This window comes from Pseudomonas huaxiensis (assembly GCF_003231275.1).
In the GTDB taxonomy this organism is placed as follows: domain Bacteria; phylum Pseudomonadota; class Gammaproteobacteria; order Pseudomonadales; family Pseudomonadaceae; genus Aquipseudomonas; species Aquipseudomonas huaxiensis.
Window position 1 is genome coordinate 111,144 of the sequence record NZ_QKVL01000007.1, and the last position, 57,671, is coordinate 168,814.

Consider the following 57,671-nt stretch of genomic DNA (forward strand, 5'->3'; position numbering starts at 1 on the left):
GGCGGGATAGTTATGCTTTGGGCCGAGCGTAGAGAGCACCATGTTGTTGTCGAGGAGGTGGACAGCATGCACTGGAGTGATGCTCTCAAAGTCGGAGCGGCGCAGTGCCTGGCCATGATCCCTGGTACTTCACGGTCGGGAGCAACGATCATCGGTGGCTTACTGTTCGGGCTCTCCCGCAAGGCCGCTACCGAGTTCTCGTTCTTCCTGGCTATGCCAACCATGGTAGGGGCCGCGGTTTACTCGGGCTACAAGTACCGGGCGCTCTTTCAGCCATCAGATCTGCCGGTTTTCGCCGTAGGCTTCGTGGTGTCGTTTGTGTTTGCCATGATCGCCGTGCGCGGACTTCTGAAGTTCATTGCCAACCACAGCTACACCGTATTCGCCTGGTACCGGATAGGGTTCGGAGCGCTGATCCTGGCAAGCTGGCAATTCGGATGGGTCGACTGGACGGTTGTCACAAAGTGATCTTTAGAGGGCCGTGGCAATTACTTCCGAAAGCCCAAGGAGGGAGGGAAAAACGGCTGGGCGATCCAATCAGATGGCCCAGCCAGAGGCAACAGTCTTTATTGTTTGGTAACAGACTTTATTGCCTGAAACCACTTTCGCTTACTCAACCGTAACCGACTTGGCCAGATTGCGCGGCTGGTCGACGTCGGTGCCCTTGAGGACGGCGACGTAGTACGACAGCAACTGCAGCGGAATGGTGTAGAGGATCGGCGCCAGCGCATCGGCGATGTGCGGCATGGCGATGACGTGGGTGCCTTCGCCATTGCTCATGCCGGCCTGCTCGTCAGCGAACACGACCAACTGACCACCACGGGCGCGCACTTCCTGCAGGTTGGACTTGAGCTTCTCCAGCAGTTCGTTGTTCGGCGCCACGGTAACCACTGGCATGTCGTTATCCACAAGGGCCAACGGACCATGCTTGAGCTCACCCGCCGGATAGGCTTCGGCGTGGATATAGGAGATTTCCTTGAGCTTGAGCGCGCCTTCCATCGCTACCGGGAACTGCGCGCCACGACCGAGGAACAAGGTGTGGTGCTTGTCGGCGAACAGCTCGGAGATCTTCTCCACGGTGGAGTCCATCGCCAGCGCCTCGCCCAGGCGAACCGGCAGGCGACGCAGTTGCTCGACCAGCTCAGCCTCTACGCCCGCTGCCAAGGTGCCACGCACCTGGCCCAGGGACAGGGTCAGCAACATCAGCGAAACCAGTTGAGTGGTGAAGGCCTTGGTGGAGGCCACGCCGATTTCCGGGCCGGCCAGGGTCAGCAGGGTCAGGTCCGACTCGCGCACCAGGGAGCTGATACCGACGTTGCAGATGGCCAGGCTGCCGAGGAAGCCCAGCTCCTTGGCGTTGCGCAGGGCAGCCAGGGTGTCGGCAGTTTCGCCCGACTGGGAAATCGATACGAACAGGGTGTCCGGCTGCACTACCACCTTGCGGTAGCGGAACTCGCTGGCCACTTCGACCTGACACGGGATGCCGGCCAGCTCTTCCAGCCAGTAACGGGCGACCATCCCGGCGTGGTAGCTGGTGCCGCAGGCGACGATTTGCACGTTGCGTACTTTGGCGAACAGCTCGGCGGCTTTCGGACCAAACGCCTGAACCAGCACATGGTCGCTGCCCAGACGGCCTTCCAGGGTGCGTTGGACGACAGCAGGCTGCTCATGGATTTCCTTGAGCATGAAGTGGCGGTACTCACCCTTGTCCGCGGCTTCCGCACCTTCATGGTATTGCACGGTTTCACGTTGCACTGGCGCGCCGCTAGCGTCCCAGATGCTCACCTGTTCGCGACGGATCTCGGCGATATCGCCCTCTTCCAGGTACATGAAGCGGTCGGTGACCTGACGCAGCGCCAGTTGGTCAGACGCCAGGAAGTTTTCGCCAAGGCCAAGGCCGATCACCAGCGGGCTGCCACTGCGGGCCGCCAGCAGACGGTCTGGTTGTTTGGCGCTGATCACCGCCAGGCCATAAGCACCGTGCAACTGCTTGACCGTGGCCTTGAGCGCATCGGTCAGGTCCGGGATGGTTTTCAGGGTGTGGTGCAGCAGGTGCACGATCACTTCGGTGTCGGTTTCGGAGCTGAACACGTAACCCAGCGCCTTGAGCTGCTCGCGCAGGGCTTCGTGGTTCTCGATGATGCCGTTGTGCACCACCGCCAGCTCATGCCCGGAGAAATGCGGGTGAGCGTTGTGTTCGGTCGGTGCACCATGGGTGGCCCAACGGGTGTGGGCAATGCCCAGTTGGCCAACCAGCGGCTCGGCGGCGACAGCAGCCTGCAGTTCGCTGACCTTGCCGATACGGCGGCGACGTTCGAGGGTTCCTTGCTGGGTGAAGACGGCAAGACCTGCGCTGTCATAGCCGCGGTACTCGAGACGTTTCAGGCCTTCAATCAGAATGGCGGTGATATTGCGTTCGGCGACGGCGCCAACAATTCCACACATAAATTAATGCTCCTGGCTGATAGCGGCACAAATCACGTTTATGCCACGGGCTTCAATGTGTTCGCGTGCCTCATCGGGCAGGCGTTCATCAGTAATAAGGGTGTTCACGCTGCCCCACGGCAGCTCAAGGTTGGGAATCTTGCGTCCGACCTTGTCCGACTCGACCATCACGATCACTTCCCGGGCGACCTCGGCCATGACCCGGCTCAGCCCCAGCAACTCATTGAACGTGGTGGTGCCACGAACAAGATCGATGCCATCGGCGCCGATAAACAACTGGTCGAAGTCGTAGGAACGCAGCACCTGCTCGGCAACCTGACCCTGGAACGACTCGGAGTGCGGATCCCAGGTACCACCGGTCATCAACAGCACCGGTTCATGCTCAAGCTCGCTTAGTGCGCGGGCCACATTCAGGGAGTTGGTCATCACCACCAGACCTGGCTGGAGACCCAGCTCAGGAATCATCGCTGCGGTGGTGCTGCCACTGTCGATGATAATTCGCGCATGCTCACGAATTCGCGCCACCGCAGCGCGGGCGATGGCCTGCTTATACAGGGAGACGGGCTGGGTCTGATCGGCAATCAGCTCTTGCGGCATGGTCACCGCGCCGCCATAGCGACGCAGCAGCAGACCGTTGGTTTCGAGCGCCGCCAGATCCTTGCGAATGGTGACTTCGGAAGTTTCGAAACGCTTGGCCAGCTCATCCACACTTACCTCGCCCTTTTCATTGAGCAAAGCGAGGATGTTGTGCCGGCGTTGGGGCGTATTTCGTTTCGACATTGGCTGGTAAGTTTCGTTTCGAAAGATAACAGTGCCAATCAAAACCTAATGCGCTGTTTTGGTCAAGGCAGATGTTGAAAAAAGTGATGTGGATAACATTATTGCCGAGGTCGATTATCCACAGGGTGCGCCTGAAATGAAAAAGGCCGACTTATGCACAATGCAGGTCGGCCTTTTGTTCAGCTGTGAATAACTCAGCTCTTCTTGATCTTCTCTGGCCGCTTCCAGCCATCGATATTTTTCTGGCGAGCCCGGCCCACCGCCAGCTGCGAAGGCTCTACGTTCTGGGTGATGGTCGAGCCGGCAGCGGTAGTCGCGCCGTCCTTGATATCCACAGGGGCAACCAGCGAGTTGTTAGAACCGATGAACACATCTTCACCCAGCACGGTCTTGAACTTGTTGGCACCGTCATAGTTGCAGGTGATGGTGCCGGCGCCGATGTTGGTACGGGCACCGATTTCCGCGTCACCCAGGTAAGTCAGGTGACCGGCCTTGGCGCCTTCGCCCAGATGAGCGTTCTTCAGTTCGACAAAGTTACCCACATGGGCACGGGCTTCCAGCACGGTGCCGGGACGCAGACGTGCGAACGGGCCGGCATCGCTGCCCTCACCCAGTACGGCGCCTTCGATATGGCTGTTGGCCTTGATGACAACGCCCTTGCGCAGGGTGCTGTTCTTGATCACGCAATTCGGTCCGATCTGGACGTCATCCTCGATCACCACGTGGCCTTCCAGAACCACGTTGATATCAATGAGAACATCGCGGCCGACACTGACTTCACCGCGCACATCGAAACGCGCCGGGTCACGCAGAGTGACGCCAAGGGCCATCAGGCGGCGCGCTTCGCGGAACTGGTAATGACGCTCCAGCTCGGCGAGTTGTCGGCGATCATTGGCGCCCTGCACTTCCATCGGGTCCAGCGGCTGCTCGGTAGCGACTACCAGGCCATCAGCAACAGCCATGGCGATCACATCGGTCAGGTAGTACTCGCCCTGAGCGTTGTCATTGGACAGGCGGCCCAGCCACTCGGTCAGGCGAGCGCCCGGGACGGCGAGAATACCGGTGTTGCCTTCGCGAATGGCTTTCTGCGCATCGCTGGCATCCTTGTGCTCGACAATCGCCGCGACCTTGCCTTCGGCGTCGCGCACGATGCGGCCATAGCCGGTCGGGTCCTGCAGGGTGACGGTCAGCAAGCCGAGTTGCTGCTCGTTGACCTTCGCCAGCAGGCGATTGAGGGTTTCCACTTCGATCAATGGCACGTCACCGTAAAGAATCAACACGGTGTCGGCACTCAACGCCGGCAGTGCCTGAGCGACTGCATGGCCGGTACCCAGTTGTTTGTCCTGGAGAACGAAATTCAGATCCTCCGCAGCAAGGCGCTCACGGACCAGCTCTGCACCATGACCGATGACGACGTGAATGCCCTGCGGCTGCAACTGGCGCGCGCTGTGGATAACGTGGCCGAGCATGGAGTCGCCGGCGACCGGGTGCAGCACCTTCGGCAATGCGGAACGCATGCGAGTGCCTTGGCCTGCGGCGAGAATAACGATATCGAGAGACATTGACTGGCTACCAATCCTGGGTGATCAGCGATGTGACCGGGGGGAAAAATTCGGAAAAAGAAAAAGGGTAGCCGAGGCTACCCTTTAACTCAATTGCGTCAGAAATGATCGGCAAGCGCCGTATTACTTCTTGCGCATTTGCTGGACGGTACGCAGCTGGGCTGCGGCCTCGGCCAGACGTGCAGCAGCGGCGCCGTAATCGAAATCCGCGCCTTTGCTGTTCAGGGCATTTTCGGCAGCCTTGAGGGCTTCCTGCGCCTGAGCTTCATCCAGGTCTGCAGCGCGTTGCACGGTGTCGGCGAGAACCTTGACCATGTTCGGCTGGACCTCAAGGAAGCCACCAGAGATGTAGAACACTTCCTGGGAGCCGCCCTGCTTGGTCAGCGTGATCGGACCCGGCTTGAGATTGGTGATCAGCGGCGCGTGGCCTGGAGCGATACCAAGATCACCCAGGTTACCGTGCGCAACCACCATCTCGACCAGACCGGAGAAGATTTCTCCTTCAGCGCTGACGATATCGCAATGGACTGTCATAGCCATTTGCTTGCCTCGACCTGATTAGCGCCCCTTTCGGGGCGCCGGGATTACAGTTTCTTGGCTTTCTCGACCGCTTCTTCGATGCTGCCGACCATGTAGAACGCTTGTTCTGGCAGGTGGTCGTAGTCACCTTTGAGGATGCCGCTGAAGCCAGCAATGGTGTCTTTCAGGGAAACGTATTTACCTGGGGAACCAGTGAAGACTTCTGCCACGAAGAACGGCTGGGACAGGAAGCGCTGGATCTTACGAGCACGGGATACCAGCTGCTTGTCGGTTTCGGACAGTTCGTCCATACCCAGGATCGCGATGATGTCTTTCAGCTCTTTGTAGCGCTGCAGCACGTACTGGACGCCGCGGGCGGTGTCGTAGTGCTCGTTGCCGATGACGTTCGGGTCCAGCTGGCGCGAAGTCGAGTCCAGTGGATCTACCGCTGGGTAGATACCCAGGGAAGCGATGTCACGGGACAGTACGACGGTGGCGTCCAAGTGGGCGAAGGTGGTCGCTGGCGACGGGTCGGTCAAGTCGTCCGCAGGTACGTATACCGCTTGGATCGAGGTGATCGAACCTTCCTTGGTCGAAGTGATACGTTCTTGCAGAACGCCCATCTCTTCAGCCAGGGTCGGCTGGTAACCTACTGCGGAAGGCATACGGCCCAGCAGTGCGGATACTTCAGTACCGGCCAGGGTGTAACGATAGATGTTGTCGACGAACAGCAGAACGTCGTTACCTTCGTCACGGAACTTCTCAGCCATGGTCAGGCCGGTCAGCGCTACGCGCAGACGGTTTCCTGGTGGCTCGTTCATCTGACCGTAGACCAAGGCTACTTTGTCGAGAACGTTGGAGTCCTTCATCTCGTGGTAGAAGTCGTTACCCTCACGAGTACGCTCACCCACACCGGCGAACACGGAATAACCGCTGTGCTCGATGGCGATGTTACGGATCAGTTCCATCATGTTTACGGTTTTGCCTACACCGGCACCACCGAACAGACCAACCTTACCACCCTTGGCGAACGGGCAAACCAGGTCGATAACCTTGATGCCGGTTTCCAGCAGATCGTTGCCGCCTGCCTGGTCAGCGAAGGAAGGCGCAGGACGGTGAATGCCCCAACGCTCTTCTTCACCGATCGGACCAGCTTCGTCGATCGGGTTGCCCAGGACGTCCATGATCCGGCCCAGGGTCGCTTTACCGACCGGTACGGAGATGGCTGCCTTGGTGTCGATAACGTCCAGACCGCGCTTCAAGCCTTCGGTCGAACCCATCGCAATGGTACGAACCACGCCGTCGCCCAGCTGCTGCTGAACTTCCAGGGTAGTTTCCGCGCCTTGTACTTTCAGTGCGTTATACACACTCGGAACGCTGTCACGTGGGAATTCCACGTCGATGACGGCGCCGATGATTTGAACGATACGTCCGCTACTCATAGCTGGATCCTCTGAATATTTGAACCGTTAAACCGCGGCAGCGCCGCCGACGATTTCCGAGATCTCTTGGGTGATCGCAGCCTGACGCGCCTTGTTGTAGATCAGCTGCAATTCGCTGATCAGGTCACCGGCGTTGTCGGTGGCGTTCTTCATCGCGATCATCCGGGCAGCTTGTTCAGCCGCATTGTTCTCGACCACCGCCTGGTAGACCTGCGACTCCACGTAACGCACCATCAAGCCGTCCAGCAGCTCTTTGGCGTCAGGTTCGTAGAGGTAGTCCCAGTGGTGCTTGAGTTCTTGATCCGGGGTTGCCACCAACGGAATCAACTGCTCGACCGTTGGCTGTTGCGTCATGGTATTGATGAACTTGTTCGATACCACGGACAGACGATCGATACGGCCGTCCAGGTAAGCGTCCAGCATGACTTTGACGCTACCGATCAGATCGTTGATCGACGGCTCTTCGCCCAGGTGGCTGATCGCAGCAACAACGTTACCGCCGAAGCTACGGAAGAATGCCGCACCCTTGCTGCCGACCACGCACAGATCGATCTCGACGCCTTGTTCGCGGTTTACCGCCATGTCCTTGACCAGGGCCTTGAACAGGTTGGTGTTCAAGCCGCCGCACAGACCACGGTCACTGCTCACCACAACATAACCGGCGCGCTTTACAGGGCGATCGATCATGAACGGGTGGCGGTATTCCGGGTTGGCGTTGGCCAGATGACCAATCACCTGGCGGATGCGCTCCGCGTAAGGACGGCTAGCAGCCATGCGCATTTGAGCCTTGCGCATTTTGCTGACCGCCACTTTTTCCATGGCGCTGGTAATTTTTTGCGTGCTTTTGATGCTCGCAATCTTACTGCGAATCTCTTTTGCGCCTGCCATGTAACACCTATCAGGTTAGCAAGCGGGGGCTGCAAAGCCCCCGCTGCGGCTTACCAGGTTTGGGTGGCCTTGAACTTCTCGATACCGGCTTTGATGCCAGCGTCGATTTCGTCGTTGAAGTCACCCTTCACGTTGATCTTCGCCATCAGTTCGGCGTGATCACGGTTGAAGTAAGCGATCAGGGCTTGTTCGAAGCTACCGATCTTGGCGATTTCAACGTCGGTCAGGAACCCACGCTCAGCGGCATACAGCGACAGCGCCATGTCAGCAATGGACATAGGAGCGTATTGCTTCTGCTTCATCAGCTCGGTAACACGTTGACCGTGCTCGAGTTGCTTACGGGTGGCTTCGTCCAGGTCAGACGCAAACTGGGCGAATGCCGCCAGTTCACGGTACTGAGCCAGAGCGGTACGGATGCCACCGGACAGCTTCTTGATGATCTTGGTCTGAGCGGCACCACCCACACGGGATACCGAAACACCGGCGTTAACTGCAGGACGGATGCCCGAGTTGAACATGGCCGATTCCAGGAAGATCTGACCGTCGGTGATGGAAATCACGTTGGTCGGAACGAACGCGGAAACGTCGCCAGCCTGGGTTTCGATGATCGGCAGTGCGGTCAGGGAACCGGTCTTGCCAGTTACAGCGCCGTTGGTGAACTTCTCAACGTACTCTTCGGAAACGCGCGAAGCACGCTCCAGCAGACGGGAGTGGAGATAGAACACGTCACCTGGGTACGCTTCACGTCCTGGTGGACGGCGCAGCAGCAGGGAGATCTGACGGTAGGCAACGGCTTGCTTGGACAGGTCGTCGTAAACGATCAGTGCGTCTTCACCGCGGTCGCGGAAGAACTCGCCCATGGTGCAACCGGCGTATGGCGCCAGGAATTGCAGTGCGGCGGATTCCGAAGCACTGGCAACCACCACGATGGTGTTGGCCAGGGCGCCGTTTTCTTCCAGCTTGCGAACGATGTTGGCAACGGTGGAACGCTTTTGGCCAACGGCAACATAAACGCAGAAAATACCGGAGTCTTTCTGGTTGATGATGGCGTCGATCGCCATGGCGGTCTTACCAATCTGACGGTCACCGATGATCAGCTCGCGCTGGCCACGGCCGACAGGAATCATGGCGTCGACGGATTTGTAGCCAGTCTGTACAGGCTGGTCTACCGACTTACGCCAGATAACGCCCGGAGCAACTTTCTCGACCGCGTCGGTCTCGGTGTTGCCCAGCGGGCCTTTGCCGTCGATTGGGTTTCCCAGTGCGTCAACGACGCGACCCAGCAGTTCCTTACCAACAGGAACTTCCAGGATGCGGCCGGTGCACTTGGCGCTCATGCCTTCAGCGAGGGTGTCGTAAGCGCCCAGTACTACCGCACCAACGGAGTCTTGCTCCAGGTTGAGGGCCATACCGTAGACGCCGCCTGGAAACTCGATCATTTCGCCGTACATAACGTCGGCCAGACCGTGAATCCGCACGATGCCGTCAGAAACGCTGACGACAGTACCTTCGTTGCGGGCTTGGGAGGCTACATCGAGATTCTCGATGCGGCCCTTGATGATTTCACTAATTTCGGAAGGATTGAGTTGCTGCATTGCTCTGCTGCCCCTTCAAACTCAAGATTTCAATGCTTCGGCCAGTTTCGCGATTTTGCCGCGAACCGAGCCATCGATTACCAGGTCACCTGCGCGGATCACGACACCACCGATAAGGGAGGCATCCTCCGTCGCATGCAGGCGCACTTCCCGGCTGAGCCGTGCACTGAGAACCTTGGCGAGTTTGTCTTGCTGTTCTTGGTTCAACGCAAAAGCACTGGTGACTTCCACGTCCACGGATTTCTCTTGTTCGGCCTTGTACAGCTCGAACAATGACGAAATCTCCGGCAACAGCAGGAGACGATCGTTTTCCGCGGCAACATGAATGAAATTCTGTGCCTGTGCATCAAACTTGTCACCGCAGACATTAATGAATGCGGCGGCCTTTTCTGCGCTCGTCAGTCGCGGGGCCTTGAGCAGGCGCTGCATTGTGCCGTCTTCCGACACTGCAGCAGCCAGGCCGAGCATGGCTGACCAATTGGCCAGTTGCTGATGGGCCTGGGCGTGCTCAAAGGCAGCCTTAGCGTAAGGTCGGGCCAACGTGGTCAGTTCTGCCATGATCGCCCTCGCTTAAATTTCAGCGGCCAGTTTGTTAACCAGCTCCGCATGCGCGTTTTGATCGATTGTGGCGCCAAGGATCTTTTCAGCACCGCCAACGGCCAGGCTACCCACTTGGGCGCGCAGCGCGTCTTTGACGCTGTTAATTTCCTGTTCGATCTCGGCCTGAGCCTGAGCCTTCACACGGTCAGCTTCGACGCGGGCCTGATCACGGGCTTCCTCGACGATCTGAGCACCGCGCTTCTTGGCTTGCTCAATGATTTCGGCTGCCTGAGCTTTAGCTTCGCGCAGTTGCTGACCCGCTTTATCTTGGGCCAGCTCCAGGTCGCGAGCTGCTCGGTTGGCAGCGTCCAGTCCGTCCGCGATCTTCTTTTGACGTTCTTGCAGAGCTGCAATGACCGGAGGCCATACAAACTTCATGCAGAACACCACGAAAATCAAGAACGCAAGGGACTGACCAATCAGGGTTGCATTAATATTCACGCCAACACCTCGCTCGTTCTTCGTCTATCACACCAATCCACTCGAATGATCGAGTGATTAGCCTGCGATTTGACCAACGAAGGGGTTCGCGAAGGTGAAGAACAGAGCGATACCAACACCGATCATGGTTACGGCGTCGAGCAGACCGGCAACGATGAACATTTTAACTTGCAGCATTGGAACCATCTCTGGCTGGCGAGCAGCGCCTTCCAGGAACTTGCCGCCCAGCAGGCCGAAACCAATGGCGGTACCCAGAGCACCCAGGCCGATCAGCAGAGCAACAGCGATAGCGGTAAGACCAACTACAGTTTCCATCTTTCCTCCCGACTTTTACGTCGTATTGGTTAGGTTTTTTAGTTTGAAGCGGTAAAACAAAATCGTTTGGTACAACGGTGCCCTTGCGGACTTTTTCGACCCTCCCTCAGACCGACAGGAGGATCATCAGACACGCCAGGCGGTCTTAATGGTTATCTTCGTGCGCCATCGAAAGGTAGACGATGGTGAGCATCATGAAGATGAATGCTTGCAGCGTGATGATCAGGATGTGGAACACAGCCCACGCCCATTGCAGCACGATACCCAGACCACTCAGCCACAGCAGGCCGGAGCCGAACATCACGGCAATCAGGATGAACACCAGCTCGCCGGCGTACATGTTGCCGAACAGACGCAGAGCCAGCGAGATCGGCTTGGCGATCAGAGTGACGAATTCGAGCAGGAAGTTGACCGGAATCAGCAGGATCTGCACGAAGATGTTCTTGCTACCGAACGGGTGCAGGGTCAGTTCACCGAGGAAGCCGCCCAGGCCCTTGACCTTGATGCTGTAGAAAATGATCAGCGCGAACACACAGATTGCCATGGCCAGCGTGGCGTTCGGGTCGGTGGTGGATACGGCACGGAACGGAATGTGCGGATCACCCGAGATCATGATCGCCAACTGAGGAATCCAGTCGACCGGAATCAGGTCGACGGCGTTCATCATGAAGACCCAGACGAAGATGGTCAGTGCCAGCGGTGCGATGACCGGGCTGCGGCCGTGGAAGGAGTCCTTCACGCTGCCGTTGACGAACTCGACCAGCACTTCAACGAAGTTCTGCAGACCGCCGGGCAGGCCGGAGGTCGCTTTTTTCGCCGCGGCGCGGAAAAGAAGAATGAAGATCAGGCCCAGACCGAACGACCAACCCAGGGTGTCCGCATGGAACGCCCAGAAGCCCATTGCCTTGGCTTCTGCTGCGGAGTGGGCAAAGCCCCAACCGCCATCTGGTAGTTGACCGAAGGTCAGGTTCTGCAAGTGGTGCTGGATATAGCCCGAAGCGGTTTCTGCTGCCATGTTTGCCTCAAACGCCCTAAGGTCTCGAAAGTCTTGTTTTCATCAGCAGGGGCGCGAACCAGCTGACCAGTTGGGTCAGCAAGAAGACGCCGAATACTGCTAATGGCGCCAATGGCTTCACTCCTGCGAACGTCAGTGCGAACAGCACCGCCGTCAAAATCAATTTGCCTGCCTCGCCTGCGTAAAACGACTTGACGATGGCTTGCGCTGCCCGGGCCCCGGTAAACCGGAAAGCCTTGTAGGCGAAATACACATTCGGTAGCCAGGCGATCAGACCTCCACAGAGACCTGAATATCCGCTGACTGTCCCGCGCCACTGCCACAAAGCCAAAGCTGCCAACAGAAACACGACACATTGGGCCAGCAGTACCGGGAAAACCGCCCAGCGATGGAAAGGCAAGCGGTTTGGCGTGCGGGTTTCCATCAAAACTGCTCCCCTGAAGTCGGCCAACCAGTCAACTATGACTTGGCATAATTTGTGCCGACAAAATGCGCGCAGAGTATAGGGGCGGTTTAACCCCTATTCAACTGCCGGGTAGTGATTTCCGACTACGCGCTACAAAGGGAATTGTTTCAGCGGATGTGAGCAAGGACGCCCTGCAACTCATCCAGGGAGTTGTACTTAATAACTAATTGGCCCTTGCCTTTATTGCCATGACGTATCTGTACAGAAGACCCTAAACGCTCGGCCAGCCGTTGTTCCAGACGGGTTATATCCGGATCGGCCTTGGCCGGCTCCACGGGCTCCGGCTTGCCACTGAGCCACTGGCGAACCAGCGCTTCGGTCTGACGTACCGTCAGCCCGCGTGCGACAACGTGTCGCGCCCCTTCAACCTGCTGTTCTTCCGGTAATCCGAGCAGCGCACGTGCGTGCCCCATTTCCAGATCGCCATGGGACAACATGGTCTTGATGACTTCCGGCAAGGAGATCAGACGCAGCAGGTTGGCCACGGTGACCCGCGACTTGCCCACGGCATCGGCAACCTGTTGCTGAGTCAGCTGGAATTCGCTCTGCAGACGTTGCAGCGCATTCGCTTCCTCAACCGGATTCAGATCTTCACGCTGGATGTTCTCGATCAGCGCCATCGCAATGGCAGCTTCATCCGGCACATCGCGGACCATCGCCGGGATAGTGTCGAGCCCGGCCTGCTGGCTGGCACGCCAGCGACGCTCACCGGCGATGATTTCGTAGCGGTCACCCTCGATAGGGCGGACCACGATCGGCTGCATGACGCCCTGGCCTCTGATCGACTGGGCCAGTTCTTCAAGCGCCTGCGGGTCCATATCCCGACGTGGCTGGTACTTGCCGCGCTGGATCAGGTCCAGCGGCAGGTGTTGCAGTTCTTTCTTGTCGACCTTTACAGCTTGCTCTTCGAGCGCGCTGACGGTCGGACCACTCAACAGTGCATCCAACCCACGTCCGAGACCTCGTTTCTTAACGGCCATGCGGATTCCTTAAGTTGTCTGTGCAGTGCGAGTTTGACGACGCTGGCGACGAACGAGTTCGCCCGCCAGGGCCAGGTAAGCCAGGGCGCCTCGGGATTGCTTGTCGTAGGCCAACGCCGGCATGCCAAAGCTCGGAGCCTCAGCCAGGCGAATGTTGCGAGGAATGACCGTGTCGTAGAGCTGCTCGCCGAAATGCTCCTTGAGCTGCACCGAAACATCGTTGTTCAGGCTCAGGCGCGGGTCGTACATCGTGCGCAGCAGGCCTTCGATCTTGAGTTCGGGATTCAGGCGGGCAGCGATGCGCTTGATGTTATCCACAAGGTCGCTGAGACCTTCCAGTGCGTAGTATTCACACTGCATCGGGATGATCACCCCGTCAGCGGCGACCAAGGCATTGAGGGTCAGCATCGACAGCGATGGCGGACAGTCGATGAGGATGTAGTCGTAGCTTTCCCGGATAGGCGCCAGCGCATTGCGCAAGCGGCTTTCCTTCATCTGCATTTCCAGCAGCACCACCTCGGCGGCGGTCAGGTCGCGGTTGGCCGGCAGCAGTTGATAACCACCGTGCTCGGAGATGTGCATGGCCTGGGCCAGGTCGCACTCGCCGATCAGCAGATCGTAGACCGAATGTTCCAGGACATGTTTATCCACACCGCTACCCATGGTGGCGTTGCCTTGTGGATCGAGGTCAATCAGCAGCACGCGACGCTTGGTTGCTACCAGCGAGGCTGCGAGATTGATACAGGTCGTGGTTTTGCCCACGCCCCCTTTTTGGTTCGCAATCGCGAATACCTTAGCCATTCTTGCTTGTGTTCCCAGTCATGCCGTGCGGCGCAGTATCAGCAGATGGCGTTGGCCTTGGCAACCTGGAACGGTCAAGGCCTGCTCGCTCTCCACTTCGAAATCTGCCGGCAATGCTACCAGCTCATCGGCTGGATGCAGTCCTTTCATTGCCAGCCACTGTGTCTGGGAATTCCCCAGGTGCCGCGTCCAGTTAGTGAAATTTTCCATGCTGCTGAAAGCACGCGAGATGATTCCGGTGAATGGCTGCTCAGGTTGGAACTCTTCGGCCCGCTTGTGGATAACTGTCAGGTTGTCCAGTTTCAGCTCCAGTTTGACCTGAGTGAGGAAGCGGGTTTTCTTGCCATTGCTGTCCAGCACCGTGACCTGCTTCTCCGGATGCAGGATAGCCAACGGAATCCCCGGCATCCCCCCACCACTGCCAACGTCCAGCCAGCGGTCGCTGTGGATAAACGACATCACGCTGAGGCTGTCGAGCAGATGGCGAGACACCATTTCATCGGGATCGCGCACTGCGGTGAGGTTGTAGGCCTTGTTCCATTTGATCAACAAAGCCAGATAGGCCAGCAGTTGCTCCTGCTGCGCTTCGCTCAGCTCGAGCCCGAGTTGGCGGGCCCCTGTGGACAACTCATCGGCGTGTTTTGCGGTGACCATAGAACTCAAGCGCTTTGCTCCAGACCGCGGCCGGCGCCGCGTTTCTTCAGATGGATCAACAACAGGGAAATCGCCGCGGGGGTCACGCCCGGGATACGCGAAGCCTGGCCCAAGGTTTCCGGCCGCGATTGGCCGAGCTTGCCCTGGATCTCCTTGGATAGCCCGGAAATACCACTGTAGTCGATATCTTCCGGCAGGCGGGTGTCTTCACTGGCACGCAGGCGAGCGATTTCTTCCTGTTGCCGGTCGATGTAACCGGCGTATTTGGTTTTGATCTCGATTTGCTCAGCGACCTGGTCGTCCACATCGCTGCCACCGGTCACTTCAACGAGGCCGGCATAGTCGATTTCCGGGCGGCTCAACAGGTTAAGCAGGTTGTATTCGTGGCTCAGCGGGGTACCGAATCGTTCGGCAACCGCGGTGCCCTGTTCGGTGCCCGGGCGTATCCACGTGGATTTCAGACGCTGTTCTTCACGCTCGATTCCTTCGCGTTTGGCAGTGAACGCCGCCCAGCGTGCGTCATCCACAAGCCCGAGTTCGCGGCCTTTTTCGGTAAGGCGCAGATCCGCGTTGTCTTCGCGCAGGATCAGGCGGTACTCGGCGCGAGAAGTGAACATGCGGTACGGCTCCTGGGTACCCAGGGTAATCAGGTCGTCGACCAATACGCCGATGTAGGCTTCGTCGCGACGCGGGCACCAGCTTTCCAGGCCTTTCGCACGCAACGCAGCGTTGGCGCCGGCCAGCAATCCTTGGGCTCCGGCCTCTTCGTAGCCAGTGGTGCCGTTGATCTGCCCGGCAAAGAACAGCCCGCCGATCACTTTGGTTTCCAGGCTGTATTTCAGGTCGCGCGGGTCGAAGTAGTCGTACTCGATGGCGTAGCCCGGGCGAACGATGTGCGCGTTTTCCATGCCGCGGATCGAACGCACGATCTGCAACTGCACATCGAACGGGAGGGATGTGGATATCCCGTTCGGGTACAACTCGTGGGTATTGAGACCTTCGGGTTCGATGAAGACCTGATGGCTCTGCTTGTCAGCGAACCGATGGATCTTGTCTTCGATCGATGGGCAGTAACGCGGACCAATGCCCTCGATGACGCCGGAATACATCGGCGAGCGGTCGAGGTTGGACGCGATGATTTCGTGGGTCCGCTCATTGGTGTGGGTAATCCAGCAACTGACCTGCCGCGGATGCATTTCCTTCGAGCCCATGAACGACATCACCGGGATCGGGGTATCACCTGCCTGTTCGGTCATCACCGAGAAATCCACGGAACGTCCATCGATGCGCGGCGGAGTACCGGTTTTCAGGCGACCCACACGTAACGGCAATTCACGTAAGCGATGAGCCAGCGCGATCGCTGGTGGATCACCGGCCCGACCACCGGAATAGTTCTGCAGACCGATGTGGATAAGTCCCGCGAGGAAGGTGCCGGTGGTCAATACCACGGAGTCGGCGAAGAACCGCAGGCCCATCTGGGTCACTACGCCGCGTACCTGATCCTGCTCGACGATGAGGTCATCGCAGGACTGCTGGAATATCCACAGGTTGGGCTGGTTCTCGAGAATTTCCCGGACCACCGCCTTATAGATCGCACGGTCGGCTTGCGCACGGGTTGCCCGTACTGCCGGGCCCTTGCGGTTGTTCAGAACACGGAACTGGATGCCGCTCTTGTCTGTGGCCAGTGCCATGGCACCGCCGAGCGCATCGATTTCCTTGACCAGATGGCTCTTGCCGATACCACCGATAGCCGGGTTGCAGCTCATGTGCCCGAGGGTTTCCACGTTGTGGGTCAACAGCAGGGTTTTGACACCCATGCGTGCTGACGCAAGCGCAGCCTCGGTACCGGCATGGCCGCCGCCGATGACGATCACTTCAAAACGGGAAGGGAAATCCACCACGCACCTCGTGCCTGTTTCGGGAATAAAAAAGGGATAGCTGACAAGTATAGGGACTTACCCCCTCTCAAAGGAACCTTTTGCACAAAATTTAACCAGCCTGTGGATGAATGGCCGGTAATAGAAATAACGAAGAAAACTTTATAAAAGCTTTGTTTTTATGTTTATTCTTAGTGCGGCACATATCTGTGGATAACGTTCTACAGCCCATATAGATCAATATGTACAGCGTTTCAAAACCCTGTTCATCACCACCCCTGGGGGCTATGGATAAGCGCCTTAAGCCTGTGGATTAAACTGCTATTTACCCACAGGCGAATTTATCTCCAACCTTGAGGCCTAGTTATCAACGGAGCTGAAGGCGGGTTTTCCACAGGGCTTATTCCGGCATTTTGTGGACAAGCGGGCAGCCGAAAGCCCCAGGCAAGCCCGGAGTCTTCGTCAGTGGATAAGTGAAAGGTGCAGTAAGAAGCTACAGCCGGGCCGTCAGTTGCGACCCGGTCTGTGGATAAGAAGGTTTATTTGCCGATGCAGAAGCTGGAGAAGATTCGACCCAGGAGATCGTCGGAGCTGAATGCCCCGGTAATTTCACCCAAAGACTGCTGGGCCTGACGCAAATCTTCCGCCAGTAGCTCCCCGGCGCCAGCCAGGGTCAATTGCGCACGACCGTGCTCGAGACTCGCGCTGGCCTGGTGCAACGCCTCCAGATGACGCCGGCGGGCGCTGAAGCCACTTTCGGCGGTCTGTTCATAACCCATGCACGCTTTAAGGTGCTCGCGCAGCAGATCCAGGCCCATGTCGGGTGCTTTGGCGCTGAGAGTGATCGTGACGTGGCCATCCGCACACTGCTCAATGCCAATCGACTGACCAGTGAGGTCGGCTTTGTTGCGAATCAGGGTAACTTTGTCAGGCTGCGGCCGCTGATCGAGGAACTCCGGCCATAGTGCAAACGGGTCGGTGGCCTCGGGAGCAGTGGCGTCCACGACCAACAGCACCCGATCGGCCTCTCCAATGGCCTTCAGCGCACGCTCCACGCCGATTTTTTCCACATGGTCCTCGGTGTCACGCAGGCCGGCAGTATCCACAACGTGCAGCGGCATGCCGTCGATGTGGATATGTTCGCGCAAGATATCCCGGGTTGTACCGGCGATCTCGGTAACGATTGCCGCCTCGCGACCGGCAAGCATGTTCAGCAGACTGGACTTGCCCGCGTTAGGCCGACCGGCAATCACAACCGTCATACCATCGCGCAACAAAGCGCCCTGCCCGGCTTCACGCATTACCAAGGCCAGATCTTCGCGGACCTGATCGAGCATGCCCAGGGCATGGCCATCGGCGAGAAAGTCGATTTCTTCCTCGGGAAAATCGATGGCGGCTTCCACATAGATTCGCAGGCTGATCAGGCGCTCGGTAAGGTTATCCACACGGCGCGAGAATTCCCCCTGCAACGAACGCAGCGCATTGCGCGCAGCCTGTGCAGAACTCGCCTCGATCAGGTCGGCGATGGCTTCTGCCTGCGCAAGGTCGAGCTTGTCGTTGAGGAAGGCGCGCTCACTGAATTCTCCCGGGCGCGCCAGCCGGCAACCGAGTTGTACACAGCGCTGCAGAAGCATATCCAGTACCACTGGGCCGCCATGGCCCTGGAGTTCCAGCACATCCTCGCCGGTGAACGAGTTCGGCCCGGGGAAGAACAAGGCGATGCCTTCGTCGAGAACCAGACCGTCTTCACTGCGAAACGGGCCGTAATGAGCATGCCGCGGATTCAGTTGACGACCAGTGATCGCTTGGCCGGCCTGGCTGGCCAAAGGCCCGGAAATACGCACAATGCCCACCCCGCCGCGGCCTTGGGCAGTAGCGATGGCGGTGATGGTTTCACGACGGGAATTCATGGTCGGTGGGCCTCGAAACAAAAACGTCAGATAGCAAAACGCCCCACGAGTGGGGCGTTTATCCACAGATTAGCTGGCTAACCTGTCAGGCAGCGGCCTTCTTGGTGGCTGCCTCGATTTTGCGGGTGATGTACCACTGCTGTGCGATAGACAGGCAGTTGTTCACAACCCAGTACAGCACCAGACCAGCTGGGAACCACAGGAAGAAGAAGGTGAAGATGATCGGCATCAGCTTCATCACCTTGGCCTGCATCGGATCCGGCGGAGTCGGGTTCAGTTGCTGCTGGATGAACATGGTTGCGCCCATGATGATCGGCAGGATGAAGAACGGATCCTTGATCGACAGGTCGGTGATCCAGAACATCCACGGAGCCTGACGCATCTCGACACTTTCCAGCAGTACCCAGTACAGCGAGAGGAAGACCGGCATCTGCACCAGGATTGGCAAGCAGCCGCCCAGCGGGTTGATCTTCTCTTTCTTGTACAGCTCCATCATGGCTTGCGACATTTTCTGCCGGTCGTCGCCATGCTGTTCTTTCAGGGCAGCCAGTTTAGGGGCCACGGCACGCATGCGCGCCATCGACTTGTAGCTGGCGGCCGAGAGCGGGAAGAACAGCAGCTTGATCAGCATGGTCAGGGCAATGATCGACCAGCCCCAGTTGCCGAGCAGGCTGTGGATATGTTGCAGCAGCCAGAAGATAGGCTGGGCGATGAACCACAGAATGCCGTAGTCGACAGTCAGTTCCAGACCTGGGGACAACGCTTTCAGCTTGTCCTGAATCTTCGGACCTGCGTACAGCATGGTGCTGGTTTCAGCCTGGGCACCCGTGGCTACGTTCAGCGCCGGGCCAGTGAAACCGATGATGTAGTTGCCCTGGCTGTCTTTGCGGGTTTGAACGATGTTGTTCTCACCGGACTTCGGAATCCACGCGGTCACGAAGTAGTGCTGCAGCCAGGCTACCCAGCCACCGTTCACATTTTCTTTCAAATTGCCCTTGTCGATGTCCTTCATGGACACCTTTTTGTAGGGCTCGGAACTTGTCCACAGGGCAGCGCCCAGGTAAGTGGCGGTGCCGGTAGCGGTCGACGACGAAGGATCGGAACTCGCGTCACGCTTCAATTGCGCGAACAGGTTACCGGTCCATGGCTGACCACTCTGGTTATCGATCAGGTAAGTGACGGTCAGATCGTACTCACCGCGGTTGAAGGAGAAGCGCTTGATGTAGTTGACGCCGGCGTCGCTGAATTTCAGGTCGACGACCAGTTGGTCCTGGCCATCAGCCAGTTGATAACTTTTCTGTTCAGTGGCGTACAGCGGACGACCAGTAGAACGTGCATCCGGGCCATTGACGCCGGTCAGGCCACTTTGAGCCAGGTAAACACGCTCGCTACCGTTGTCGAACAACTGGAACGGAATTTCGGGATGGTCCTGACGGCGAGGGTATTTCGGCAGCATCAGTTGGGCGATGTCACCACCGCTTGGGTCGATAGCCAGATCGAGAACGTCTGTTTTGACCCGGATCAGGTCCTTGCTGACGACCACCGGAGCCAGTTCGGCTGGGCTGGATTCGCCGCTGGCGCTCGGAACATCAGCACTTGCGCTGTTGCCAGCATTCGGGGTGTCCGACAGAGACGGCGCGACAGTGTTGGCAGCAACATTCTGAGTCGGCAGGGCAGCCTGGCCGTAGTCCTGGTTCCACTTGAGGACCATGACATAGGACACGATTGCCAGGGCGGCGATCAGGATCGTGCGTTTAATATCCATGATTACTCGGCTATCGAAGAAGTACGGGAAGAAGGAACTGGCGGAACCGGGTCAAAGCCGCCGGCATTCCAGGGATGGCAGCGACCCAGCCGACGAACGGTCAGCCACCCGCCACGCAAGAGACCATGTTTTTCGATGGCTTCGTACGCATAGCAGGAGCAACTTGGGTAGAAACGGCAATGACTGGCCATCAATGGGCTGATGGCGTAACGGTAAAACTGGATCGGAACGAGTGCCAGTTTACGCATCTGGACGGTCCACCCCTACAGATTCGGTCTTGACCACTGGAGAGGGCCGACTACGAGCGAGTCGCTTCCAGAGCTTGCCAAAATGCTGGTGCAATTCCGGGTTTTCTATATCGCCAAGGCCTTTGCGCGCGACGATGACAATGTCCCAGCCGACCAGGATCTCCTGGTGAAGGCGAAACGAATCGCGCATCAAACGCTTCAAGCGGTTGCGTTGAACGGAAAGCTTGACGCTCTTCTTGCCGATCACCAAACCCAGGCGGGGGTGATCAAGGCCGTTCTCGCGGGCAAGGAGCAAGAGACTCTTGCCGGGCACCTTGCCTGATGGAGAGTCAAAGACCGCTTTGAAGTGTCGAGGGGTCAGCAGACGCTTTTCCCGACTGAAGTCCTGACTCACCACCGATGCCGAAAAATCAAACTGCCAGGCGCTTACGGCCTTTGGCACGACGGCGGGACAGTACGGCACGGCCGTTCTTGGTGGCCATACGAGCACGGAAACCGTGAGTGCGAGCGCGCTTGATGGTGCTTGGTTGGAAAGTACGTTTCATGGCGTGTTACCTGGTTCGTGACAACGGGCCGGAATGGCCCCCGTTTTAAGAGACCGGCGATTCTAGAGAAAGCAAGCTCGTAGGTCAATTTCCAACCAGCGTTTCCTTATAGGTAAAAAAATGGTGGTTCCTTTCCAAGGGATCACCCTCACTCAAGGACATCGCGATTAAACATAGAAAAAAAGAGAAGAGGTATTTAAAGCTTTTCTGTAGAACTTATAAATCTTATGCAGAGCATTTCTGTGGATAAATCGCTACAGGCCTTTATTCACGTACTGTACAGAGATCTTGAACCCTGTCGGGAAACGGTGCTTTGGCTGTGCCAGGCCATCGGAAAAGCGGTGGATAAAACAGGTAGTTATCAACAGGCGAGTTATCAACAGGGTTCAGCCCTGACTTGTGCATAGTCCTCAGGTGCGGTTATCCACAGAGCTTATTCACACCGGGTAGATTGGATTTTGGTCAGTAAATGACTGATTTATCGCCTCTCTTGGACCAGTCCCGTGTGGATAAGTGTGCGGTCGCCCGGTACAATGGCCGCTTGTTTTTGCCTCACTGGCCCTCACCGGCTTTCAAATTCAGGGGATATCCGTGTCAGTGGAACTTTGGCAGCAGTGCGTGGAGCTTCTGCGCGACGAACTGCCTACCCAGCAATTCAACACTTGGATCCGTCCACTACAAGTCGAAGCCGAAGGCGACGAGTTGCGCGTTTACGCGCCTAACCGTTTCGTACTCGACTGGGTCAATGAGAAGTACCTGAGCCGCCTGCTCGAGCTGCTGGGTGAGCACGGCAACGGTGCCGCTCCTTCGCTTTCCTTATTAATAGGCAGCCGTCGAAGCTCTGCTCCGCGTGCAGCGCCCAACGCGCCCTTGGCTGCGTCAGTCGCTGCGTCACAGGCGCAAGCTGCGGCCCAGGCCAGACCTGCTGTGGCCAGCGAGCCAGTGAACAGCGCTCCAGCCGCTGCTCCTGTCGCGCCTGCGGTCGAGGACACGCCTTCGCGGGATAGTTTCGATGCCATGGTCGAGGTGCCCGTCAGCGCACCGGCTGCCGGCAACGGGCGTTCTGAACAGCGCACGGTGCAGGTCGAGGGTGCGCTCAAGCACACCAGCTACCTCAACCGGACGTTCACGTTCGAGAACTTCGTCGAGGGCAAGTCCAACCAACTTGCACGCGCTGCTGCGTGGCAGGTTGCGGACAACCCCAAGCACGGTTACAACCCGCTCTTCCTTTATGGGGGCGTTGGCCTGGGTAAGACTCACTTGATGCACGCTGTGGGTAACCACCTGCTCAAGAAGAACCCCAACGCCAAAGTTGTGTACCTGCACTCCGAGCGCTTCGTGGCTGACATGGTCAAGGCGTTGCAGCTCAACGCGATCAACGAGTTCAAGCGGTTCTACCGCTCCGTGGACGCACTGCTGATCGATGACATTCAGTTCTTCGCTCGCAAGGAGCGTTCGCAGGAAGAGTTTTTCCACACCTTCAATGCCCTGCTCGAAGGCGGTCAGCAGGTGATTCTCACCAGCGACCGTTATCCGAAGGAAATCGAAGGACTGGAAGAGCGCCTGAAATCGCGATTCGGCTGGGGCCTGACCGTAGCGGTCGAACCTCCAGAGCTGGAAACCCGCGTAGCGATCCTGATGAAGAAGGCTGACCAGGCAAAGGTCGATCTACCGCACGACGCGGCATTCTTCATTGCCCAGCGCATCCGCTCCAACGTTCGTGAACTCGAAGGTGCGCTCAAGCGTGTCATCGCTCACTCGCACTTCATGGGGCGCGATATCACCATCGAGCTGATTCGTGAATCGCTCAAGGACCTGCTGGCGCTGCAGGACAAGCTGGTGAGTGTGGATAACATTCAACGCACCGTCGCCGAGTACTACAAGATCAAGATTTCCGATCTGCTCTCCAAGCGACGCTCGCGTTCGGTGGCCAGGCCTCGACAAGTGGCCATGGCCCTGTCGAAGGAACTGACCAACCACAGCCTGCCGGAAATCGGCGACGTTTTTGGCGGCCGCGATCACACCACGGTGTTGCACGCCTGCCGCAAGATCAACGAACTCAAGGAATCCGACGCGGATATCCGCGAGGACTACAAGAACCTGCTGCGGACTCTGACAACCTGATGTCGGCGCAGCTTTTCAAGGCAAGGGACTAGACCATGCATTTCACCATTCAACGCGAAGCCCTGTTGAAACCCCTGCAACTGGTCGCAGGTGTCGTAGAGCGCCGCCAGACCTTGCCAGTACTGTCCAACGTACTGCTGGTGGTCCAGGGTCAACAGTTGTCGCTGACCGGTACCGACCTGGAAGTGGAACTGGTTGGCCGCGTCCAACTGGAAGAACCTGCCGAGCCGGGCGAGATCACGGTTCCTGCGCGCAAGCTGATGGATATCTGCAAGAGCTTGCCCAACGACGCTCTGATCGACATCAAGGTCGACGAGCAGAAACTCCTGGTGAAGGCCGGCCGTAGCCGCTTCACCCTGTCGACCTTGCCGGCCAATGATTTCCCGACTGTGGAAGAAGGCCCTGGCTCGTTGACCTGCACCCTGGAACAAAGCCGCCTGCGTCGACTGATCGAACGCACCAGCTTTGCCATGGCGCAGCAGGACGTCCGTTACTACCTCAACGGTATGTTGCTGGAAGTATCCACAGGCACCCTTCGCGCGGTCGCTACCGACGGTCACCGTCTGGCCATGTGCTCGATGAGCGCTGACATCGGTCAGGCTGATCGCCATCAGGTCATCGTGCCTCGCAAAGGTATCCTCGAGCTGGCGCGCCTGCTGACCGAACCAGACGGCACGGTCAGCATCGTGCTGGGCCAGCACCATATCCGCGCAACTACTGGCGAATTCACCTTCACCTCGAAGCTGGTCGACGGCAAGTTCCCGGACTACGAGCGCGTTCTGCCAAAAGGCGGCGACAAGCTGGTGCTGGGCGATCGTCAGGCGCTGCGCGAAGCGTTCAGCCGTACCGCGATTCTTTCCAACGAGAAGTACCGCGGGATCCGTCTGCAACTGGCCGCTGGCCAATTGAAGATCCAGGCGAACAACCCGGAGCAGGAAGAGGCTGAGGAAGAAATCAGCGTCGACTACAACGGCGGCTCGCTCGAGATCGGTTTCAACGTCAGCTATCTGCTGGACGTACTGGGCGTCATGACGACCGAGCAGGTTCGTCTGATCCTTTCCGACTCCAACAGCAGTGCGCTGCTGCAGGAAGCGGGCAACGACGACTCTTCTTATGTCGTTATGCCGATGCGCCTGTAATTGCCCAGACCTGTCTAGATGTCCCTCAGTCGTGTCTCTGTCACCGCGGTGCGTAACCTGCACCCGGTGACCTTCTCACCTTCCCCGCGAATCAACATTCTGTACGGCGATAACGGCAGCGGCAAAACCAGCGTGCTGGAAGCCATTTATCTGCTGGGGCTCGCTCGTTCATTCCGTAGCACTCGCCTGAACCCCGTCATTCAATATGAACAGCCAACGTGCACGGTCTTCGGCCAAGTGACGTTGGAGAATGGCGCCTCTAGCAATCTGGGTGTTTCGCGGGAGCGGCAGGGCGACTTCACCATCCGTATCGACGGGCAGAACGCACGCGGTACCGCCCAGTTGGCGGAAATCCTCCCGCTACAATTGATCAATCCAGACAGTTTTCGCCTGCTTGAAGGCGCGCCGAAAATCCGCCGGCAATTCCTTGATTGGGGTGTGTTCCACGTGGAACCTCGTTTCATGGGGACTTGGCAGCGGCTGCAGAAGGCACTTCGGCAGCGAAACTCGTGGTTGCGGCATGGTACACTTGACGCTATTTCCCAAGCGGCTTGGGACCGGGAATTGTGCCTGGCCAGTGCGGAAATCGACGAATATCGCCGTAATTACATCAAAGCGTTGAAGCCTGTCTTCGAGCAAATCCTCAGCGAACTTTTGGAGCTCGAAGGGCTTACCCTGAGTTACTACCGCGGATGGGATAAAGACCGAGAGCTGAGTGACGTTCTCGCGGCTTCCGTCCAGCGCGATCAGCAGATGGGACATACCCAGGCGGGCCCACAGCGTGCAGATTTGCGCCTCAGATTGGGCGCTAACAATGCCGCGGATATTTTGTCCCGCGGCCAGCAAAAGCTGGTGGTCTGCGCATTGCGTATCGCCCAGGGACACCTGGTCAGCCAGGCACGTCGCGGCCAATGTATTTACCTGGTGGATGACCTGCCGTCCGAACTGGACGAGCAGCACCGTCGTGCACTTTGCCGCTTGTTGGAAGACTTACGCTGCCAGGTTTTTATCACCTGTGTAGATCACGAATTACTGAGGGAAGGCTGGCAGATGGATACGCCGGTTGCTTTGTTCCACGTGGAACAGGGCCGTATCACCCAGACCCACGACCATCGGGAGTGAAGGCATGAGCGAAAATCAAACGTACGATTCCTCCAGCATTAAAGTGCTGAAAGGGCTGGATGCCGTGCGCAAGCGCCCTGGTATGTACATTGGCGACACTGATGACGGCAGCGGCCTGCACCACATGGTGTTCGAGGTGGTCGACAACTCGATCGACGAAGCCCTCGCCGGCCACTGTGACGACATTACTGTAATCATCCACACGGATGAATCCATCACCGTACGCGACAACGGTCGCGGCATTCCGGTTGATGTGCATAAAGAAGAAGGGGTTTCCGCCGCAGAGGTCATCATGACCGTACTGCACGCCGGCGGTAAGTTCGACGACAACTCCTATAAAGTTTCCGGTGGTCTGCACGGTGTGGGTGTTTCGGTAGTAAACGCCCTTTCCGAAGTGCTGACCCTGACTGTTCGTCGTAGCGGAAAAATCTGGGAGCAGATCTACGTCCACGGTGTTCCACAAGCTCCGATGAAAATCGTTGGCGACAGTGAAACCACCGGCACCCAGATTCACTTCAAGCCTTCGGCTGAAACCTTCAAGAACATTCATTTCAGCTGGGACATCCTGGCCAAGCGGATTCGTGAACTGTCGTTCCTGAACTCTGGCGTTGGCATCCTGCTGAAAGACGAGCGCTCTGGTAAAGAAGAGGCCTTCAAATATGAAGGTGGCCTGCGTGCATTCGTTGAGTACCTGAACACCAACAAGACTCCGGTGAACCAGGTATTCCACTTCAACGTCCAGCGTGAGGACGGTGTGGGCGTCGAGATTGCCCTGCAGTGGAACGACAGCTTCAACGAAAACCTGCTCTGCTTCACCAACAACATTCCTCAGCGCGATGGCGGTACTCACCTGGTGGGCTTCCGTTCTGCGCTGACGCGTAACCTGAACAACTACATCGAACAGGAAGGTCTGGCCAAGAAGAACAAGGTCTCGACTACCGGTGACGATGCCCGTGAAGGTTTGACCGCGATCATTTCGGTCAAGGTGCCGGATCCGAAGTTCAGCTCGCAGACCAAAGACAAGCTGGTCTCCTCCGAAGTGAAGACGGCTGTAGAGCAGGAGATGGGCAAGTACTTCTCTGACTTCCTTCTGGAAAACCCGAACGAAGCCAAGGCTGTGGTCGGCAAGATGATCGACGCCGCGCGCGCTCGTGAAGCCGCCCGTAAAGCGCGGGAAATGACTCGCCGTAAAGGCGCGTTGGACATCGCCGGTCTGCCGGGGAAATTGGCGGACTGCCAAGAGAAAGACCCTGCCCTTTCCGAACTGTACCTGGTGGAGGGTGACTCCGCGGGTGGCTCGGCCAAGCAAGGTCGTAACCGCAAGACCCAGGCGATCCTGCCGCTGAAGGGCAAGATCCTCAACGTCGAGAAAGCACGCTTCGACAAGATGATCTCGTCCCAGGAAGTGGGCACCCTGATCACCGCATTGGGCTGTGGTATCGGCCGCGATGAGTACAACATCGACAAGCTGCGCTATCACAACATCATCATCATGACCGATGCTGACGTCGACGGTTCGCACATCCGTACCCTGCTGCTGACCTTCTTCTTCCGTCAGTTGCCGGAACTGGTCGAGCGCGGTTACATCTACATCGCCCAGCCGCCGCTGTACAAGGTGAAGAAAGGCAAGCAGGAGCAGTACATCAAGGACGACGACGCCATGGAAGAGTACATGACCCAGTCGGCCCTGGAAGACGCAGCCTTGTACTTGAACGAATCTGCTCCGGCGATCTCCGGCCCTGCGCTGGAAAGCCTGGTCAACGAGTTCCGCTCGGTGATGAAGACACTCAAGCGTCTGTCGCGCCTGTACCCGCTGGAACTGACTGAGCATTTCCTCTACCTGCCGGCCGTTTCGCTGGAAGATCTTTCTGACCACGCGAAGATGACCGAGTGGCTGGACAAGTTCAAAGAGCGCCTGAGCACCAGCGAGAAATCGGGCCTGCTGTATAAGGCCAGTCTGCGTGAAGACCGCGAGCGCAACGTATGGCTGCCGGAAGTGGAAATCACCTCCCATGGTCTTGCTAGCTACATCACCTTCAACCGTGACTTCTTCGGCAGCAACGACTACCGCACCGTCACTGCACTGGGTGCACAGCTCAGCACGCTGCTGGACGATGGCGCATACGTTCAACGTGGTGAGCGCAAGAAGGCCATCAGCGAATTCAAGGAAGCACTTGAATGGCTGATGAACGAAAGCACCAAGCGTCACACCATCCAGCGCTACAAAGGTCTGGGTGAGATGAACCCGGATCAATTGTGGGAAACCACCATGGACCCAAGCGTGCGTCGCATGCTCAAGGTGACCATCGAAGACGCGATCGCGGCTGACCAGATCTTCAACACCCTGATGGGTGATGCGGTCGAGCCACGCCGTGAGTTCATTGAGAGCAACGCGTTGTCGGTGTCCAACCTCGACTTCTGATTGTTCCACGTGAAACAAAAAACCCGGCGAAAGCCGGGTTTCTTGTCTCTTGGGTTTATCAATTCAAAGCCAAAGTTCGCGCAAACGCCGAGCTAAGATGCGTTCAGTCATCCGTGTTCATCGATGGTCGGCTGTAGTGACCTTTCTGGAGAATGGATAATGATCACCGTCGGCAATCTATATTTGGAAGCGCTGTTCGACAGCACGACCTGGACCATCAGCTATCTGGTCATGGACACCGAAACCAGACAGTGCGCATTGATCGACAGCGTGCTCGACTACGACCCGAAGTCCGGTCGCACAGACACTCACAACGCTGATCGGCTGATCGACCGGGTAAGAGCGCTGGGCGCTAGCGTGCAGTGGATCCTGGAAACCCACGTCCACGCGGATCATCTTTCAGCAGCGGCGTACCTGAAAAAAGCCCTCGGCGGACAACTGGCAATCGGCAGCCAGATCACCCAGGTGCAGAAAACCTTCGGCGCGCTGTTCAATGCCGGTTCCGGCTTTGCCCGTGATGGGAGCCAGTTCGATGTACTGTTCGACGACGACGCCACTTTTACCATTGGCGGTTTGCAGGCTCGTGCCCTGCACACCCCTGGGCATACGCCGGCCTGCATGACCTTCCTGGTGGAGGCAGCCGGTGAAATCTTAGCCTTCGTTGGCGACACTCTGTTCATGCCTGACTATGGCACCGCCCGCTGCGATTTTCCCGGCGCCGACGCACACGTGCTGTACCGCTCGATCATGCGCATCCTCGCCCTACCCGACGACACCCGACTGTTCATGTGCCACGACTACTTACCCGGTGGTCGCGAGCTGCGCTACATGACTACGGTGGCGGAACAGCGCGCCAGCAACATCCATATTCATCAGGGCATCAGCGAGGACGAATTCGTCGCTATGCGCCAGGCTCGCGACGCAACCCTTGAGATGCCGGTGCTGATGCTGCCGTCCGTGCAGATCAACATGCGCAGCGGCCAGTTCCCCGAGCCTGAAGACAACGGCGTGAGCTACCTGAAGATTCCCTTGGTCGGTGAGCCGTAGTCATGATGGAACATGAGTTGCTCGGTGCCGGACTGGGTGCGGTCATCGGCTTGATCCTGGCGCTGACGGGCGCCGGAGGAGGAATCCTTGCCGTGCCGCTGCTGGTCTTCGGACTTGGTTTGTCGATGGTCGAAGCGGCGCCGGTGGGCTTGCTCGCGGTAGGACTGGCCGCCAGCGCAGGCGCGATACTGGGCTGGCGCCAAGGGTTGGTGCGTTACCGGGCGGCATTCTTTATCGCCGGGCTCGGCTGGTTGGCAGCGCCCTTCGGTTTCTGGATGGCGCATCGAGTGCCCAACGCGCCGCTGGCGTTGGGATTCTCGGCGGTGCTGGTGTATGCCTGTGGGCGGATGCTTCTAAGGGCCCGACGCGAGCTACGCGGCGAGTCGCCCTGTGCCAATCGACAGATACAGCCTTGCGTCCTCAACCCGCAGCAGGGACGCTTGCGCTGGACCCTACCCTGCGCCCGGGCGCTCGCCTTTACCGGATTGCTCGCAGGATTGCTGTCCGGGTTGTTAGGCGTGGGCGGCGGTTTCGTCATCATTCCGGCCTTGGGTCGCTACACCAACCTCGACATGAAAAGCATGGTGGCCACCTCGCTGGCGGTGATCGCCCTCGTCTCCAGCGGCAGCGTGCTGACGGCGAGTTTCAGTGGTGTGATGCCCTGGGCGGTCGGCGCGCCGTTTGCCGCAGGCGCGCTGGCTGGTCTGCTCGGTGGACGCCAGGTCGCCCACCATCTGGCCGGGCCGCGTCTGCAGCAGGCGTTCGCGTTGGTCGGGATGGGGGCTGCGGTGTCGCTGGCGTTCAGCACCTTACTGTACTGAGCTAGTCGGCCAGCAGTTCGCCCTGCTCTTGCGCGCATAGCGCCAGCAGGTAGTCCCAGACCACCCGCAGACGTACCGACTTGTGCAACTCGCGACGAGTACTTATCCAGTAGCTGCGCTGGATGGTTTCGCTGGGCAGGATGCGCACCAGCCCCGGATCGTGCCGCGCCATGTAGTTGGGCAGCACGGCGATGCCCAGCCCGGCACGCGCTGCATGCTGCTGGGCGATCACGCTGGTGCTGCGGAACACCACGTTCGGTGCCCGGCAGAAGCTGTGCAGGAACAGCAGCTCCTGGCTGAAGAGCAGGTCGTCGACGTAGCCGATCCAGGTATGCCGAGCCAGATCTTCGCGGCTGTTCAGCGCGGGAGCGCGAGCGAGGTAGTCGGGGCTGGCATAGAGCGCCAGGCGGTAGTCGGTGAGCTTGCGGGTGATCAACAGGTCGGCGTTGGGGCGCTCCAGGTGGATGCTGATTTCCGCCTCGCGGTTGATGATGCTGACAAATCGCGGAACCGCCACCAGCTCCACTTCCAGCCCCGGATACCGGTCGAACAGGCTGCCCATGCGCGGGGTGAAAAACATGATGCCGATGCCTTCGGTGACCCCCAGGCGAATCTTGCCCAGCGGGGTGATGGCCTGGGTGATTTCTTCCTGGGCCAGCAGCGCGACGTTTTCCATCGCCTCGGCATGCTTGAGCAGGGCCTGGCCGGACGGCGTCAGTTCATAGCCCTGGGCATGTTGGACGAACAGCGCGGTGCCCAGGCTTTGCTCGATATTTTCAATATGCCGGGCCACGGTGCTGTGGGTGGTATTGAGGCGTTTGGCAGCGGTGAGCAGGCGGCCGCTGCGCTGTAATTCGAGAAAAAACCGCAGATCATTCCAGTCGAACATTGGCTGTCCCTGTTAACCGCAGGCTTGCTGGCGTTGTGTTTAAACGCACAGCGGTTGAGTGAAAACGAACGTTTTCATCTCGAAAATAATCAATAACACTGAAGGAAGACAAGAATAAAAATCAGGCGCGAGGTCTTCATGCCATCAGCCGATCATTCCTACGACTACGTCATCGTTGGTGCCGGTCCTGCGGGTTGCCTGCTGGCAAACCGGTTGTCCGCCGATCCTTCCTGTCGCGTTGCCCTGCTCGAAGCCGGTGGCCGCGACAACTACCCCTGGATTCATATCCCGGTCGGTTATCTCTACTGCATTGGCAATCCCCGCACCGACTGGTGCTTCAAGACCGAATCCCAAGCCGGCCTCAACGGACGCAGCCTGGGTTATCCACGGGGCAAGGTGCTCGGCGGCTGTTCCTCGATCAACGGCATGATCTACATGCGCGGGCAGTCCGGCGACTACGACCGCTGGGCCGACGAGGGCAATCCTGGCTGGGCGTGGAAGGACGTGCTGCCGCTGTTCAAGGCCAGCGAGCGGCACTACGCCGGGGCCAGCGAGGCGCACGGTGCTGACGGTGAATGGCGGGTCGAGCAGCAGCGTTATTCCTGGGCGATTCTCGACGCGTTTCGCGAGGCGGCCGCGCAACAGGGGATCGCCAGCGTCGATGACTTCAACGGCGGCGATAACCAGGGCTGTGGATATTTTCAGGTCAACCAGAAAGCCGGCGTGCGCTGGAATGCCTCCAAGGCGTTTCTCCGGCCGATTGCCCACCGCACCAACCTGAGCGTACTGACGGGTGTCGATGTTGACCGTGTGCTGCTGGAGAACGGCCGTGCCTCTGCGGTGCGCGCACGGTGGCAGGGGCAATGGCAGAACTTCGACGCCCGCCGTGAAGTGATCCTGTGCGCTGGCTCCGTCGGTTCGCCAGGAATCCTCCAGCGTTCCGGCGTCGGTCCGCGGCCCCTGCTGGAGCGCTTGGGCATCGGTGTGAACCACGAATTGCCCGGCGTTGGCGGCAACCTGCAGGACCATCTGCAACTGCGGCTGATCTACCAGGTCGACAATGTCCGCACCCTTAATCAGGTGGCCAACACGCTCTTCGGCAAGATGGGCATGGGTCTGCGTTATCTCTATGACCGCAGTGGCCCGCTGGCCATGGCGCCGAGCCAACTGGGCGCGTTCGTGCGTTCGGGGCCGGAGCAGGCTTCGCCGAATCTCCAGTACCACGTTCAGCCGCTGTCGCTGGACCGATTTGGCGAGCCGTTGCACCGCTTCGCCGCCTTCACGGCGTCGGTGTGTAACCTGCGGCCGCTCAGCCGCGGACGTGTGGATATCCGCTCGGCGGACCCTGCCGACGCGCCATTGATCGACCCCAATTACCTCAGCGCGCCGGAAGACCTGCAGGTCGCCGCCCAGGCCATCCGCCTGACCCGCAATATCGTCCAGTCCCCTGCCCTCGCGCCCTTCTCGCCGCGCGAATACCTGCCGGGACCGGCGTTGCAGAGTGACGAAGACCTGTACGCCGCTGCCGGCCAGATTGGCACCACCATCTTCCATCCGGTGGGTACCTGCCGCATGGGCAACGGGTCGCTGGATGTGGTGGACGCGCAGTTGCGGGTTCACGGTGTCGCCGGCCTGCGCATCGCCGATGCGTCGATCATGCCGAACATCGTTTCGGGCAATACCTGCTCACCCACCTTGATGATCGCGGAAAAGGCCGCGCAACTGATCCGCCAGGGCCATGAGGCCATCAGCGGCCGCAGTGACCGCACGAAGATAGCGACGCCCTGAGCCTTGTGCGGGGCGGCGTGGCAACAGTGACACCGGCAGCAGTCGACCGGTGTCGACAGTGGACAACAACAATAATCACTGTGCCCCAACGTGGGCCGAGGACAGCACGATGTCGGACACCCTTCAGCAGCAGAGCGCAACCACGACGGCCAGCAGCCGCCGCGAAGAGCGCAAGATCATTTTCGCGTCATCCCTCGGGACGGTTTTCGAGTGGTATGACTTTTTTCTCTACGGGGCGCTGGCCGCGGTCATCAGCAAGCAGTTCTTCGCCGGGGTCAACGACACCACGGCGTTCATCTTTGCGCTGATGGCATTTGCCGCCGGGTTCCTGGTCAGGCCTTTCGGTGCGCTGGTGTTCGGGCGGCTGGGAGACATGATCGGCCGCAAGTACACCTTCCTAGTGACCATCGTGCTGATGGGCCTGTCCACCTTCGCCGTTGGCTTGCTGCCGACCTACGCCAGCATCGGCATCGCCGCACCGATCATCCTGGTGGTGCTGCGCATGCTCCAGGGCCTGGCGCTGGGCGGTGAGTACGGCGGCGCAGCGACCTACGTCGCCGAGCACGCCCCGCACGGAAAACGCGGTTTCCACACCGGTTTCATCCAGTCCACCGCGACCCTCGGCCTGCTGCTGTCGCTGCTGGTGGTGCTGGGCAGCCGCTACATCAGTGGCGACCAGTTCGAAACCTGGGGCTGGCGCCTGCCGTTCCTGCTGTCCATCGTGCTGCTGGCGATCTCCACCTGGATCCGCATGAGCATGCATGAGTCGCCGGCCTTCGTGAAAATGAAGGCTCAGGGCAAGATCAGCAAGTCGCCGATCCGCGAGTCCTTCACCTCCTGGCCGAACCTCAAGGTCGTTCTGACGGCGCTGTTCAGCATCAATGCCGGGCAGGCGGTGACCTTCTACACCGCGCAGTTCTACGTGCTGTTCTTCATGACCCAGATGCTCAAGATGGATCCGGCCCAGGCCAACACCCTGCTGATCATCAGCGTGGTGATCGGCGCGCCGTTCTTCGTCTTCTTTGGCTGGTTGTCGGACCGCATCGGGCGCAAGCCGATCCTGATGACGGGCCTGCTGCTCGCCACTCTGCTCTACTTCCCGCTGTTCAAAGCGCTGAGCCACTACGCCAACCCGCAGATCGACACCGCCAGTCGTCAGTCACCCATCGTGGTGATGGCTGATCCTGCCGGCTGCACCTTCCAGTTCGACCCGGTGGGCAAGGCGCGATTCGACAGCCCTTGCGACAAGGTCAAGACGTTCCTGGTCAAACAGGGCCTGCCGTACAGCTCGCAATCGATGCCTGCCGGCAGCAGCGTGGCAGTGATGGTGGGTGAGCAGCGCATCGAGGGCTTCGACGAGGCGGCCATGCGCGCAGCGATCGAGAAGGCCGGCTACCCGTCCAAGGCCGACGCCAGCAGCGTCAACCAGCCGATGGTGGTGCTGTTGATCGTGGTGATGATCCTGATCGCCACCATGACCTACGGACCGTTGGCTGCGGTGATGGTCGAGCTGTTCCCGACCCGCATCCGCTACACCTCGATGTCCCTGCCCTACCACATCGGCAACGGCTGGTTCGGCGGCTTCCTGCCCACCGTATCGTTCGCATTGGTGGTGTACACCGGCGACATTTTCTACGGGCTCTGGTACCCGGTGCTGATCACTGGCGTCAGTCTGGTGGTGGGTCTGTTCTGTCTGAAAGAGACCCGTGATGTCGACATCGACAAGGTGTGAATAACAGGCACAAAAAAACCGGCGTAAAAGCCGGTTTTTTTATTCCGCGAAAAAACTTATGCACGATTTACACGAAACAGTCATACATAGAAATATGTAAGCAGATTAATGAGTTAGCGCGTTTTTTCGTGATCCATCCAAATATTGTCAACAAGTTATCCACAGAACGGGTCAAGCCACCGACTGCGTTTCGCTGACCGCCTGCAGAGGGGGCAGCGAACCCAGTTCGCGCTGGGTTTTTTCGTTCCACGCGGCAGCGCGGTCGTTCAGTTCGGCGATCGCCCGCGGGCCACTGCCTTCGGCCCACATCGGCTCGCCGATCACCACTTCAATGGTGCCAGCGCGCTTGCCCCAGCCTTCCTTGGGCCAGTACTTGCCAGCGTTGTGGGCGATGGGCAGTACCGGCAGGTCGGCGTTCACTGCCAGGGCGGCGCCGCTGCGCGAGAACTTGCCGATCTGGCCGAATGGCACGCGGGTACCTTCCGGGAAGATCAGTACCCACACGCGTTCCTTGAGCAGCTTGTCGCCTTTGGCGGCAACCTGTTTCAGGGCGGCCTTGGGGTTGTCGCGGTCGATGGCGATCGGCCTCAGCATGGCCATGGCCCAACCAAAGAACGGCACGTACAGCAGCTCGCGCTTGAGCACCTGGCTCAGGGGCTGGAAGTACGCGGAGAGGAAGAAGGTTTCCCAGGTGCTCTGGTGATTGGAGAGGATCACGCAGGGGCGCTCGGGGATGTTCTCGGCGCCGGTCACCTTGACCCGAATATTCAGGAACACCCGCACCAGCACCAGCGCGAAGCGGCACCAGTAGACGTTGATCCAGCGATAGCGATAACGGAACGGCAGGAACGGCGCGATAAAGAAGCTGAGTGAACACCAGATCAGCGCGCTGGCGCCCAACAACAGATAAAAGGGAACGATTCTGATCGCCTGCAGGATCGACATAGCGGCTTGTACCGTTGCGGGAGGGCCCGCCTAGTAAGAGTGCGCCCGCAAGGGGCAGGCGCGCTATTTGTGGATAAGTGCTCTGGCGACGGCAGCCAGGTCATCGAAAATCAGTGTATCCGGCGCAACGCCCTTGGCGAGGGTCTTCTCACCCTTGCCGGTGCGTACCAGAACCGGTTGAGCATCGACGGTTGCCGCGGCTTCCAGGTCACCGCTGCTGTCGCCGACGAACCACACGCCAGCGAGGCTGGCGTCATAGTATTCGGCAATCTGGCGGAGCATCCCGGGTTTTGGTTTGCGGCAATCGCAGCCATCGTCCGGCCCGTGCGGGCAGTGGACGATCAGCCCGACGTCCCCACCCTGCGCGGCCACCAGCTCACGCAGGCGGGCGTGCATGGCGTCGAGGGTCGACAACGGGTAGTAGCCGCGGGCGATGCCGGACTGGTTGGTGGCGACGGCCACCGTCCAGCCGGCCTGGCTCAACTGCGCGATGGCCTCGATCGAGCCGGGGATCGGAATCCATTCCTCCAGCGACTTGATGTAGGCGTCGGAGTCCTGGTTGATCACCCCGTCACGATCGAGAATCAGCAGTTTCAAGGCTTACCCCAGCAGCGAGATGTCGGCCACGCCCAGGAACAGACCGCGCAGGCGGCTGAGCAGGGCATAACGGTTGGCCCGCACGTTGGCGTCTTCGGCATTGACCATCACCGCTTCGAAGAACGCATCCACCGGCTCACGCAGGGCAGCCAGACGCGCCAGCGACTCGCGGTACTGACGCGCTGCTGCCAGCGGTTGCACGGCGTGGTCGGCCTGCTGGATCGCCGAGTACAGCGAGAACTCGTTGGCGTTGTCGAAGTACTTCGGCTCGACGGTGGTGGCCACGGTGCCTTCGGCTTTGCTCAGCAGGTTCGACACACGCTTGTTCACCGCGGCCAGGGCGGCGGCTTCCGGCAGTTGGCGGAAGGCCTGGACGGCCTGCACGCGCTGGTCGAAGTCCAGCGCCGAACCCGGCTTCAGGGCACGGACCGACAGGTAGGTGGCGACATCAATGCCTTCATCTTCGTAGCGCGCACGCAGGCGGTCGAAGACGAATTCCAGCACCAGCTCGGCCAGGCCGGCCGGCTTGACCTTGGCACCGAACTGCTTGACCGCGAAGTCGACAGCGTCGGTCAGGTCCAGGTCCAGTTGCTTCTCGATCAGGATGCGCAGTACGCCCAGGGCCGCACGACGCAGTGCATACGGGTCTTTGCTGCCGGTTGGCAGCATGCCGATGCCGAAGATGCCGACCAGGGTGTCGAGCTTGTCGGCGATGGCCACGGCCGCGCCGGTCAGGGTCGATGGCAATTCAGCGCCAGCACCGCGCGGCATGTACTGCTCGTTCAGGGCCAGGGCAACATCTTCCGGCTCGCCGTCGTTGAGCGCGTAGTAGTAACCGGCGACGCCCTGCATTTCAGGGAATTCGCCGACCATCTCGGAGGCCAGGTCGCACTTGGACAGCAGGCCTGCGCGGGCTGCGCGCTGGGCGTCGCCACCGATCTTGCCGGCGATGAACGCGGCCAGATTCGAAACGCGCTCGGCCTTGTCGAAGACGCTGCCCAACTGGGCCTGGAAGACCACGTTCTGCAGGCGGTCGTTGAAGCTTGCCAGTGGCTGCTTCTTGTCCTGCTTGAAGAAGAACTCGGCGTCGGTCAGGCGTGGACGCACGACCTTCTCGTTGCCTTCGATGATCTGCTTCGGATCGCGGCTCTCGACGTTGGCCACGGTGATGAAGCGCGGCAGCAATTTGCCGTCGACGTCCAGCAGGCAGAAGTACTTCTGGTTGTCCTGCATGGTGGTGATCAGGGCTTCTTGCGGCACTTCAAGGAAACGCTCCTCGAACGAGCAGACCAGCGGAACCGGCCACTCGACCAGCGCGGTCACTTCGTCCAGCAGGGCTGGAGGGACGATCGCGGTGCCTTCCTGCTGCATCGCCAGTTCAGCGGTGCGCTTGCTGATCAGCTCGCGACGCTCGGCGAAGTCAGCCAGGACGTAGGCCTTGCGCAGATCTTCCTGGTAGTTGGCCGGAGCACTGATGCGCACGTTTTCCGGGTGGTGGAAGCGGTGGCCACGGGATTCGCGACCGGCAGTCTGGGCGAGGATGGTGCAATCGACCACCTCGTCACCCAGCAGCATGACCAGCCATTGGGTTGGACGCACGAACTCTTCGCGGCGAGCACCCCAGCGCATGCGCTTGGGGATCGGCAGGTCGTTCAGGGAGTCTTCGACGATGGTCGGCAGCAGGCTGGCGGTTGCCTTGCCCGGGATGTGCTGGGAGAAGCGCAGCTTGGCGCCGCTCTGGTCGATTTCCGACAGCTCCACGCCACATTTCTTGGCGAAGCCCAGGGCGGCCTGGGTCGGGTTGCCTTCGGCGTCGAACGCGGCCTGGCGGGGCGGGCCGTCGACGTTGATGCTGCGGTCTGGCTGCTGGGTGTCGAGTTGACGAATCAGCACGGCCAGACGGCGCGGCGCGGCGTACACCTGTTTGCCGGTGTAGTTCAGGCCGGCGGCCTGCAGGCCTTTTTCGATGCCGGCGAGGAAGGCATCGCCGAGGCTGGCCAGGGCCTTGGGTGGCAGCTCTTCGGTGCCCAGTTCAACCAGGAAATCTTGAGCACTCATTCTGCAGCCTCCAGCTTGGCCAACACTTCATCACGCAATTCAGGGGTTGCCATCGGGAAGCCCAGCTTGGCGCGGGCGTTCAGGTAGCTCTGGGCCACGGCACGGGCCAGGGTGCGCACGCGCAGGATGTAACGCTGGCGCTCGGTGACCGAGATGGCGCGGCGGGCATCCAGCAGGTTGAAGGTGTGGGACGCCTTGAGGACCATTTCGTAGGTCGGCAGCGGCAGTTCCAGCTCGATCAGGCGGTTGGCTTCGCTTTCATAGAAATCGAACAGCTCGAACAGCTTCTCGACGTTGGCATGTTCGAAGTTGTAGGTCGACTGCTCCACTTCGTTCTGGTGGAACACGTCGCCGTAGGTCACCTTGCCGAACGGACCGTCAGTCCAGACCAGGTCGTAGACCGAGTCGACGCCCTGCAGGTACATGGCCAGACGCTCCAGGCCATAGGTGATTTCACCGGTGACCGGCAGGCATTCGATGCCGCCAACTTGCTGGAAGTAAGTGAACTGGGTGACTTCCATGCCGTTGAGCCAGATTTCCCAACCCAGACCCCAGGCGCCGAGGGTCGGCGATTCCCAGTTGTCTTCGACGAAACGGATGTCGTGAACCAGCGGATCCAGGCCAATGGCTTTCAGCGAGCCGAGGTACAGCTCCTGGAAGTTGGCCGGGTTCGGCTTGAGCACCACCTGGAACTGGTAGTAGTGCTGCAGGCGGTTGGGGTTTTCACCGTAACGGCCATCGGCCGGGCGACGGCTTGGCTGCACGTAAGCGGCGTTCCAGGTTTCCGGGCCTACGGCGCGCAGAAACGTGGCGGTATGAAAGGTGCCGGCGCCCACTTCCATATCGTAGGGCTGAAGCACCACACAACCTTGCTCGGCCCAGTATTGCTGGAGCGCGAGGATCAAGTCTTGGAAGGTACGCACGGCTGGCGTAGGCTGGCTCACGAAATTCACCTGTTTCTAGGGCTGCGAATATAAAGAGCGGGAGTATAACCCGATTCGCCCCGGCCTCTACCCATGGTGCTTTATGCCACGTTGCTTTTGGTGTACCGACGATCCGCTGTATCAGGCTTATCACGATCAGGAATGGGGCACGCCGCAGCGCGATGCCGGGCAGCTCTTCGAAATGCTGCTTCTGGAAGGATTCCAGGCCGGACTGTCGTGGATCACCGTGCTGAAAAAGCGCGAGCGTTACCGGCAAGTGATGTTCGGTTTCGACCCGCATCGGCTGGCGCAAATGACCGATGAAGAAATCGAAGAACGCATGCTCGACCCCGGCATCATCCGCAACCGCCTGAAGCTCAAGGCTTCGCGGCGCAATGCGCTGGCCTGGCTGAAGCTGGACGACCCGGCGGCCTTCCTCTGGTCCTTTGTCGGCGGCCAGCCGAAGATCAATCACTTTGTCGGGCGCAGCGAAGTGCCGGCGGTCACCGACGAGGCCAAGGCCATGAGCAAGGCGCTGCAAAAGGCCGGGTTCACCTTTGTCGGCCCGACCATCTGTTATGCCTTCATGCAGGCCACCGGCATGGTCATGGATCACACCACCGATTGCGATCGATACGCCGCCCTGCTGCGCTGACGGTTACAATGCCCGGCTTGCTTACGGAGGAACCTGCCTGTGGAAAAGTTCAAGGGCGCCTTGATGGTCGGGGCGTTGCGGTTGTTTGCCAAGCTGCCCTGGGGCGCAGTGCAACGGGTCGGCGCGGCCATCGGCTGGATCATGTGGAAGGTACCGAACAGCTCCCGTGAAGTGGTGCGGATCAACCTGTCCAAGTGCTTCCCGGAGATGGACCCGGTCGAGCGCGAGAAGCTGGTGGGTCGCACGTTGATGGATATCGGCAAGTCCTTCACCGAAAGCGCGTGCGCCTGGATCTGGCCGGCGCAGCGTTCCATCGACCTGGTGCGTGAAGTCGAAGGCCTGGAGGTGTTGAAAGACGCCCTGGCCTCGGGCAAAGGCGTGGTCGGCATCACCAGCCACCTCGGCAACTGGGAAGTGCTCAACCACTTCTATTGCAGCCAGTGCAAACCGATCATTTTCTACCGCCCGCCCAAGCTCAAGGCGGTCGATGACCTGCTGCGCGAGCAGCGCGTGCAACTGGGCAACCGCGTTGCGCCCTCGACCAAGGAAGGCATCCTGAGCATCATCAAGGAAGTGCGTCGTGGCGGTCAGGTGGGGATTCCGGCTGACCCGGAGCCTGCGGAATCGGCGGGGATTTTCGTGCCGTTCCTGGGGACGAAAGCGCTGACCAGCAAGTTCGTGCCGAACATGCTGGCGGGCGGCAAGGCAGTGGGGGTGTTCCTGCATGCCTTGCGGCTGCCGGATGGCTCGGGCTTCAAGGTGATCCTGGAAGCGGCGCCGGAGGCGATGTACAGCACCGACACCGAGACTTCGGCGGCGGCGATGAGCCAGGTTGTGGAAAAGTATGTGCGGGCCTATCCGAGCCAGTACATGTGGAGCATGAAGCGGTTCAAGAAGCGGCCTCCCGGCGAGCCGCGCTGGTACTGAGGGACTCATCGCCGGCAAGCCGGCTCCCACAGGTTTCGTGCACACCCCGGACCTGTGGGAGCCGGCTTGCCGGCGATGAATTCAACTCAATTCCCGGCTTTATCCAGCTTCTTCAAGAACACCGCCATCTCCTTCTCGGCCTGCTTGTCCCCATGAGCCTGCGCCGCCGCAATCCCCTGCTCCCAGGCCGCCCGTGCCGCAGCGTTATCCCCAGCCGCCACCCACGCCTTGCCGAGCAATTTCCACGCCGCCGAATACTTCGGATCCAGCTCCACACACCGCGCCAGGTGCACCGCCGCTTCGGCGCCGTTGCCTTCGTCCAGCCAGGACTTGCCCAGCCCAAAGCGCAACAGCGGGTTATCCACACCCTTGGCGAGCATTTTTTCCAGCGATTCGCGCATTGCCTTCCCTTCCTTCGGTAACGGTCAGAAGAACGTCAGACCGACGTGGAACAACTTTTCCACATCGCGAATGTACTTTTTATCCACAACGAACAGGATCACGTGGTCGCCGCTCTTGATCACCGTGTCGTCGTGGGCGATGAGCACTTCGTCGTCTCGGATGATTGCGCCGATGGTGGTGCCCGGCGGCAGGTTGATGTCTTCGATGGCCTTGCCCACCACCTTGCTCGACTTCGAGTCGCCGTGGGCGATCGCTTCGATGGCTTCCGCCGCGCCACGGCGCAGCGAGTGCACGCTGACGATATCGCCGCGGCGCACGTGGGCCAGCAAGGTGCCGATGGTGGCTAGCTGCGGGCTGATGGCGATATCGATCTCGCCGCCCTGCACCAGGTCGACATAGGCCGGGTTGTTGATGATGGTCATCACCTTGCGCGCGCCGAGGCGCTTGGCCAGCAGCGAGGACATGATGTTGGCCTCGTCGTCGTTGGTCAGGGCCAGGAAGATGTCGGCGTCGGCGATGTTTTCTTCCAGCAGCAGGTCGCGGTCCGAGGCACTGCCCTGGAGCACCACGGTGCTGTCGAGGGTGTCGGAGAGGTAGCGGCAACGGGCCGCGCTCATCTCGATGATCTTCACCTGATAGCGGCTTTCGATGGCCTCGGCCAGACGCTCGCCGATCTGCCCGCCACCGGCGATCACCACGCGCTTGTTGGTTTCATCGAGGCGGCGCAGCTCGCCCATCACCGCACGGATGTGGGCCTTGGCGGCGATGAAGAACACCTCGTCATCGGCTTCGATCACCGTGTCGCCTTGCGGCAGGATCGGCCGGTCGCGCCGGAAGATCGCCGCCACGCGGGTATCGACATTGGGCATGTGCGCGCGGATCTGGCGCAGTTGCTGACCTACCAGCGGCCCGCCGTAGTAGGCCTTGACCGCCACCAGTTGCGCCTTGCCGTCGGCGAAGTCGATCACCTGCAGGGCGCCCGGATGCTCGATCAGGCGCTTGATGTAGTGGGTCACCACCTGTTCCGGGCTGATCAGCACGTCCACCGGAATGGCTTCGTTGTCGAACAGCTCGTTGCGGGTCAGGTAGGACGATTCGCGGACGCGGGCGATCTTGGTCGGGGTGTGGAACAGCGTGTAGGCGACCTGGCAGGCGACCATGTTGGTCTCGTCGCTGTTGGTTACCGCCACCAGCATGTCGGCATCGTCGGCGCCGGCCTGGCGCAGGATGGTCGGCAGCGAGCCGCGGCCCTGGACGGTGCGGATATCCAGGCGATCGCCAAGATCGCGCAGGCGCTCGCCATCGGTGTCGACCACGGTGATGTCGTTGGCTTCACTGGCCAGGTGTTCGGCCAGCGTCCCGCCGACCTGCCCCGCGCCAAGGATGATGATCTTCATCCGCTGTCCCTTCCTTTGTTGTTATAGGCCGCGCGCGGCGGCGATTTTTATCAGCTTGGCGTAGTAGAAACCGTCGTGCCCGCCTTCCTGGGCGAGCAACTGGCGACCGTGCGGCTGGCGGATGCCGGCGTCGGTGGCCAGGTCCAGCTCACGGGCGCCGGGGGTGCGGGCGAGGAACGCCTCGATCACTTCGGTGTTTTCCGTGGGCAGGGTGGAACAGGTGGCGTAGAGCAGCATGCCGCCGACTTCGAGGGTCGGCCAGAGTGCATCGAGCAATTCGCCTTGGAGGGCGGCCAGTGCGGCGATGTCGTCGGCCTGGCGGGTCAGCTTGATGTCCGGGTGGCGGCGGATTACGCCGGTGGCCGAGCACGGTGCGTCCAGCAGGATGCGCTGGAAGCCCTTGCCGTCCCACCACTCGCCGGTGTTGCGGGCATCGCAGGCGATCAGTTGGGCGTCGAGGCCGAGGCGGTCGAGGTTCTCGCGCACGCGCACCAGACGCTTGGCTTCCAGGTCGATAGCGACCACACCGGCCAGCTTCGGCTCGACTTCAAGCACGTGGCAGGTCTTGCCGCCAGGGGCGCAGCAGGCGTCCAGCACCCGTTGCCCCGGCGCCAGCTCCAGCAGGTCGGCGGCCAGTTGCGCGGCTTCGTCCTGGACGCTGATCCAGCCGTCGGCGAAGCCGGGCAGGTCACGCACATCACAGGCGGCGGTCAGCAGAATGCCGTCGACGCTGTACTGGCACGGCGCGGCGTCGATGCCGGCCTGGCGCAGCAATTCGAGGTAAGCGTCGCGGCTGTGATGACGGCGGTTGACCCGCAGGATCATCGGCGGGTGGGCGTTGTTGGCAGCGCAGATGGCTTCCCACTGCTCCGGCCAGAACGCCTTCAGCGACTTTTGCAGCCAGCGCGGATGGGCGGTGCGCACCACCGGATCGCGTTCCAGCTCGGCGAGGATGTCGTTGCCTTCACGCTGGGCGCGGCGCAGCACAGCGTTGAGCAGGCCCTTGGCCCAGGGCTTTTTCAGCTTGTCGGCGCAGCCCACGGTTTCGCCGATGGCGGCGTGTTCCGGGACGCGGGTGTAGAACAACTGATACAGGCCCACCAGCATCAAGGCCTGCACATCGGCATCGGCGCTTTTGAAGGGTTTTTGCAGCAGGCGCTCGCCCAGCGCCGACAGGCGTGGCTGCCAGCGCGCGGTGCCGAAGGCGAGGTCCTGGGTCAGGCCGCGGTCGCGGGCTTCGACCTTGTCCAGTTGCGCCGGCAGCGAACTGTTCAGCGAGGCTTTGCCGCTGAGCACAGCGGCCAAAGCACGGGCGGCGGCCAGACGCGGGTTCATTGGCCGAGTACCGTGCCGGGGGTGAATTTCTCGCGGCGGCTGTTGAACAGGTCGCTGAAGTTCAGCGCCTTGCCGCCGGGCAGTTGCAGGCGGGTCAGGCTCAGCGCTTGCTCGCCGCAGGCGACGACCAGGCCGTCCTTGCTTGCGGAAAGGATTTCACCCGGCGCGCCCTGCCCTTCGGCGAGGTTGGCGGCCAGCACTTTCAGCGCTTCGCCAGCCAGGGTGCTGTGGCAGATCGGCCACGGGTTGAAGGCGCGCACCAGGCGCTCCAGCTCGACGGCCGGGCGGCTCCAGTCCAGGCGTGCTTCGTCCTTGTTCAGCTTGTGTGCATAAGTGGCCAGGGCATCGTCCTGCACTTCGCCGTGCAGGGTGCCGGCGTCGAGGCCGGCGATGGCCTCCAGCACGGCCGGCGGGCCGAGTTCGGCCAGGCGATCGTGCAGGGTGCCACCGGTGTCCGCGGCGCTGATCGGGGTGCTGACCTTGAGCAGCATCGGGCCCGTATCGAGGCCGGCTTCCATGCGCATCACGGTCACGCCGCTCTCGGCATCGCCAGCTTGCACCGCGCGCTGGATCGGCGCAGCACCGCGCCAGCGCGGCAGCAGCGAGGCGTGGCTGTTGATGCAGCCGAGTTTGGGAATATCCAACACCACCTGCGGCAGGATCAGGCCGTAAGCCACGACCACCATCAGGTCCGGCGCGAGGGCGGCCAGTTCGGCCTGGGCGTCGGGGTTGCGCAAGGTCGGCGGTTGCAGCACCGGAATGTTGTTATCCACAGCCAGTTGCTTCACCGGGCTCGGCATCAGCTTTTGCCCACGGCCGGCCGGCCGGTCGGGCTGGGTGTAGACGGCGATGATTTCGTGGTGACTGGCCAGCAGGGCCTTGAGGTGTTCGGCGGCAAACTCGGGGGTGCCCGCGAAGACGATGCGCATGGAGTTCTCGCTTAAAAGAAAAAGGCTTGCCGGAGCAAGCCTTCTGGAGTGAGGAGGATCAAGCTTGCTGGCGGTGCTGCTTTTCCAGCTTCTTCTTGATGCGGTCGCGTTTGAGCGTCGACAGGTAATCGACGAACAGCTTGCCGTTGAGGTGGTCGCATTCGTGCTGAATGCACACGGCCAGCAGGCCTTCGGCGATCAGTTCGTAGGGCTTGCCGTCGCGGTCCAGGGCCTTGACCCGGACTTTCAGCGGACGGTCGACGTTCTCGTAGAACCCCGGCACCGACAGGCAGCCTTCCTGGTACTGGCCCATATCGTCGGTCAGTTCTTCCAGCTCGGGGTTGATGAACACCCGCGGCTCGCTGCGATCTTCGCTCAGGTCCATGACCACGACGCGCTTGTGCACGTTGACCTGAGTCGCTGCCAGGCCAATGCCTGGGGCTTCGTACATGGTTTCAAACATGTCATCCACCAACTGGCGGATGGCGTCGTCGACTTCCGTCACCGGTTTGGCGATGGTGCGAAGGCGCGGGTCCGGGAATTCGAGGATGTTCAGAATGGCCATAAGCGTATGAGCTGCACTGTGCAATGTGTGACAAACATGAGCGCACATAATAAAGGGATTCTGCGCGTTCGGCACCTGCGAAAAGGTCGTCTAGGGTTGAAATGCCGGCTGTCGGACTGCGTTCGTCAGGCAGTTGTCAAAGCATTATCAACAGACTTATCCACAGGTTTTGATATGTGGGTAATCCCGAAAAGATCAAGGATGGTCTTATGCCCTGCCCCGATTTTCCCGCTTGCCCGCCCGCCGAGCTGGAGGCGCGTTTGCGTCTGCAGCGTCTGCCCGAGGTCGGCCCGCAACGCTTTTTGAAACTGATCCACGCGTTTGGTAATGCCTCGGCGGCGCTCAGCGCACCGGCTTCCGCCTGGCGGACACTGGGCCTGCCGCCAGCGGCGAGCGACGCCCGACGCAGCGCCGAAGTGCGCGATGGCGCGGCGGCGGCAATGGCCTGGCTAGAGCGTCCGGGCCAGCATTTGCTGATGTGGGACGACCCCGCCTACCCTGCGCTGCTCGCGGAAATCCCCAACCCACCGCCGCTGCTGTTTGTCGCCGGCGACCCCGCGCTTGTGGATAAACCACAGTTGGCCATCGTCGGCAGCCGCCGTGCTTCGCCACCGGCGTTGAGCACTGCGGCAGCGTTTTCCCGCAGCCTGGCCCGGGCCGGTTTTGTCGTGACCAGCGGCCTGGCCCTGGGCATCGACGGTGCTGCACACCAAGCCGCCATCGACGTGGGCGGGGCGACGATCGGTGTGCTCGGCACCGGCTTGCAAAAACTTTATCCACAGCGCCACCGCAACCTGGCACGTCACATGCTGGAACAAGGCAGCGCGCTGGTTTCCGAGTTTCCCCTGGACGCCGGACCGCTGCCCGGCAACTTCCCACGGCGCAACCGCATCATAATCCGGTGGTATATTTCTCCGAGTGAAATTCAGAGATACCAAAATGCCAGCCGCCTACGCCTACATTCGCTATTCCAGAGCCGTCCAGCAGACCGGCGACAGTGAAAACCGCCAATACACGGCCCTAGAACTCTTCGAGCACACCACAGGCATAGCCATTGCCGAAGTGGTCTATGACCGAGGGAAATCGGCCTTCCGTGGCGACAACGCCAAGACAGGCAAATTCAAAGAGATTCTTGATCGTATCGAGCAAGGGAGCATCCAGAGGGACGATTATCTTGTAGTGGAATCCATCGACCGGATCACTCGCCAGAGGGTGCTAGACGGCGTGGAATTGCTTCAAGGCATCTTGAAGAAAGGGATCAACATCTACACCACTACCGACCAGAAAACCTATTCCTACAACGATCCATCGAGAGACTTTGAAAACCTCTTGATGATTAGCCTAATCGCCAAACGAGCCAACGAAGAGAGCGAAACAAAGTCCAAACGTCTCTTGTCATCGTGGAATAAACGCCGAGAAAAGGCCCAAAACGGCGAGATAATCATCAAGAAAGGGAAATCAATACCCTACGGCCTTCGCGTGGTTGATGGTCAATTCGTCATAGACGAAGAAGAGCAGAAAGAAATCCAAACACTATTTGAATTGCTCTTGACCTACGGCCTAAACACTGCGATCAAGAAAATCAATCTAATCTCGAAAAAAGATTGGAACAACGGGACGCTTAACAAACTTATAGCCAATAAGACCGTAATCGGGTGCCTTGCTACTCACCGGGTAGAGTACGAAGACGGAAAATCAAGAAAAATCCCAACGGGATACATTGAAAACTACTATCCGCAGTTGATATCCCCAGCCCTCTTTTATCAGGCACTCGACAAGATGAAAGAGCGAAAAATAAAAAACTACAATGGCAGAAGAACCGAACAAGACTTCAATATATTCAAAAATCAAATTTTTTGCCTTTCTTGTGGCGATAAAATCTATTATGACCATCGTGGAAGTCGCTACAAAGGAAAGATTTACCCGCATTTCAAATGCAACACCAAGAGAATAAATCCATCTAAATGCAACACCGACAACATACGCTTTGAGTATGTTTTCGGCTTGCTACTCAAAAGCCTTGAAAAACTAAAAATAACAACCGATGTTTGGAAGCTTTTGCAGATTGACGAAGGTGAAGCAGGTAAAAACAACCTTTTAAACGCTCAATTTGGCGGCTTGTTACGTCGATCTCCCTCGGTTGATACAAATATACTAATCAAAGAGAAGTCCGCCCAATTGGGTCAATTCCGAACGACCTATGAAAACCTAACAATGAGCATCCGGGCTTTCGGTGGGAAGATTCCCCTTCCAGTAATGCAAGAACTTGCCAATACAGAAACAAAGATCGAAGAGTTAACCCAAGAAATTGCAGCCCTAGAAGCCGATAGCCCCACAGAAACGATTGAAATTGATGATTATCAAACGCTCGTTGACCTCTTTATGACCGAAGAGGGGAGAGCCAAGATCAATACGTTCTTCAAAGAAAATGGAATAATTTTCTATGCAGAGCACCATAGACAATCAAGTTTGAGCCAGTTACGAATTTCAAGAGCCAATCCCGACACAGTAGAAGAGTTGACCCACACCAGTGCATTCCTACCCCAAAAAAATATTTTGAAGGCGTGGAATCTTACCGATCTTCAAGATATGTTTGATCTAACAGTTTGAACAATACCCCCTCTAAATTCTCACTTTTGGAGGGGTTACACATTAAAAGAAAAGCTCTTACCCACCAGAAGAGCTTTTGACCTTTTCTAAACGACCATCTTTTTTACAAATCATCTCGCATAATGCACGCCCCTACACACGCCTCATGTGTATACACGCATACGCTTGCGTCTTTAGTTATCAATATATAGATATCAAATATAACAGATAACCATAATAAAGATTACTACACCGCACGCACGCATACGCAAGCACAAACAGCCTACACATTTGATCAAAATTTAATCTATGGTAAATTATAAATAAGGGCAATGAGCAAAGCGATATGAAGCATTTATCAACCCTTTGGTTACCACTTCACACTTTTGCTTCGCAAAAGATGAGAAGTGGTAACGCCGGGCCAAAGGGTGCCCCTTTGGATACCCAAGAGCAAAACAAAAGCATCTCGCTGCAATTTAGGAGTAAAAAATAACAACTACTGAGGGTTAAATGAGCAATGAAATCAAAAGCACAACCATGCTATATAAGAGACTTAATTTTTCAGTCTCTACACTTAAAAAATTAGGCAAATCCTTAAAGCATTCCTTGCGTGTTCACAGCAAAGAAGAAAAGAAAATACAATGGGATGAAGACCTATCCCACAACAACATATTTATAGTCAATGGTATGTCTGTACCAATGAATGAGGCGTCGGCCTTGTCATTCATTAAAGACACACTAACGCCTTTTCATCTGGTCAATAGAAGCAAAGAGCAGAGAAAAGAAGATGTAGAAACCAAAGGCAAATATAAATACAAAATTAAGAAAATCATTAAAGATGAGGCAGGCCAACCCATAGCCGCCTACCTTGATGATCTGATCGACCGTGGCGATTACATCGACAGCGAACAGGTCAAAGAAGATTTTGAAGCCTTCGAGGTCAGCAGGAAGGCCCAGAAGCTCAAAAGCGTCCAAAACTACATAGACCTACACAACACTATCACCCAAGCAGAAAAACCGCTGGATGGACGTAAAACGGTTATCCAAGAGGCTTTCTTTAAATTCCCCATGCACAACCAAGTAGATCTACCGCCTGAATTCTACGTTTCTGCAATTCAGGACTTCTACGCCAAATATTTTCCCGACTATAACTTCCTATTGACGGTTTACCACGGCGATGAATTAGAGGGAGGTAAAAAGAAGGTTGGCGACCACCCTCATATTTTTATCGACTGTAAAAACAAAAGAACAGGGGAATATGACCTAACAGAACAGCAAGCGATGCTTGCCAATAAAGTCATTAAACATGTTGAATTTTTCAAGAATTACACGCCTGTAAACACCAAGCAACAGACATATCAGGAGAGCCAAATAATAGGCGAAGCGTTGCAGGAGCTATTTTACAAGCACATCAACAAAAAATTTAAAACGGAAAACATACCACTTGAAGCTAATAGATTGGAGCAAACCCAAGAAAACCTTGAACTTAGAAAGAAAATCAGGCTTGAAAGTAAGAAAGCCAAAGAAGATAGGGCATTTAACCTTTATACAATGCGACAAGAGCAACTTGAAGACAAACAAAATAAACTTGAGGAAATCTCAATAGAAATCGAGAATAAGCAACAAACAAAAGGGACTATTGACCAAGAAATACGCCAAGGGCAACAAATCAGCCTTAATTTACAAATGAAGATTGAAAAGGCCGAAACACATTGGAGCAAAAGGCTCGCCCAGTTTGACAGCAAAATCAAAGAAAACACGACAATCCTTAGCACTATCACGCAAAAACGAACAGATATTCAGCGAGACATTACACAGCTACAAAACAAAAAAGTTGAGCTAGGGAAAAACTTTAAAGCAGAAAAAGATAAATTACAAAAAAATCTAAATGATTTAAAAGGAAAAGTGACAGCCGAATCCGCAAAGCACAAAAGAATTAAGCAAGCTATAACGATACTTGACCAAAAACTAGAACCACTAATCCATAAATTTGACGTAAAGGTGGACAAGGTACTACATGCCAAACGAATGCACGAGGACACCGATACCCTGTATCAAGAAATGAAAGAAAACATCTTACAAACCGCTAAATACATGGGAAAAGAAAAGCGACACGACTATCTATGGTCTGTAAAAGAACAGCTTGAAGAGAAAGGACTAGACCCCAACAAGGTTGCATTTGGCTTTAAAGAAAAAGTTCAGCTATTCGTATCTGACAAGTTTACCAACACGCAAATAATAGAATTTGACAGAGAAGAAGCCGAGCAGGCGAAACAGGCCAGAAGGAGAAGACTTTTAAAACCTAAGCCCCCAAGCCCGTTTCAAGACCCTTATGACCCTTATCAATAGCCAAACCCACTCAATAAAAAACCCGCAGCAATGCGGGCTTTTTATTTCAGTCAAATCTAAATTTGCTGGCTTCTAAATACTCTTCAACTTGGTCAAAGGCAAACCAATACCGTTTTAATCCTTCAGCCACTTTCCCAGTGGTATTAGATCCCGCAAACGGGTCAAGCACCACATCACCGGGATCGGTAAGAAGCTTGATAAAAAACTCAGGCAAAGCAGCCGGAAAGCGTGCAGGGTGTATTTTAATCCCCGCTTCCTTACATCTTTTCGTGTAAGAATCGTTAGCCGAATTATTTCCGAATTTCAACAAGTCAGTTGGCGTATCATCGTCAATCATATTTGGTGGTATGGAGCCGCCAGCGTGAACTTTATCGAAGGAGTCACGGATAGCGTGCCCAGATGGCCTAGTAGTAGTTTTAACGCCTTTCTTGTTCAATCTAAGCATATCGTCACTGTATGGACGTAAGGCGTTCCTATTATTTGCCTTGGGCCATGGAGTTTTTGATAGCCACCAAACGTATTCAACGGAGTCTTTAATTCGTATACGGCGAACAGTAACCCATTCCGCAGGAACTGGCATTTTTGCGGGATTGTACCAGAAGCACTCTTGTGCAAGGTAGAAACCGACAGTTTCAACCAATTCGATCAAAAGCTTGTAATGATAAATCGAGCGTGTTGGCTCGCCTTTATTGTAACTACCGCCAATGTTAAGGACAAAACTACCATCATCGGTAAGGATTCTGGCTACTTCCTTAGCAAACGGGATAAACCATTCATTGTAATCGGCTTTATCTTTGTTTCCGTAAGCTTTCTTAAAATGCAAAGCATAAGGGGGAGACGTGACCACAAGATTAACCGACCCGGTTTTTATGCTTTTCAGGTAATCCAATGAATCCCCGAGATATGCCTCTCCCCGGTCGGTGGAATAGAAAGGATTAGAAAAGCCATTCTCAAAAATATTAGGAATGGCCAATTTTTCAGTTTCTTCAACTGCAAGGGTAAGTTGTTCAGTCATTCTGGCCGTGATCTAATAGAGGATTTTCGAGGATATGGCGAGCCAAATCCTACCACACGGCAAGGTTAAGTTAATGGGTTGTCAATGTCAACCAATTTAGACGAATGGGTCTCACAGGCAGACGCGGCAAGGCTCAGAGGCGTTACCAGACAAGCCATAGGCCGACTGATCAAGCGGGGACGAGTCCGCACCCTGACCGTAGCCGGGTATGTCCTCGTCTCTCGTGAGGACGTTATGAATTTCCAGCCGGAGAAGGCTGGACGCCCAAAGGTAGCCAAGGAGCAGTGAATGATCGAGTTACGGCAACGTCTATCCGAACTCAGCAACGAGGAACGGGAAGAAATTTTCAAATACCTCCGTAGTCAGATAAAAATACATACTCTGGAGGATGAGTTTAACGCACAGGCGGAAGTCATACTGGAAGCCATTTCACGCGGCTCAGATCTTACCAAGCGAGGAATCCGGGGGATTATTGCAGAAGCGAGTTTCAAAGTTGAAGTTCTGGATAAACTAACAGGCTGGCAAGACATCACGCCGCCCGGCGACCTCCCGTTCGACTTTAAAATTTCCGATACCATTGGAGACATTGGTATTCAGGTAAAAATGCAGCGTAAGAAAGAACAGCGACCTATGATGGCAAATGAAGGCTATCGCGTCCTTTCCCCCGAAAAATATGTTGTTGAAACTCAAAAGACACGAGGTGGTAAAAAAGGCGAGGAAAACACCCGACCATACCGCTTTGGAGAGTTTGACCTTCTGGCGGTATCTATGCACCCGGCTACAAATGACTGGAGCCAATTCCGCTACACTGTAGCATCTTGGCTACTCCCAGATTTTAAGGACGCAAGCTGTATTTTGAAATTCCAACCCGTCCCATTACATAGGGATGATGAGTGGACGGATTCGCTCGAAGAGTGCATTGAATGGTATAGGTCTGGCCGACAGCATACTATTAGCAAGTAATTACCAAGTCCAAAACACTAAAAGCCCGCAAACAAGCGGGCTTTTTACCGTCCAAGTTTGACAAAGCCCGAAAGTATGGCAACTTGAAAGGAGCAGAAAAAGAAAACCACCTTGGGCAAGGTGGTCTGGATACAGCGATAAAAATTTAATCTACACAAACTATTTAATCATCAAAAATTTTATTGTCAAGTCTCTTCCCAAGGTTTCTTTTTCTAAATAACTATTAGAAGAGGATAACAATGGGATGCGTAAAACTATTTGAGGACTACTTACCAAAGAGACCTTATCACACCGATGATTTAATCAGCGGCTTAAAAATCAACAAAAAAGAAAAAGCGAAACTTGCTCGACTGGTCCAACCAAACGGCCCAACCCATAGATATTGGATGGTTTTCGATCTGGACAAGACCAACGCGGGGCTGCACTGGGATGACGTTGGAGCACCAGCCCCTAACCTGATAGCTCGAAATCCGGCTAATGGGCACGCCCATTTGCTCTACCTGCTACAAACCCCTGTCCGAACTGCTATCGACGGCAAAACAGCCCCTTTACGCTACGCTGCGGCCATCGAAGCGGCATTGTGTAAGCTACTGGGAGCAGACCGAGGCTATTCCGGCTTGATCTGCAAGAACCCGATCAACTCCCATTGGATCGTTACCGAGTGGCAGGCCGATCCATACACGTTGGACGACTTAGCCGATTACATCGACTTAACCCCGGAGAAAGCGAAAGAGAAACCCGTAGAGGACTATGGCCTTGGTCGTAACTGTATGCTTTTCGATGAATTGAGAGCGTGGGCATACAAGGCTATACGCCAAGGCTGGCCGACCTATGAACAATGGCTAAACGCTTGCCTAGACCGTGCCACCGGCTACAACGTTAATTTTACTACGCCGTTGGACATATCCGAGGTTAAACACACAGCCAAGAGCGTAGCGAAGTGGACACATAGAAACTTTACCCGTGGCACCTTTGACGATTATGTCGCCAGAACCCACACAAGCAGAATTCAAGCAATCCGAGGCAAGAAAGGCGGCAAAGCCAATGGAAAGACGAAAAGAGAACAAGGCATCCTATTACTAAAATCAGGAGCAACAGTACAAGAAGTTATGAAGCAGATGAGTATTGGACGAGCAACCGCATACAGATGGTCAAAGCAGATCTAACATTATAATCTGTCTCAAAAGCCTATATCAGATAATAGCACCCGGTGAGGGTGTTTCTTCTCCCCCCCTCCCACCCACTCCCATACATCACACACGGTCGTAGACTGCACACACGACACACGCACATACATATACACACGTACCTATACACTTGCACCTACAAGAAATATATTTCTTGTATGACGCACACGGCACACACACGCATGAGAAGCCGCAAAACTTTGACTTTCTAATATTCGTGGTATATTGTTATCAATTAACAACAAATTCACCATGAACAAAATCTCTCTCGCATTACTCACCGCCTTAACCCTTACTACAACCCAAGCCGATTACATGATAAAAATCCCACTAGAACAAGCCCAAGGCGGGAGCCTTCCAAGCGGGTCAATACTTTTTGTAACACAAGAAGAAGGCCCACCATTACCACCCGCAGAAATCGAAGATGAATTGTCAGGCTATAAAGGTATCGGAACGATTGATATACATAGAGGCAGAGGCTTTCTTGAGAGTTCAACGATCCAAAACCCCATGTATATCGGTGTATTTTTTACATACTACGGCGAACAATCCATATATCTCATAGGAAATGTGCAGGAGTTGCTGAACACTGCCAAATCCATAGTTCTAACCATCAATGGTGATGTCCTACCATGCGAGATTTATGATGCTAGTTACGTAGCCTACAAAAATCATACCGAATTTCACTGCTCAACTATAGGTTTCGTAGGCACTAAATATTCACCGGGCCAGCAGTTCAGCATCACTTTCAAAAAATAGCATTATAATTAGTGCAAATAGCCTATATCAGATAATAGCACCCGGTGAGGGTGTTTCTTCTTCCTTTACCGCCCATCCCATCCCTTTCCTCCCCGTATCCCCCCCACATATACATACACCGCACCACCGATAGCGATATAAAGCACGGAATTGGTCAAAATCGGCTTTCTTCCACTCCGTTGATACAACGACACCAAGCCACACCACTACACGCCTAAAATAGCCGAATGCGTTACACCTCACAAAGTGCAAAAGCCTATATCAAAACTAGACCCAAATAGCGTTAACCACCCAACCCCTCACTTCCATAGGTTCGGAGATATATCCCCCAACCTATATGTATGTATACATACATATCAAATTTCTCTCCTGATGAAAATTTCACACTTTTCAAAATTCATCAAAATGGGTGAATATCATTCACTGGGCTGATAAGCCTAAATATCCCGAAAGCGATTTGGGGCAGTAACCAAAAATCGACTTTTTACAAAAATTATTTTCTTGAAAAAATTGCCGTGAAAATTTAACGTTTTCATCGAATTTTTTTAGTTATTTAATTTTTTAACCATTGAATTATGGCTTATTTACAGCAAAAAACCTTGTCAATAGCAAAACGAAAATAAATATAAGGTCGGACGTTAATGAGCAAATAGGGTTCAACCCTAAGCAAATCACTTAGTTGAAATTTGCCACAAAGCAGAACAAAAAACGACACTGCAAAAACTCAAAAATCGCTCTCAAATTAATTTCACAAAAAAATGTGGGGGATTGGTGACGTTAAAATTTCAAAAAAATCGAAAGTAGCCAATTTCCTACAATACATATCCCGGAAGCAAAACCTGAAATAGTTGAAGGTTCGGAGATATGACCTTGAAGCATTGACATATCAAAACCCTATGGTATTGGTATTATAACAACATAGGAGTTCTAATTATGAACAGGATGGAATATGCAGGAAAAATAGGCGGTATGGTTGGTGGATTTAAAAGACGTGAGCGTCAAAAATTTTTAATCATGTTCGTAAAGATAGTAGAAATGGATGAGCTTCATGATATCCGAATGACCTCAAACCTCGCTAAAAAGCTAATAGCAGCATTTTCAGGCTGCAAATCAATATCCAATGATGTTCTAATCAAGGAGTTTGCAAGAAGCGGGAACAGTGTAAAACAACAAAACCTTGATATGATTGTCCATTCATTAGTAGCACGATGGCAAGACCTTTATGAAGAACAGTGGAAAGAAGCAAAAATAAAAATAGACATTGAAGCCGACGAATACAAGCAATCTATTATCGAAAAGCTGGACATTAAACTATAAATACATGTAAAGCCCCACTTTACATACTTATACCCTCAAAGCTAATACTACGCTCACGGACATATACCCTACTCCCACAGAGTAGGAATCACCCCATTTCGTTCCACTTAAATCAAACAGCCATAGGTTCAAAGATATATCCCCGAACCTTTAGTTATCACCTACGGCCCCAAACCCTTCCATTAATCTCATCACATGGTAAATTATTTATAATAAACAATAAGAACCATCATGAAAAAATCAATACTCACATCACTAACAGCATTAGCAATAAGCACAGCACAAGCCGGATTCATAATTAAAATCCCACTTGAACAAACCCAAGGCGGAGCACTCCCAGACGGTTCTATAAATATGACTCCTAGAACTTCGGGCCTACCAGTCGAAAACTGGCAGCCAGCCGAACCACTTTATGGCGAATGGGTTAATAATGGTGCTGTTTATGGATGTTCAAATTGGACACCAGCTACTTCTACACAGTCTATTGGAGTAATATTTCAGCAAACAGCGGACGACTGCAAGCAAGACCAAACCCGTAATAGACAAGAACTTGAGCAGGAAACAACAACCCTAGCTACACGCTACACTGGCCCCGCAGTTACCGAAACTCAAACCGTCACCGCTTCTTCAACAAGAACATCCACAGGTACAAAGGAATGCAGATGGGATGGGTCATATGCTCAGTTTTATGACAACGGAGTATACGCTATTGATAAATTAGTATGGGAAGGATTGTTTTTGAGAAATAACTATGTAAATCCTAAAGGGAGCTACGAAATTATTTATAGCTTTACAGATGGGGAGTATATTTATTTTCCAGAAAATATGAACAATTATAGTGGGGAAGGAATAATAGATATTTACTCTGGCTTATGCAGATCCCAAATATAGAAATATTGAAAGAATTGAAATACACAGAAGTTATAATGCAAAAAAAGATCAGCTCTGCAAATTGCTATAAAAAGCCCCATTACGGGGCTTTTCTCATTCCGTTGATACCAAACACCAACAAGGCTGAATCCGGCCCCCAAAGCCACGGGTACAAGTCCCCGCACCTTTGGCGACCTTGATCGAAACACACGGAGAAACGTTTACCCGATCATCAGCGGGCTTTCGCTGGGCGTGCTGGTGGTAGAAGCGAGCCTCGCCAGTGGCTCGTTGATCACCGCGCGGCTGGCGGCGGAACAGGGTCGTGAGGTGTTCGCGATTCCCGGTTCGATCCACCACCCCGGCGCCAAGGGCTGCCACCAGTTGATCCGCGATGGCGCGCTGCTGGTGGAAAGCATCGAGCAGATCCTCGAAAGCCTGCGCGGCTGGCAGAACCTGTCGCCGGCGCCTGTGGATAAACCTGCTCATCCGTTGGTTGCCCTGCTGCTGGCCGCGCCACTGACCAGCGAAGGCCTGGCTCACGCCAGCGGCCAGCCGCTGAACCGCGTACTGGCGGCGTTGACCGACCTGGAACTGGATGGCCGCGTGTGCAATGAAGCCGGGCGTTGGTTTGCCCGCCCTGGCTAAGTAAACTGCCCACCAGCCTTCAAGCGGAGTAACAGAAATGGTCAACAGTTGGCGTGCGCAACAAGCCGCGCGGGAAATCCGGGCCGGAGCGGTGATCGCCTATCCGACCGAAGCGGTCTGGGGCCTGGGCTGTGACCCATGGAATGAAGAAGCGGTGGACCGGCTGCTGGCGCTCAAGTCGCGCTCGGTGAACAAGGGCCTGATCCTGATCGCCGACAACATCCGCCAGTTCGACTTCCTCTTCGAAGACTTCCCCGAACTCTGGCTCGACCGCATGGCCAGCACCTGGCCCGGTCCGAACACCTGGTTGGTGCCGCATCAGGGCATGCTGCCGGAGTGGATCACCGGCGTACACGACACCGTGGCGTTGCGGGTCAGTGATCATCCGCTGGTGCGGGATCTGTGTTCGCTGGTTGGCCCGCTGGTATCGACCTCGGCCAACCCCGCCGGACGCCCGGCAGCCAAGTCGCGGTTGCGGGTGGAGCAGTATTTCCACAACCAGCTTGATCTGGTGCTGGGTGGAGCGTTGGGCGGGCGGAAGAATCCGAGTGTGATTCGGGATCTGGCCAGTGGTGAGGTGGTTCGGGCGGGCTGACTAACGGCTCACCCGCCCGCCCCCCCTGTAGGAGCGAGCTTGCTCGCGATGAAGCCATCTTGCGGGGTTATCGCGAGCAAGCTCGCTCCTACAGGGGGGGGAACACGCGCAGTCCGGAAAATCAGGGAATCAGGACCGTCGACCCCACCGTCCGCCGCGCCGACAACTCTTCCTGCGCCTTGGCCGCCTCGGCCAGCGAATAGCGCTGCTGGATATCCACCTTCACCTTGCCGCTGGCGATCATCGCGAACAGTTCGTTGGCCATGGCCTGGGTGTTTTCCGCGCTGTTGGCATAGCTCGCCAGGGTCGGGCGGGTGACGTACAGCGAGCCCTTCTGCGCCAGGATGCCGAGGTTGACCCCGCTTACCGCGCCCGAGGCATTGCCGAAACTCACCATCAACCCGCGTGGCGCCAGGCAGTCCAGCGACGTCAGCCAGGTGTCCTGGCCCACGCCGTCATACACCACCGGGCATTTCTTGCCGTCGGTCAGCTCCAGCACCCGCTGCGCCACATCTTCACGGCTGTAATCGATGGTCGCCCAGGCGCCCAGGGCTTTGGCGCGCTCGGCTTTTTCCGCCGAGCTGACGGTGCCGATCAGCTTCGCACCCAATGCCTTGGCCCATTGGCAGGCCAGCGACCCGACCCCGCCCGCCGCCGCATGGAACAGAATGATCTGGCCCGGCTGCACGTCGAAGGTCTGGCGCAGCAGGTACTGCA

At 57.0% G+C, this 57,671-nt stretch carries 52 protein-coding genes and 2 pseudogenes (2 of these 54 cut by a window edge); 21 read left to right on the plus strand and 33 right to left on the minus strand.

Annotated features, from left to right (window positions below; translation table 11 throughout):
- On the plus strand, nt 1-468 hold the 3' portion of the coding sequence (locus tag DM374_RS10990; RefSeq protein ID WP_110969844.1) for an undecaprenyl-diphosphate phosphatase. The gene continues 363 nt to the left of window position 1, outside the view; the window shows 468 of its 831 coding nt (coding positions 364-831); its start codon lies beyond the left edge, outside the window; the stop codon is at nt 466-468.
- A gap of 141 nt (nt 469-609) precedes the next feature.
- Here the strand turns inward: DM374_RS10990 and glmS are convergent, their stop codons facing one another.
- From glmS to rpmH, 21 genes are all read right to left on the minus strand, one after another.
- Nucleotides 610-2,445, minus strand: coding sequence for a glutamine--fructose-6-phosphate transaminase (isomerizing) (glmS, locus tag DM374_RS10995; protein WP_110969845.1), 1,836 nt, complete (start codon nt 2,443-2,445; stop codon nt 610-612).
- A gap of 3 nt (nt 2,446-2,448) precedes the next feature.
- Nucleotides 2,449-3,225 carry a DeoR/GlpR family DNA-binding transcription regulator gene (locus tag DM374_RS11000; protein ID WP_110969846.1) on the minus strand — a complete coding sequence of 259 codons (777 nt, stop codon included), beginning with the start codon at nt 3,223-3,225 and terminating at the stop codon, nt 2,449-2,451.
- A 194-nt stretch (nt 3,226-3,419) separates the two neighbouring features.
- A complete protein-coding gene (gene glmU / locus DM374_RS11005; protein WP_110969847.1) occupies nt 3,420-4,787 on the minus strand; it encodes a bifunctional UDP-N-acetylglucosamine diphosphorylase/glucosamine-1-phosphate N-acetyltransferase GlmU in 1,368 nt (455 codons plus the stop codon).
- 123 nt (nt 4,788-4,910) lie between these two features.
- Nucleotides 4,911-5,327, minus strand: a complete 417-nt coding sequence (locus DM374_RS11010; protein ID WP_110969848.1) for a F0F1 ATP synthase subunit epsilon — start codon at nt 5,325-5,327, stop codon at nt 4,911-4,913.
- A 44-nt stretch (nt 5,328-5,371) separates the two neighbouring features.
- Entirely contained in the window at nt 5,372-6,748 is a 1,377-nt protein-coding gene (gene atpD, locus DM374_RS11015) for a F0F1 ATP synthase subunit beta (RefSeq protein WP_095159129.1), read from the minus strand.
- A 27-nt stretch (nt 6,749-6,775) separates the two neighbouring features.
- Nucleotides 6,776-7,636, minus strand: coding sequence for a F0F1 ATP synthase subunit gamma (gene atpG / locus DM374_RS11020; protein WP_095159128.1), 861 nt, complete (start codon nt 7,634-7,636; stop codon nt 6,776-6,778).
- A 50-nt stretch (nt 7,637-7,686) separates the two neighbouring features.
- The gene (atpA, locus tag DM374_RS11025) at nt 7,687-9,231 is read right to left on the minus strand and encodes a F0F1 ATP synthase subunit alpha (RefSeq protein ID WP_095159127.1); all 1,545 of its coding nucleotides are present in this window, start codon (nt 9,229-9,231) and stop codon (nt 7,687-7,689) included.
- Between the two features lie 21 nt (nt 9,232-9,252).
- Nucleotides 9,253-9,789 (minus strand): F0F1 ATP synthase subunit delta, encoded by a 537-nt coding sequence (locus DM374_RS11030; protein WP_095159126.1) that lies wholly within the window; start codon nt 9,787-9,789, stop codon nt 9,253-9,255.
- A 12-nt stretch (nt 9,790-9,801) separates the two neighbouring features.
- Nucleotides 9,802-10,272 carry a F0F1 ATP synthase subunit B gene (locus tag DM374_RS11035; RefSeq protein WP_009402529.1) on the minus strand — a complete coding sequence of 157 codons (471 nt, stop codon included), beginning with the start codon at nt 10,270-10,272 and terminating at the stop codon, nt 9,802-9,804.
- Nucleotides 10,273-10,329: 57 nt separating this feature from the next.
- A complete protein-coding gene (gene atpE / locus DM374_RS11040; protein ID WP_003097235.1) occupies nt 10,330-10,587 on the minus strand; it encodes a F0F1 ATP synthase subunit C in 258 nt (85 codons plus the stop codon).
- A gap of 145 nt (nt 10,588-10,732) precedes the next feature.
- Entirely contained in the window at nt 10,733-11,602 is an 870-nt protein-coding gene (gene atpB / locus DM374_RS11045) for a F0F1 ATP synthase subunit A (protein WP_095159124.1), read from the minus strand.
- A 16-nt stretch (nt 11,603-11,618) separates the two neighbouring features.
- Nucleotides 11,619-12,026, minus strand: a complete 408-nt coding sequence (locus DM374_RS11050; RefSeq protein ID WP_095159123.1) for a F0F1 ATP synthase subunit I — start codon at nt 12,024-12,026, stop codon at nt 11,619-11,621.
- 149 nt (nt 12,027-12,175) lie between these two features.
- Nucleotides 12,176-13,048 carry a ParB/RepB/Spo0J family partition protein gene (locus DM374_RS11055; protein WP_110969849.1) on the minus strand — a complete coding sequence of 291 codons (873 nt, stop codon included), beginning with the start codon at nt 13,046-13,048 and terminating at the stop codon, nt 12,176-12,178.
- Nucleotides 13,049-13,057: 9 nt separating this feature from the next.
- Nucleotides 13,058-13,849: a ParA family protein gene (locus tag DM374_RS11060; protein ID WP_095159121.1), complete on the minus strand. Its 792-nt coding sequence runs from the start codon at nt 13,847-13,849 to the stop codon at nt 13,058-13,060.
- Between the two features lie 18 nt (nt 13,850-13,867).
- Nucleotides 13,868-14,512: a 16S rRNA (guanine(527)-N(7))-methyltransferase RsmG gene (gene rsmG / locus DM374_RS11065; protein ID WP_110969850.1), complete on the minus strand. Its 645-nt coding sequence runs from the start codon at nt 14,510-14,512 to the stop codon at nt 13,868-13,870.
- A complete protein-coding gene (gene mnmG / locus DM374_RS11070; RefSeq protein WP_110969851.1) occupies nt 14,509-16,401 on the minus strand; it encodes a tRNA uridine-5-carboxymethylaminomethyl(34) synthesis enzyme MnmG in 1,893 nt (630 codons plus the stop codon). Before mnmG ends, rsmG begins: the two co-directional genes overlap by 4 nt.
- Before the next feature lie 518 nt (nt 16,402-16,919).
- On the minus strand, nt 16,920-18,290 hold the full coding sequence (mnmE, locus tag DM374_RS11075; protein WP_110969852.1) for a tRNA uridine-5-carboxymethylaminomethyl(34) synthesis GTPase MnmE: 1,371 nt from the start codon (nt 18,288-18,290) through the stop codon (nt 16,920-16,922).
- 85 nt (nt 18,291-18,375) lie between these two features.
- Nucleotides 18,376-20,055, minus strand: a complete 1,680-nt coding sequence (yidC, locus tag DM374_RS11080; RefSeq protein WP_110969853.1) for a membrane protein insertase YidC — start codon at nt 20,053-20,055, stop codon at nt 18,376-18,378.
- Between the two features lie 2 nt (nt 20,056-20,057).
- Nucleotides 20,058-20,303: a membrane protein insertion efficiency factor YidD gene (gene yidD / locus DM374_RS11085; RefSeq protein WP_095159116.1), complete on the minus strand. Its 246-nt coding sequence runs from the start codon at nt 20,301-20,303 to the stop codon at nt 20,058-20,060.
- A complete protein-coding gene (rnpA, locus tag DM374_RS11090; protein ID WP_218241378.1) occupies nt 20,296-20,700 on the minus strand; it encodes a ribonuclease P protein component in 405 nt (134 codons plus the stop codon). Before rnpA ends, yidD begins: the two co-directional genes overlap by 8 nt.
- Before the next feature lie 13 nt (nt 20,701-20,713).
- Entirely contained in the window at nt 20,714-20,848 is a 135-nt protein-coding gene (gene rpmH, locus DM374_RS11095) for a 50S ribosomal protein L34 (RefSeq protein WP_002551315.1), read from the minus strand.
- Nucleotides 20,849-21,439: 591 nt separating this feature from the next.
- Between rpmH and dnaA the strand changes: the two genes are divergently transcribed.
- From dnaA to DM374_RS11125, 6 genes are all read left to right on the plus strand, one after another.
- Entirely contained in the window at nt 21,440-22,972 is a 1,533-nt protein-coding gene (dnaA, locus tag DM374_RS11100) for a chromosomal replication initiator protein DnaA (protein WP_110969854.1), read from the plus strand.
- Between the two features lie 35 nt (nt 22,973-23,007).
- Nucleotides 23,008-24,111: a DNA polymerase III subunit beta gene (gene dnaN / locus DM374_RS11105; RefSeq protein ID WP_042121660.1), complete on the plus strand. Its 1,104-nt coding sequence runs from the start codon at nt 23,008-23,010 to the stop codon at nt 24,109-24,111.
- Nucleotides 24,112-24,129: 18 nt separating this feature from the next.
- A complete protein-coding gene (gene recF / locus DM374_RS11110; RefSeq protein WP_110969855.1) occupies nt 24,130-25,233 on the plus strand; it encodes a DNA replication/repair protein RecF in 1,104 nt (367 codons plus the stop codon).
- A 4-nt stretch (nt 25,234-25,237) separates the two neighbouring features.
- A complete protein-coding gene (gene gyrB, locus DM374_RS11115; protein WP_110969856.1) occupies nt 25,238-27,655 on the plus strand; it encodes a DNA topoisomerase (ATP-hydrolyzing) subunit B in 2,418 nt (805 codons plus the stop codon).
- A gap of 159 nt (nt 27,656-27,814) precedes the next feature.
- Nucleotides 27,815-28,702, plus strand: coding sequence for an MBL fold metallo-hydrolase (locus tag DM374_RS11120; RefSeq protein ID WP_110969857.1), 888 nt, complete (start codon nt 27,815-27,817; stop codon nt 28,700-28,702).
- Nucleotides 28,703-28,704: 2 nt separating this feature from the next.
- Entirely contained in the window at nt 28,705-29,523 is an 819-nt protein-coding gene (locus DM374_RS11125; RefSeq protein ID WP_110969858.1) for a sulfite exporter TauE/SafE family protein, read from the plus strand.
- Between the two features lies 1 nt (nt 29,524).
- Here DM374_RS11125 and DM374_RS11130 read toward each other — a convergent pair whose 3' ends face one another.
- Complete coding sequence (locus tag DM374_RS11130) at nt 29,525-30,412, minus strand: LysR family transcriptional regulator (protein ID WP_110969859.1); 888 nt, start codon at nt 30,410-30,412, stop codon at nt 29,525-29,527.
- A 138-nt stretch (nt 30,413-30,550) separates the two neighbouring features.
- On the opposite strand from DM374_RS11130, the gene DM374_RS11135 reads away from it, so the two are divergent.
- A complete protein-coding gene (locus DM374_RS11135) occupies nt 30,551-32,200 on the plus strand; it encodes a GMC family oxidoreductase (protein WP_110969860.1) in 1,650 nt (549 codons plus the stop codon).
- A 109-nt stretch (nt 32,201-32,309) separates the two neighbouring features.
- Entirely contained in the window at nt 32,310-33,932 is a 1,623-nt protein-coding gene (locus DM374_RS11140; RefSeq protein ID WP_110969861.1) for an MFS transporter, read from the plus strand.
- 171 nt (nt 33,933-34,103) lie between these two features.
- Here the strand turns inward: DM374_RS11140 and DM374_RS11145 are convergent, their stop codons facing one another.
- The 4 genes from DM374_RS11145 to glyQ all read right to left on the minus strand — a co-directional run bounded on the left by DM374_RS11145 (nt 34,104) and on the right by glyQ (nt 38,476).
- Complete coding sequence (locus DM374_RS11145; RefSeq protein WP_095159107.1) at nt 34,104-34,877, minus strand: lysophospholipid acyltransferase family protein; 774 nt, start codon at nt 34,875-34,877, stop codon at nt 34,104-34,106.
- A 63-nt stretch (nt 34,878-34,940) separates the two neighbouring features.
- Entirely contained in the window at nt 34,941-35,474 is a 534-nt protein-coding gene (gmhB, locus tag DM374_RS11150; RefSeq protein ID WP_110969862.1) for a D-glycero-beta-D-manno-heptose 1,7-bisphosphate 7-phosphatase, read from the minus strand.
- A 3-nt stretch (nt 35,475-35,477) separates the two neighbouring features.
- Nucleotides 35,478-37,532, minus strand: a complete 2,055-nt coding sequence (glyS, locus tag DM374_RS11155) for a glycine--tRNA ligase subunit beta (protein WP_110969863.1) — start codon at nt 37,530-37,532, stop codon at nt 35,478-35,480.
- Entirely contained in the window at nt 37,529-38,476 is a 948-nt protein-coding gene (gene glyQ, locus DM374_RS11160; protein ID WP_110969864.1) for a glycine--tRNA ligase subunit alpha, read from the minus strand. The genes glyS and glyQ overlap by 4 nt, the downstream gene beginning before the upstream one ends.
- 82 nt (nt 38,477-38,558) lie before the next feature.
- On the opposite strand from glyQ, the gene DM374_RS11165 reads away from it, so the two are divergent.
- Both DM374_RS11165 and DM374_RS11170 read left to right on the plus strand, forming a co-directional pair.
- A complete protein-coding gene (locus DM374_RS11165) occupies nt 38,559-39,110 on the plus strand; it encodes a DNA-3-methyladenine glycosylase I (RefSeq protein ID WP_110969865.1) in 552 nt (183 codons plus the stop codon).
- A 39-nt stretch (nt 39,111-39,149) separates the two neighbouring features.
- Nucleotides 39,150-40,037, plus strand: coding sequence for a lysophospholipid acyltransferase (locus tag DM374_RS11170; RefSeq protein WP_110969866.1), 888 nt, complete (start codon nt 39,150-39,152; stop codon nt 40,035-40,037).
- A gap of 86 nt (nt 40,038-40,123) precedes the next feature.
- On the opposite strand, the gene DM374_RS11175 is transcribed toward DM374_RS11170, so the two are convergent.
- Genes DM374_RS11175 through def form a run of 5 tightly spaced genes read right to left on the minus strand, consistent with a single transcriptional unit; the run spans nt 40,124 to nt 44,665 of the window.
- A complete protein-coding gene (locus DM374_RS11175; protein ID WP_110969867.1) occupies nt 40,124-40,438 on the minus strand; it encodes a tetratricopeptide repeat protein in 315 nt (104 codons plus the stop codon).
- A 24-nt stretch (nt 40,439-40,462) separates the two neighbouring features.
- On the minus strand, nt 40,463-41,836 hold the full coding sequence (trkA, locus tag DM374_RS11180; RefSeq protein WP_110969868.1) for a Trk system potassium transporter TrkA: 1,374 nt from the start codon (nt 41,834-41,836) through the stop codon (nt 40,463-40,465).
- 21 nt (nt 41,837-41,857) lie between these two features.
- Entirely contained in the window at nt 41,858-43,171 is a 1,314-nt protein-coding gene (gene rsmB / locus DM374_RS11185) for a 16S rRNA (cytosine(967)-C(5))-methyltransferase RsmB (RefSeq protein WP_110969869.1), read from the minus strand.
- Nucleotides 43,168-44,100: a methionyl-tRNA formyltransferase gene (gene fmt, locus DM374_RS11190; protein ID WP_110969870.1), complete on the minus strand. Its 933-nt coding sequence runs from the start codon at nt 44,098-44,100 to the stop codon at nt 43,168-43,170. Before fmt ends, rsmB begins: the two co-directional genes overlap by 4 nt.
- A 58-nt stretch (nt 44,101-44,158) precedes the next feature.
- Complete coding sequence (def, locus tag DM374_RS11195) at nt 44,159-44,665, minus strand: peptide deformylase (RefSeq protein ID WP_095159098.1); 507 nt, start codon at nt 44,663-44,665, stop codon at nt 44,159-44,161.
- 209 nt (nt 44,666-44,874) lie between these two features.
- Here def and DM374_RS11200 point away from each other — a divergent pair.
- The 3 genes and pseudogenes from DM374_RS11200 to DM374_RS11210 form a co-directional block, all read left to right on the plus strand.
- Nucleotides 44,875-45,561, plus strand: a pseudogene (locus tag DM374_RS11200) (DNA-processing protein DprA); the annotation flags it as partial.
- Between the two features lie 43 nt (nt 45,562-45,604).
- Nucleotides 45,605-47,275 (plus strand): recombinase family protein, encoded by a 1,671-nt coding sequence (locus DM374_RS11205; protein ID WP_110969871.1) that lies wholly within the window; start codon nt 45,605-45,607, stop codon nt 47,273-47,275.
- A 489-nt stretch (nt 47,276-47,764) separates the two neighbouring features.
- Nucleotides 47,765-49,603 carry a coiled-coil domain-containing protein gene (locus DM374_RS11210; RefSeq protein ID WP_110969872.1) on the plus strand — a complete coding sequence of 613 codons (1,839 nt, stop codon included), beginning with the start codon at nt 47,765-47,767 and terminating at the stop codon, nt 49,601-49,603.
- 46 nt (nt 49,604-49,649) lie between these two features.
- On the opposite strand, the gene DM374_RS11215 is transcribed toward DM374_RS11210, so the two are convergent.
- Nucleotides 49,650-50,618: a DNA-methyltransferase gene (locus tag DM374_RS11215; protein ID WP_078481968.1), complete on the minus strand. Its 969-nt coding sequence runs from the start codon at nt 50,616-50,618 to the stop codon at nt 49,650-49,652.
- 288 nt (nt 50,619-50,906) lie between these two features.
- On the opposite strand from DM374_RS11215, the gene DM374_RS11225 reads away from it, so the two are divergent.
- From DM374_RS11225 to DM374_RS11245, 7 genes and pseudogenes are all read left to right on the plus strand, one after another.
- A complete protein-coding gene (locus DM374_RS11225; RefSeq protein ID WP_078481969.1) occupies nt 50,907-51,581 on the plus strand; it encodes a hypothetical protein in 675 nt (224 codons plus the stop codon).
- Between the two features lie 239 nt (nt 51,582-51,820).
- Nucleotides 51,821-52,747: a replication initiation protein gene (locus tag DM374_RS11230; RefSeq protein WP_110969874.1), complete on the plus strand. Its 927-nt coding sequence runs from the start codon at nt 51,821-51,823 to the stop codon at nt 52,745-52,747.
- A 273-nt stretch (nt 52,748-53,020) separates the two neighbouring features.
- Nucleotides 53,021-53,527: a hypothetical protein gene (locus tag DM374_RS33130; protein WP_157969684.1), complete on the plus strand. Its 507-nt coding sequence runs from the start codon at nt 53,021-53,023 to the stop codon at nt 53,525-53,527.
- Between the two features lie 933 nt (nt 53,528-54,460).
- Nucleotides 54,461-54,844, plus strand: a complete 384-nt coding sequence (locus tag DM374_RS11235; protein ID WP_043864217.1) for a hypothetical protein — start codon at nt 54,461-54,463, stop codon at nt 54,842-54,844.
- 231 nt (nt 54,845-55,075) lie between these two features.
- Nucleotides 55,076-55,735, plus strand: a complete 660-nt coding sequence (locus DM374_RS33135) for a hypothetical protein (protein ID WP_157969685.1) — start codon at nt 55,076-55,078, stop codon at nt 55,733-55,735.
- A gap of 189 nt (nt 55,736-55,924) precedes the next feature.
- Nucleotides 55,925-56,359 (plus strand): annotated as a pseudogene (locus DM374_RS11240) (DNA-processing protein DprA); the annotation flags it as partial.
- A 37-nt stretch (nt 56,360-56,396) separates the two neighbouring features.
- Nucleotides 56,397-56,954, plus strand: a complete 558-nt coding sequence (locus DM374_RS11245) for an L-threonylcarbamoyladenylate synthase (RefSeq protein WP_095159096.1) — start codon at nt 56,397-56,399, stop codon at nt 56,952-56,954.
- A 121-nt stretch (nt 56,955-57,075) separates the two neighbouring features.
- Here the strand turns inward: DM374_RS11245 and DM374_RS11250 are convergent, their stop codons facing one another.
- A protein-coding gene (locus tag DM374_RS11250; RefSeq protein WP_110969875.1) for an NADPH:quinone reductase crosses the window boundary here: on the minus strand, nt 57,076-57,671 show its 3' portion. Its footprint extends 382 nt past the window's final position; the window shows 596 of its 978 coding nt (coding positions 383-978); its start codon lies off the right edge, out of view; it ends in the stop codon at nt 57,076-57,078.

Coding starts and splice junctions, on each gene's coding strand:
- glmS (WP_110969845.1), bottom strand. CDS start 2,445: ATGTGTGGAATTGTTGGCGCCGTCGCCGAACGCAATATCACCGCCATT.
- DM374_RS11000 (WP_110969846.1), bottom strand. CDS start 3,225: ATGTCGAAACGAAATACGCCCCAACGCCGGCACAACATCCTCGCTTTG.
- glmU (WP_110969847.1), bottom strand. CDS start 4,787: ATGTCTCTCGATATCGTTATTCTCGCCGCAGGCCAAGGCACTCGCATG.
- DM374_RS11010 (WP_110969848.1), bottom strand. CDS start 5,327: ATGGCTATGACAGTCCATTGCGATATCGTCAGCGCTGAAGGAGAAATC.
- atpD (WP_095159129.1), bottom strand. CDS start 6,748: ATGAGTAGCGGACGTATCGTTCAAATCATCGGCGCCGTCATCGACGTG.
- atpG (WP_095159128.1), bottom strand. CDS start 7,636: ATGGCAGGCGCAAAAGAGATTCGCAGTAAGATTGCGAGCATCAAAAGC.
- atpA (WP_095159127.1), bottom strand. CDS start 9,231: ATGCAGCAACTCAATCCTTCCGAAATTAGTGAAATCATCAAGGGCCGC.
- DM374_RS11030 (WP_095159126.1), bottom strand. CDS start 9,789: ATGGCAGAACTGACCACGTTGGCCCGACCTTACGCTAAGGCTGCCTTT.
- atpE (WP_003097235.1), bottom strand. CDS start 10,587: ATGGAAACTGTAGTTGGTCTTACCGCTATCGCTGTTGCTCTGCTGATC.
- atpB (WP_095159124.1), bottom strand. CDS start 11,602: ATGGCAGCAGAAACCGCTTCGGGCTATATCCAGCACCACTTGCAGAAC.
- DM374_RS11050 (WP_095159123.1), bottom strand. CDS start 12,026: ATGGAAACCCGCACGCCAAACCGCTTGCCTTTCCATCGCTGGGCGGTT.
- DM374_RS11055 (WP_110969849.1), bottom strand. CDS start 13,048: ATGGCCGTTAAGAAACGAGGTCTCGGACGTGGGTTGGATGCACTGTTG.
- DM374_RS11060 (WP_095159121.1), bottom strand. CDS start 13,849: ATGGCTAAGGTATTCGCGATTGCGAACCAAAAAGGGGGCGTGGGCAAA.
- mnmE (WP_110969852.1), bottom strand. CDS start 18,290: ATGAATTCCCGTCGTGAAACCATCACCGCCATCGCTACTGCCCAAGGC.
- yidC (WP_110969853.1), bottom strand. CDS start 20,055: ATGGATATTAAACGCACGATCCTGATCGCCGCCCTGGCAATCGTGTCC.
- yidD (WP_095159116.1), bottom strand. CDS start 20,303: ATGCGTAAACTGGCACTCGTTCCGATCCAGTTTTACCGTTACGCCATC.
- rpmH (WP_002551315.1), bottom strand. CDS start 20,848: ATGAAACGTACTTTCCAACCAAGCACCATCAAGCGCGCTCGCACTCAC.
- dnaN (WP_042121660.1), top strand. CDS start 23,008: ATGCATTTCACCATTCAACGCGAAGCCCTGTTGAAACCCCTGCAACTG.
- recF (WP_110969855.1), top strand. CDS start 24,130: ATGTCCCTCAGTCGTGTCTCTGTCACCGCGGTGCGTAACCTGCACCCG.
- gyrB (WP_110969856.1), top strand. CDS start 25,238: ATGAGCGAAAATCAAACGTACGATTCCTCCAGCATTAAAGTGCTGAAA.
- DM374_RS11120 (WP_110969857.1), top strand. CDS start 27,815: ATGATCACCGTCGGCAATCTATATTTGGAAGCGCTGTTCGACAGCACG.
- DM374_RS11125 (WP_110969858.1), top strand. CDS start 28,705: ATGATGGAACATGAGTTGCTCGGTGCCGGACTGGGTGCGGTCATCGGC.
- DM374_RS11130 (WP_110969859.1), bottom strand. CDS start 30,412: ATGTTCGACTGGAATGATCTGCGGTTTTTTCTCGAATTACAGCGCAGC.
- DM374_RS11135 (WP_110969860.1), top strand. CDS start 30,551: ATGCCATCAGCCGATCATTCCTACGACTACGTCATCGTTGGTGCCGGT.
- DM374_RS11140 (WP_110969861.1), top strand. CDS start 32,310: ATGTCGGACACCCTTCAGCAGCAGAGCGCAACCACGACGGCCAGCAGC.
- DM374_RS11145 (WP_095159107.1), bottom strand. CDS start 34,877: ATGTCGATCCTGCAGGCGATCAGAATCGTTCCCTTTTATCTGTTGTTG.
- glyS (WP_110969863.1), bottom strand. CDS start 37,532: ATGAGTGCTCAAGATTTCCTGGTTGAACTGGGCACCGAAGAGCTGCCA.
- DM374_RS11165 (WP_110969865.1), top strand. CDS start 38,559: ATGCCACGTTGCTTTTGGTGTACCGACGATCCGCTGTATCAGGCTTAT.
- DM374_RS11175 (WP_110969867.1), bottom strand. CDS start 40,438: ATGCGCGAATCGCTGGAAAAAATGCTCGCCAAGGGTGTGGATAACCCG.
- trkA (WP_110969868.1), bottom strand. CDS start 41,836: ATGAAGATCATCATCCTTGGCGCGGGGCAGGTCGGCGGGACGCTGGCC.
- rsmB (WP_110969869.1), bottom strand. CDS start 43,171: ATGAACCCGCGTCTGGCCGCCGCCCGTGCTTTGGCCGCTGTGCTCAGC.
- fmt (WP_110969870.1), bottom strand. CDS start 44,100: ATGCGCATCGTCTTCGCGGGCACCCCCGAGTTTGCCGCCGAACACCTC.
- def (WP_095159098.1), bottom strand. CDS start 44,665: ATGGCCATTCTGAACATCCTCGAATTCCCGGACCCGCGCCTTCGCACC.
- DM374_RS11205 (WP_110969871.1), top strand. CDS start 45,605: ATGCCAGCCGCCTACGCCTACATTCGCTATTCCAGAGCCGTCCAGCAG.
- DM374_RS11210 (WP_110969872.1), top strand. CDS start 47,765: ATGAGCAATGAAATCAAAAGCACAACCATGCTATATAAGAGACTTAAT.
- DM374_RS11215 (WP_078481968.1), bottom strand. CDS start 50,618: ATGACTGAACAACTTACCCTTGCAGTTGAAGAAACTGAAAAATTGGCC.
- DM374_RS11225 (WP_078481969.1), top strand. CDS start 50,907: ATGATCGAGTTACGGCAACGTCTATCCGAACTCAGCAACGAGGAACGG.
- DM374_RS11230 (WP_110969874.1), top strand. CDS start 51,821: ATGGGATGCGTAAAACTATTTGAGGACTACTTACCAAAGAGACCTTAT.
- DM374_RS33130 (WP_157969684.1), top strand. CDS start 53,021: ATGAACAAAATCTCTCTCGCATTACTCACCGCCTTAACCCTTACTACA.
- DM374_RS11235 (WP_043864217.1), top strand. CDS start 54,461: ATGAACAGGATGGAATATGCAGGAAAAATAGGCGGTATGGTTGGTGGA.
- DM374_RS33135 (WP_157969685.1), top strand. CDS start 55,076: ATGAAAAAATCAATACTCACATCACTAACAGCATTAGCAATAAGCACA.
- DM374_RS11245 (WP_095159096.1), top strand. CDS start 56,397: ATGGTCAACAGTTGGCGTGCGCAACAAGCCGCGCGGGAAATCCGGGCC.